52 protein-coding genes and 1 tRNA gene (1 of these 53 only partly in view) are annotated in these 55,325 nt (G+C 71.2%); 19 read left to right on the top strand and 34 right to left on the bottom strand.

The window, feature by feature from the left end; genetic code table 11:
- Positions 1 to 454 precede the first annotated feature (454 nt).
- The 3 genes from ABZ444_RS20200 to ABZ444_RS20190 form a co-directional block, all read right to left on the bottom strand.
- Complete coding sequence (locus tag ABZ444_RS20200) at positions 455 to 1,846, bottom strand: xylan 1,4-beta-xylosidase (RefSeq protein ID WP_357998841.1); 1,392 nt, start codon at positions 1,844 to 1,846, stop codon at positions 455 to 457.
- A gap of 90 nt (positions 1,847 to 1,936) precedes the next feature.
- The gene (locus tag ABZ444_RS20195; protein ID WP_357998838.1) at positions 1,937 to 2,689 is read right to left on the bottom strand and encodes an SDR family oxidoreductase; all 753 of its coding nucleotides are present in this window, start codon (positions 2,687 to 2,689) and stop codon (positions 1,937 to 1,939) included.
- A 16-nt stretch (positions 2,690 to 2,705) separates the two neighbouring features.
- Complete coding sequence (locus ABZ444_RS20190) at positions 2,706 to 3,743, bottom strand: phosphotransferase family protein (protein WP_357998835.1); 1,038 nt, start codon at positions 3,741 to 3,743, stop codon at positions 2,706 to 2,708.
- Positions 3,744 to 3,900: 157 nt separating this feature from the next.
- Between ABZ444_RS20190 and ABZ444_RS20185 the strand changes: the two genes are divergently transcribed.
- Together ABZ444_RS20185 and ABZ444_RS20180 are read left to right on the top strand one after the other, a co-directional pair.
- Positions 3,901 to 4,983, top strand: coding sequence for a GNAT family N-acetyltransferase (locus ABZ444_RS20185; RefSeq protein ID WP_357998832.1), 1,083 nt, complete (start codon positions 3,901 to 3,903; stop codon positions 4,981 to 4,983).
- On the top strand, positions 4,980 to 6,110 hold the full coding sequence (locus tag ABZ444_RS20180) for a DegT/DnrJ/EryC1/StrS family aminotransferase (protein WP_357998829.1): 1,131 nt from the start codon (positions 4,980 to 4,982) through the stop codon (positions 6,108 to 6,110). Before ABZ444_RS20185 ends, ABZ444_RS20180 begins: the two co-directional genes overlap by 4 nt.
- Here the strand turns inward: ABZ444_RS20180 and ABZ444_RS20175 are convergent.
- Positions 6,082 to 6,801, bottom strand: coding sequence for a hypothetical protein (locus ABZ444_RS20175; RefSeq protein ID WP_357998826.1), 720 nt, complete (start codon positions 6,799 to 6,801; stop codon positions 6,082 to 6,084). The genes ABZ444_RS20180 and ABZ444_RS20175 overlap by 29 nt on opposite strands.
- Before the next feature lie 41 nt (positions 6,802 to 6,842).
- Entirely contained in the window at positions 6,843 to 8,237 is a 1,395-nt protein-coding gene (locus ABZ444_RS20170; RefSeq protein ID WP_357998823.1) for a PLP-dependent aminotransferase family protein, read from the bottom strand.
- 71 nt (positions 8,238 to 8,308) lie between these two features.
- Here ABZ444_RS20170 and ABZ444_RS20165 point away from each other — a divergent pair, with 71 nt between their 5' ends.
- The 8 genes from ABZ444_RS20165 to ABZ444_RS20130 all read left to right on the top strand — a co-directional run bounded on the left by ABZ444_RS20165 (position 8,309) and on the right by ABZ444_RS20130 (position 17,052).
- Positions 8,309 to 8,947 carry a pyridoxamine 5'-phosphate oxidase family protein gene (locus tag ABZ444_RS20165; RefSeq protein WP_357998821.1) on the top strand — a complete coding sequence of 213 codons (639 nt, stop codon included), beginning with the start codon at positions 8,309 to 8,311 and terminating at the stop codon, positions 8,945 to 8,947.
- Positions 8,948 to 9,032: 85 nt separating this feature from the next.
- Positions 9,033 to 11,429 carry a protein kinase gene (locus ABZ444_RS20160; RefSeq protein ID WP_357998818.1) on the top strand — a complete coding sequence of 799 codons (2,397 nt, stop codon included), beginning with the start codon at positions 9,033 to 9,035 and terminating at the stop codon, positions 11,427 to 11,429.
- Positions 11,430 to 11,542: 113 nt separating this feature from the next.
- Entirely contained in the window at positions 11,543 to 13,207 is a 1,665-nt protein-coding gene (locus ABZ444_RS20155) for a protein kinase (protein ID WP_357998815.1), read from the top strand.
- Between the two features lie 21 nt (positions 13,208 to 13,228).
- Positions 13,229 to 14,626: a hypothetical protein gene (locus ABZ444_RS20150; protein WP_357998812.1), complete on the top strand. Its 1,398-nt coding sequence runs from the start codon at positions 13,229 to 13,231 to the stop codon at positions 14,624 to 14,626.
- A gap of 46 nt (positions 14,627 to 14,672) precedes the next feature.
- Positions 14,673 to 15,857, top strand: a complete 1,185-nt coding sequence (locus ABZ444_RS20145; RefSeq protein WP_357998809.1) for a DUF2510 domain-containing protein — start codon at positions 14,673 to 14,675, stop codon at positions 15,855 to 15,857.
- Between the two features lie 68 nt (positions 15,858 to 15,925).
- Positions 15,926 to 16,519, top strand: a complete 594-nt coding sequence (gene orn, locus ABZ444_RS20140) for an oligoribonuclease (protein ID WP_357978410.1) — start codon at positions 15,926 to 15,928, stop codon at positions 16,517 to 16,519.
- A gap of 68 nt (positions 16,520 to 16,587) precedes the next feature.
- A tRNA-His gene (locus ABZ444_RS20135) sits at positions 16,588 to 16,663 on the top strand.
- A 197-nt stretch (positions 16,664 to 16,860) separates the two neighbouring features.
- Positions 16,861 to 17,052, top strand: a complete 192-nt coding sequence (locus tag ABZ444_RS20130; protein ID WP_357998806.1) for a LuxR C-terminal-related transcriptional regulator — start codon at positions 16,861 to 16,863, stop codon at positions 17,050 to 17,052.
- 12 nt (positions 17,053 to 17,064) lie between these two features.
- Here the strand turns inward: ABZ444_RS20130 and ABZ444_RS20125 are convergent, their stop codons facing one another.
- Positions 17,065 to 17,733 (bottom strand): pyridoxamine 5'-phosphate oxidase family protein, encoded by a 669-nt coding sequence (locus tag ABZ444_RS20125; RefSeq protein WP_357998804.1) that lies wholly within the window; start codon positions 17,731 to 17,733, stop codon positions 17,065 to 17,067.
- A gap of 117 nt (positions 17,734 to 17,850) precedes the next feature.
- Between ABZ444_RS20125 and ABZ444_RS20120 the strand changes: the two genes are divergently transcribed.
- Positions 17,851 to 19,077 (top strand): FAD-dependent oxidoreductase, encoded by a 1,227-nt coding sequence (locus ABZ444_RS20120; RefSeq protein WP_357998801.1) that lies wholly within the window; start codon positions 17,851 to 17,853, stop codon positions 19,075 to 19,077.
- Between the two features lie 7 nt (positions 19,078 to 19,084).
- Here the strand turns inward: ABZ444_RS20120 and lat are convergent, their stop codons facing one another.
- The 4 genes from lat to ABZ444_RS20100 form a co-directional block, all read right to left on the bottom strand.
- A complete protein-coding gene (gene lat / locus ABZ444_RS20115; protein ID WP_357998798.1) occupies positions 19,085 to 20,353 on the bottom strand; it encodes an L-lysine 6-transaminase in 1,269 nt (422 codons plus the stop codon).
- A gap of 66 nt (positions 20,354 to 20,419) precedes the next feature.
- Positions 20,420 to 20,962, bottom strand: a complete 543-nt coding sequence (locus tag ABZ444_RS20110; RefSeq protein ID WP_357998795.1) for an HdeD family acid-resistance protein — start codon at positions 20,960 to 20,962, stop codon at positions 20,420 to 20,422.
- 58 nt (positions 20,963 to 21,020) lie between these two features.
- Positions 21,021 to 21,668: a hemolysin III family protein gene (locus ABZ444_RS20105; RefSeq protein WP_357978428.1), complete on the bottom strand. Its 648-nt coding sequence runs from the start codon at positions 21,666 to 21,668 to the stop codon at positions 21,021 to 21,023.
- Positions 21,669 to 21,743: 75 nt separating this feature from the next.
- Positions 21,744 to 23,276, bottom strand: a complete 1,533-nt coding sequence (locus tag ABZ444_RS20100) for a penicillin-binding transpeptidase domain-containing protein (protein ID WP_357998792.1) — start codon at positions 23,274 to 23,276, stop codon at positions 21,744 to 21,746.
- A 67-nt stretch (positions 23,277 to 23,343) separates the two neighbouring features.
- On the opposite strand from ABZ444_RS20100, the gene ABZ444_RS20095 reads away from it, so the two are divergent.
- Positions 23,344 to 24,147 (top strand): fused MFS/spermidine synthase, encoded by an 804-nt coding sequence (locus ABZ444_RS20095; protein WP_357998788.1) that lies wholly within the window; start codon positions 23,344 to 23,346, stop codon positions 24,145 to 24,147.
- A gap of 25 nt (positions 24,148 to 24,172) precedes the next feature.
- Here the strand turns inward: ABZ444_RS20095 and ABZ444_RS20090 are convergent, their stop codons facing one another.
- Both ABZ444_RS20090 and ABZ444_RS20085 read right to left on the bottom strand, forming a co-directional pair.
- Complete coding sequence (locus ABZ444_RS20090) at positions 24,173 to 24,850, bottom strand: response regulator transcription factor (protein ID WP_357998785.1); 678 nt, start codon at positions 24,848 to 24,850, stop codon at positions 24,173 to 24,175.
- Positions 24,843 to 26,585: an ATP-binding protein gene (locus ABZ444_RS20085; RefSeq protein ID WP_357998782.1), complete on the bottom strand. Its 1,743-nt coding sequence runs from the start codon at positions 26,583 to 26,585 to the stop codon at positions 24,843 to 24,845. Before ABZ444_RS20085 ends, ABZ444_RS20090 begins: the two co-directional genes overlap by 8 nt.
- A 133-nt stretch (positions 26,586 to 26,718) precedes the next feature.
- Here ABZ444_RS20085 and ABZ444_RS20080 point away from each other — a divergent pair, with 133 nt between their 5' ends.
- Positions 26,719 to 28,071, top strand: coding sequence for a serine hydrolase (locus ABZ444_RS20080; RefSeq protein WP_357998779.1), 1,353 nt, complete (start codon positions 26,719 to 26,721; stop codon positions 28,069 to 28,071).
- Here ABZ444_RS20080 and ABZ444_RS20075 read toward each other — a convergent pair.
- The 9 genes from ABZ444_RS20075 to ABZ444_RS20035 are packed head-to-tail and all read right to left on the bottom strand — an operon-like array spanning position 28,066 to position 39,456.
- Positions 28,066 to 29,604, bottom strand: a complete 1,539-nt coding sequence (locus ABZ444_RS20075; RefSeq protein ID WP_357998776.1) for a glycogen debranching protein — start codon at positions 29,602 to 29,604, stop codon at positions 28,066 to 28,068. The two genes, ABZ444_RS20080 and ABZ444_RS20075, sit on opposite strands and share 6 nt — an antisense overlap.
- Positions 29,605 to 30,426 (bottom strand): carbohydrate ABC transporter permease, encoded by an 822-nt coding sequence (locus tag ABZ444_RS20070; RefSeq protein WP_357998773.1) that lies wholly within the window; start codon positions 30,424 to 30,426, stop codon positions 29,605 to 29,607.
- A 10-nt stretch (positions 30,427 to 30,436) separates the two neighbouring features.
- Positions 30,437 to 31,366: a sugar ABC transporter permease gene (locus ABZ444_RS20065; protein ID WP_357998770.1), complete on the bottom strand. Its 930-nt coding sequence runs from the start codon at positions 31,364 to 31,366 to the stop codon at positions 30,437 to 30,439.
- Between the two features lie 3 nt (positions 31,367 to 31,369).
- A complete protein-coding gene (locus ABZ444_RS20060) occupies positions 31,370 to 32,659 on the bottom strand; it encodes a sugar ABC transporter substrate-binding protein (protein WP_357998767.1) in 1,290 nt (429 codons plus the stop codon).
- Between the two features lie 35 nt (positions 32,660 to 32,694).
- The gene (locus ABZ444_RS20055) at positions 32,695 to 33,450 is read right to left on the bottom strand and encodes an SDR family NAD(P)-dependent oxidoreductase (protein ID WP_357978457.1); all 756 of its coding nucleotides are present in this window, start codon (positions 33,448 to 33,450) and stop codon (positions 32,695 to 32,697) included.
- The gene (locus ABZ444_RS20050) at positions 33,447 to 34,625 is read right to left on the bottom strand and encodes an NAD(+)/NADH kinase (RefSeq protein WP_357998764.1); all 1,179 of its coding nucleotides are present in this window, start codon (positions 34,623 to 34,625) and stop codon (positions 33,447 to 33,449) included. Before ABZ444_RS20050 ends, ABZ444_RS20055 begins: the two co-directional genes overlap by 4 nt.
- Positions 34,626 to 34,628: 3 nt before the next feature.
- Positions 34,629 to 36,185, bottom strand: a complete 1,557-nt coding sequence (gcvPB, locus tag ABZ444_RS20045) for an aminomethyl-transferring glycine dehydrogenase subunit GcvPB (RefSeq protein WP_357998761.1) — start codon at positions 36,183 to 36,185, stop codon at positions 34,629 to 34,631.
- A complete protein-coding gene (gcvPA, locus tag ABZ444_RS20040) occupies positions 36,182 to 37,513 on the bottom strand; it encodes an aminomethyl-transferring glycine dehydrogenase subunit GcvPA (protein WP_357998758.1) in 1,332 nt (443 codons plus the stop codon). Before gcvPA ends, gcvPB begins: the two co-directional genes overlap by 4 nt.
- The gene (locus ABZ444_RS20035; protein WP_357998755.1) at positions 37,510 to 39,456 is read right to left on the bottom strand and encodes a beta-galactosidase; all 1,947 of its coding nucleotides are present in this window, start codon (positions 39,454 to 39,456) and stop codon (positions 37,510 to 37,512) included. The genes gcvPA and ABZ444_RS20035 overlap by 4 nt, the downstream gene beginning before the upstream one ends.
- A gap of 112 nt (positions 39,457 to 39,568) precedes the next feature.
- On the opposite strand from ABZ444_RS20035, the gene ABZ444_RS20030 reads away from it, so the two are divergent.
- From ABZ444_RS20030 to ABZ444_RS20015, 4 genes are all read left to right on the top strand, one after another.
- The gene (locus ABZ444_RS20030) at positions 39,569 to 40,207 is read left to right on the top strand and encodes a GntR family transcriptional regulator (RefSeq protein ID WP_357998752.1); all 639 of its coding nucleotides are present in this window, start codon (positions 39,569 to 39,571) and stop codon (positions 40,205 to 40,207) included.
- 65 nt (positions 40,208 to 40,272) lie between these two features.
- Entirely contained in the window at positions 40,273 to 41,244 is a 972-nt protein-coding gene (locus tag ABZ444_RS20025; protein WP_357998749.1) for a pirin family protein, read from the top strand.
- Between the two features lie 65 nt (positions 41,245 to 41,309).
- Positions 41,310 to 41,858 (top strand): MarR family transcriptional regulator, encoded by a 549-nt coding sequence (locus tag ABZ444_RS20020; RefSeq protein ID WP_357998746.1) that lies wholly within the window; start codon positions 41,310 to 41,312, stop codon positions 41,856 to 41,858.
- Positions 41,855 to 42,220, top strand: a complete 366-nt coding sequence (locus tag ABZ444_RS20015) for a hypothetical protein (protein ID WP_357998743.1) — start codon at positions 41,855 to 41,857, stop codon at positions 42,218 to 42,220. Before ABZ444_RS20020 ends, ABZ444_RS20015 begins: the two co-directional genes overlap by 4 nt.
- Here ABZ444_RS20015 and ABZ444_RS20010 read toward each other — a convergent pair.
- The 6 genes from ABZ444_RS20010 to ngcE all read right to left on the bottom strand — a co-directional run bounded on the left by ABZ444_RS20010 (position 42,213) and on the right by ngcE (position 47,539).
- Complete coding sequence (locus ABZ444_RS20010) at positions 42,213 to 42,539, bottom strand: nuclear transport factor 2 family protein (protein WP_357998740.1); 327 nt, start codon at positions 42,537 to 42,539, stop codon at positions 42,213 to 42,215. The two genes, ABZ444_RS20015 and ABZ444_RS20010, sit on opposite strands and share 8 nt — an antisense overlap.
- Positions 42,536 to 43,606 carry a low temperature requirement protein A gene (locus tag ABZ444_RS20005; protein ID WP_357998737.1) on the bottom strand — a complete coding sequence of 357 codons (1,071 nt, stop codon included), beginning with the start codon at positions 43,604 to 43,606 and terminating at the stop codon, positions 42,536 to 42,538. The genes ABZ444_RS20010 and ABZ444_RS20005 overlap by 4 nt, the downstream gene beginning before the upstream one ends.
- 84 nt (positions 43,607 to 43,690) lie before the next feature.
- A complete protein-coding gene (locus tag ABZ444_RS20000) occupies positions 43,691 to 44,236 on the bottom strand; it encodes a superoxide dismutase family protein (protein ID WP_357998734.1) in 546 nt (181 codons plus the stop codon).
- Between the two features lie 81 nt (positions 44,237 to 44,317).
- A complete protein-coding gene (locus tag ABZ444_RS19995) occupies positions 44,318 to 45,172 on the bottom strand; it encodes a carbohydrate ABC transporter permease (protein WP_352326101.1) in 855 nt (284 codons plus the stop codon).
- Complete coding sequence (locus ABZ444_RS19990) at positions 45,172 to 46,089, bottom strand: sugar ABC transporter permease (RefSeq protein WP_352352001.1); 918 nt, start codon at positions 46,087 to 46,089, stop codon at positions 45,172 to 45,174. Before ABZ444_RS19990 ends, ABZ444_RS19995 begins: the two co-directional genes overlap by 1 nt.
- A 4-nt stretch (positions 46,090 to 46,093) precedes the next feature.
- Positions 46,094 to 47,539, bottom strand: coding sequence for an N-acetylglucosamine/diacetylchitobiose ABC transporter substrate-binding protein (ngcE, locus tag ABZ444_RS19985; protein WP_357998729.1), 1,446 nt, complete (start codon positions 47,537 to 47,539; stop codon positions 46,094 to 46,096).
- A 154-nt stretch (positions 47,540 to 47,693) separates the two neighbouring features.
- Between ngcE and ABZ444_RS19980 the strand changes: the two genes are divergently transcribed.
- Entirely contained in the window at positions 47,694 to 49,043 is a 1,350-nt protein-coding gene (locus ABZ444_RS19980; protein ID WP_357998726.1) for an alkyl sulfatase dimerization domain-containing protein, read from the top strand.
- 141 nt (positions 49,044 to 49,184) lie between these two features.
- On the opposite strand, the gene ABZ444_RS19975 is transcribed toward ABZ444_RS19980, so the two are convergent.
- The 3 genes from ABZ444_RS19975 to ABZ444_RS19965 all read right to left on the bottom strand — a co-directional run bounded on the left by ABZ444_RS19975 (position 49,185) and on the right by ABZ444_RS19965 (position 51,412).
- Entirely contained in the window at positions 49,185 to 49,643 is a 459-nt protein-coding gene (locus ABZ444_RS19975; protein ID WP_357998723.1) for a hypothetical protein, read from the bottom strand.
- A 219-nt stretch (positions 49,644 to 49,862) separates the two neighbouring features.
- Positions 49,863 to 50,747 (bottom strand): hypothetical protein, encoded by an 885-nt coding sequence (locus ABZ444_RS19970; RefSeq protein ID WP_357998720.1) that lies wholly within the window; start codon positions 50,745 to 50,747, stop codon positions 49,863 to 49,865.
- A gap of 122 nt (positions 50,748 to 50,869) precedes the next feature.
- Complete coding sequence (locus ABZ444_RS19965; RefSeq protein ID WP_357998717.1) at positions 50,870 to 51,412, bottom strand: RNA polymerase sigma factor; 543 nt, start codon at positions 51,410 to 51,412, stop codon at positions 50,870 to 50,872.
- Positions 51,413 to 51,504: 92 nt separating this feature from the next.
- Here ABZ444_RS19965 and ABZ444_RS19960 point away from each other — a divergent pair, with 92 nt between their 5' ends.
- Positions 51,505 to 51,948: an NUDIX domain-containing protein gene (locus tag ABZ444_RS19960; protein WP_357998714.1), complete on the top strand. Its 444-nt coding sequence runs from the start codon at positions 51,505 to 51,507 to the stop codon at positions 51,946 to 51,948.
- An 81-nt stretch (positions 51,949 to 52,029) separates the two neighbouring features.
- On the opposite strand, the gene ABZ444_RS19955 is transcribed toward ABZ444_RS19960, so the two are convergent.
- The 4 genes from ABZ444_RS19955 to ABZ444_RS19940 form a co-directional block, all read right to left on the bottom strand.
- Positions 52,030 to 52,338 (bottom strand): hypothetical protein, encoded by a 309-nt coding sequence (locus ABZ444_RS19955; protein ID WP_357998711.1) that lies wholly within the window; start codon positions 52,336 to 52,338, stop codon positions 52,030 to 52,032.
- 102 nt (positions 52,339 to 52,440) lie between these two features.
- Entirely contained in the window at positions 52,441 to 53,349 is a 909-nt protein-coding gene (locus ABZ444_RS19950) for a hypothetical protein (protein ID WP_357998708.1), read from the bottom strand.
- 411 nt (positions 53,350 to 53,760) lie between these two features.
- Positions 53,761 to 54,975 carry an aminotransferase class III-fold pyridoxal phosphate-dependent enzyme gene (locus tag ABZ444_RS19945; protein WP_357998705.1) on the bottom strand — a complete coding sequence of 405 codons (1,215 nt, stop codon included), beginning with the start codon at positions 54,973 to 54,975 and terminating at the stop codon, positions 53,761 to 53,763.
- A protein-coding gene (locus ABZ444_RS19940; protein ID WP_357998702.1) for a carbohydrate kinase family protein crosses the window boundary here: on the bottom strand, positions 54,972 to 55,325 show its end. 567 nt of this gene lie beyond the right edge of the window; only the last 354 of its 921 coding nucleotides appear in the window; the start codon falls outside the window, past its right edge; its stop codon occupies positions 54,972 to 54,974. The genes ABZ444_RS19945 and ABZ444_RS19940 overlap by 4 nt, the downstream gene beginning before the upstream one ends.

The following is a 55,325-nucleotide window of genomic DNA, read 5'->3' as shown; positions in this document are numbered from 1 at the left end:
TCACAAGTCGGTCACTTTCAGCTTATGAAGCACCACTCTACGTTCATGGGTGTCGGGATCGGTGAAGCGGTGGACCGTGCCGGGCGGCTGCCCCTGGATGGGTTCCAGGGGCGAGACGCCGGGGCTCAGGTGTCGAGATGCCTGGGCGGGCTCTGGCGTCGAGAGGGGCCGGAGGCGAGGCGAGACGGCTTGGGGGCAGGCCGGGGGGAGGGGGATGCCGCGGGGCCTCACGTGGGTGTTCGACATGGGGTGACGGTGCTGTGGTGTCGGTGCAGCAGGTCGGCCGGCGAACCCCAGCAGTCGAGGCGCGGGCTGAACGCAGCACTTCGCCGGTAACGGAGCAACGGCGCGCCTTCAGCGGGTGCCGAAGGCGCCCTTCCAGGCGGTACTTCGAGCCGCCCTTCCAGAGGGTGCGAACCCGCCGGGAGCGGGAACCATGAGCGCCGGGGGGCCGTCAGGCGCCGCCTCTTCCCGCCCACTTGATCTCGTACGCCCCCAGCGTCACCGCCTTGCCGTCCACCGTGGCCGTCACCTCCCGGTCGGACGTGTTCACCATGACGACCTGCTGCTCCTGCGCCAGCACCTTAACCTTCGGGTCGGACGACGTCACCGCCCCGTCGAGCCGCGCCCCCGCCGGGAACCACCGGGTGAACCCGCTCAGCAGCCCCGCCATCGGCATCTCGTCCCCCCGCCCGGGAACCCAGAGGCAGCCGTCACACTGGCCCGTCCCCTTCACCTGCGGGTTCCAGTACAGGGCGGTGGTGACGCCGCTCCTGGCGAACTCCATCAGCGCCGCCGCCTGCACGGCCGTGCGCCGCTCCTCGCTCCAGCCGGAGTTCTCCGGCTCGACGTACCACTCGGCCCACCAGACGGGCAGGTCGTCGCTCTTCTCCCGCAGCCACTTCGTGATCGCGCCGAACTTGCCGAGCGCGCCGAAGTCGTCGGGAACGTTCCCCTTGTCGGTCGTCATCGAGGCGCCGTCCACGACGATGAAGTCGGCGCCCTTCTTGTTCTCGATCCAGTACTCGATCGCGTCGAGCGCCCGCTGGTCGACGGTCCCCCACGGGCCCTTGAGCTCGGAGGGCCCGCCGCCCGAGCCGCTCTCGATCGGCATGTACGGCCCGCCCACCTTGATCTGCGGGTCGACCTTCTTCAACGCCGTGTAGACCTTGTTGTAGAGCTGGGTGTACCCCTCGGCGTCCCAGCGGTTGGTCGAGGGGTCCCAGAAGCCCTTGAACTCGTTCCACACCATGTAGTACTTGACGGTCGGGTACTGCCGGGCCACCCGCGCGGCCAGCTTGGCGTAGTCGTCGAAGTGCTCCGGCTTGGGGGCGACGGTGTGGTTCTTGCTCCAGTCGGTACGTCCGGGCTGCCCGCCCTTCATCCAGTCGGGCGCGCAGCACAGGGTGATCACCGGCACCGCCCGCGACGACGCCATGAACGTCAGCCGCCGGTCGAGGTCGCGGAAGCTGAACTGGCCGGGGCTCGGCTCCGGGTTGCCCACGCCCCAGCCCATGATGTGCTGGTTCTGCAGCATCGGCACCCGCCCGAGCATGCCCCTGGCCTGTTCGACGACCTGTCGCGGCTCGGTCTCGGTGCTGTACTGCGTGTGCGTGATGCCCCACCGGGGCCAGTCGTGGAGCACGGGCGGCTGTTCGAGCCGCGGCGGCGCCTGGGTGGGCCCGACCTCGGCCACCTCGCCGCCCCTGAAGCCCTCGCGGGGGCTCGACCGCATGCCCGCGTAGACCATGATGCCGACGACGAGCACGACCGCGAGGACGCCGGCCCCCAGGGCGATCGGCCATGGCGACCGTTTGCGCGCGTGTCTGCCCTCGGTGGGAATCACGGAACGCTCCTTACCATCACGCAACGTACAAAGGCCAGGCAGCGCCCGGCCCTTATGACGGTAATCGTTCCGCTTGCAGCAGACTTGCCGTCAATCGGAAGCGGGTGGGCGCTGACCGCCCGCGGGTCCGGGAACCCCGGAGTAACGGTACGGCACCGGCTGCCTACCCGGCTGCACGATGAGCAGGGTGCCCGGTGTCTCGGCGTAGAAGGCGGACTCGACGGCGGCGGCGACGTCCTCGGCCGTGAGCAGCGGGAATCCGGCGTCGACGAACATCTCCCGCGCGGCGGCCACCAGCGGAGTGTCGGTGAATCCGGGGCAGACGGCGTTGATCCGGATGTTCTGCTGGGACAGCGGCTCGGCCAGCGCCCGGACCAGGCCGACGACGGCGTGCTTGGTCATGGTGTAGATCGGGTCGCCGGCGAAGGCCACCAGCCCGGCCAGCGAGGACGTGGCCACGATCGCGCCGCCGCCCGACCTGGCCAGCAGCGGCACGCTGGCGCGCACGCCGAAGACGACGCCGTCCACGTTGACGCCGACGATCGCGCGGTAACGCTCCAGGTCGAAGGCCGCCAGGTCGACGCCCCCCGAGATGCCGGCGTTGAGGTGCACCAGGTCGAGGCGGCCGTACCGCTGCTCGGCGAGCGCGACGGCCTCCAGGGAGGCCTTCTCGGTGCTGACGTCGGCGGCCAGCCACGCGCCGTCGACCTCCTTGGCCACCCGCTCGACGCCCTCGCCGTCGCGGTCGACGAGGACGCACTTCGCGCCGCCCGACGACAGCCGCCTGGCCACCGCGGCGCCGATGCCGCTGGCCGCTCCGGTGATGAGTGCAACTGTGCTCATGGGGCTCCTTGCGGGGTCAGGGCTGGTCGAGCATGCGATGGGCGCGGGAGATCAGCGTCGGCACGGCCGCGCCGATGCGGTCGAACCCCTCCCCCACGGTCTTACCCTGCTTGAACCGGGCGTGGATACCCTCCACGATCACCGCGAGCTTGAAATTGCCGAAGGCCACATAGAACCCAAGGTCTGAAATATCGCGCCCTGACACCTTTGTGTAGTGGGCGGCGAACTCGGCGGCGTTCATGAACCCCGGCGCCACCGTCACGTCCCCCGCCACGGGGATGCGGGCCCGCTCGTCGTCCCCGCGGTCGTGCCAGTACGTCAGCGTCAGCCCCAGGTCGGCCAGCGGGTCGCCGAGCGTGGACATCTCCCAGTCGACCACGGCCATGATCTCGATCTCGGCCGGCGACGGCGCCAGGCGCACCAGCGTGTTGTCCAGCCGGTAGTCGCCGTGCACCAGGGTGCTGTCGGAGGCGGCGGGCAGCCGCTCGCGCAACCGCCGTACCAGGCTGTCGTAGTCGGGCCGGTCGGCGGTCTTCGACCGTTCCCACTGCTGGCACCACCGATCGAGCTGCCGGGCCAGGTACCCCTCGGGGCGGCCGAAGTCGCCGAGCCCCACCTCGCGGTAGTCCACGGCGTGGATGGCGGCCAGCACCTCGGCCAGCCGCTCCGACAGCCGCCGCGTCTGGGCCGGCGTCGGCTCGCCCAGCTCGTCCCGGGTCTGGACGGCGGCGCCGGGCACGTACCCCATGAGATAGAACGGCGCCCCGACCACGTCCTCGTCGGCGCAGAAGGCGACGGGCCCGGGCACCGGCACGGGCGTCGGCGCCAGCGCGGAGATGACCCGCCACTCCCGCCGCATGTCGTGGGCGGTGGGCAGCACGTGACCCAGCGGCGGCCTGCGCAGCACCAGCCGGCGCTCGCGCGCCTCCACCAGGTAGGTCAGGTTCGACCTGCCTCCGGAGATCAGCGAGACGGACAGCGGCTCCCCTGCGTCCGGCACGTTCCTGCCCAGCCACGACACCAGTCGCGGCCAGTCGATCCCTGGTACGGTCATGGACACACATTAGAACGCCACTCGGTCCTGAAAGCCAGCTGAGAGTTGCATAACAGTAGGCCCGGCACATCCCAGGCATGGATGCCTATCCTTTAACCTGGCCATACACCTCTGACCGCATGCTGGTCAGGTTGTGGTAAGCCGACAGTAGGAGCCCATGCGCGTCACCGTTGCCCACCCTCGCGATCTGGGACTGCCCGAACTCAGCCGATGGCGCGCCCTGCAGGAGTCCGACGCCGCCTTCGACAACCCCTTCCTGTCCCCGGAGTTCACGGTCACGGTGGGCGAGCTCCGCGATGTGGTCCGGGTGGCCGTCCTGTACGACGGGCCGGACATCGTCGGCTTCTTCCCCTTCGAACGCCATCCGCTGGGCATCGGCAAGCCGGTCGCCGCGGGGCTGACCGACGCGCAGGGCCTGGTCCACGCCAAGGGCCTCGACCTCGCCCCACACCGGCTGATCAAGGACTGCGGGCTGTCGGTCTACGAGTTCGACCACCTGGTCTCGGGCCAGCCGCTGCTCGACGGGCGGCAGACCACGCACCCCTCGCCGATCATCGACCTGCGCGACGGCTACGGCTCCTACACCGAGACGTTGCGGGCCCGGTCCGGCAAGACGTACAAGTCGACCCTGGCCAAGTCGCGCAAGCTGCAGCGCGAGTCGGGGACGGTGCGCCACGACTACGCGATCACCGACCCCGGGCCGCTGCACACGCTGCTCGGCTGGAAGACCGACCAGTACCGGCGTACCGGGCGCACCGACCGGTTCGCCCAGCGGTGGATCGTCGAGCTGGTCGAGCGGCTGCTCGCGACCCGGTCCGACAGCTTCGCCGGCGTCCTCGACATGATCTACGTCGACGACGTGCCGGTGGCCGGGCACTTCGGGGTGCGCACCCGCACGACGCTGGCCGGCTGGTTCCCGGCCTACGACACGACCTACGCCAAGTACTCCCCCGGGCTCATCCACCACCTGGCGATGGCCGAGGCGGCCGCCGCGTCGGGCGTCCAGGTGATCGACATGGGCCGGGGCGAGAAGGAGTACAAGGAGAAGCTCAAGAACGGCGAGCTGGAAGTCGCCGAGGGCCGGGTGGCCAGGGCCGGTGTGGCGGCCGGGGTCCACTGGATGATGCGGGTGCCGGTACGCAAGACGCGCGCCACGGTGATGGCCAATCCGCTGCTGCTCAAGACCGCGGACAAGGCATTGAAAACTTTTGGGCGACTGCGTACCGTCCTACAAGGGTGAGACTCATCGCGGAGCGCACCGGCCGGCACTGCCTGTGGCTCCCATCCAACCGCCTCGGCCTCTACCTCGCGCTGCGCCACTGGTGCCTGCCGGGTCAGCGGCTGCTCATGTCTCCGGTCTCGGCCGACGAGATCCTCTTCCTCGTGCTGGCCGCCGGTCTGCGCCCGGTGATCGCGCCGCTGTCCCCGCGTGACGGCAACATCGACGTCTCCCGTGTCGACCTGTCCACGGTGGACGCCGTCCTGACGACGAACCTGTACGGCCTGCCCGACCAGGTGTCCGCCTTCACGGGAAAGATCCTGATCGAGGACGTGGCGCACGCCCTGGAGACCGCTCCCGGCGGGCGCCCGCTGGGCACGTTCGGCCAGGCGGGGGTCTTCAGCCTGTCCAAACATCCGGGCGCGGGCTCGGGGGGCGTGCTCGCGGTGGCCGACCGCGCCGACCTCGAAGCGCTCGAACGCGCCCGCGACGAGCTGCTCGTCCCCGGCGCGCTGCGCGCCGACCTGTTCAGCGTGGCCACCTCCATGGCCCGGCAGGCGGCGCTCAGGCTCGACCTCGTCCGCCCCGCGCTCGCGCTCATGCGCGCCCTCGGCATGCAGGAGGAGCGCGAGGGCTACCGCATCGCCCTGGAGCCCGACGCGCTGGAGCTGGCGCTCAAGCAGGTGCCCGCGCTGCCGCCGTTCGACCCGTGGGTACGCGCCGACCTGGCGGCCTACCGCGCCCGGCGTGGCCGGCTGGTCCGCTGGTACCAGTCCAGGCGCCTGGCCAAGGTGCCCGGCGAGCGGGCGCGGCGGCTGGCCGGGATCGCCCGGCTGGCCGAGCTGCCCACGGTGGCCCCCGCCGTGCGGGACAACCTGGACCAGCCGCTGTTCCGCGTCCCGCTGCTGGTGCGCGACAGGGACGCGGCCATCGCCGAGCTGGAGCGCCGCGGGGTGGCCACCGGCTACCTGTACGACCCGCCGTACGACGAGTACGCCCTCGGCTTCACCGACGCCTCGCCGGACCCGGGCCCCGCGCGCTGGTGGGCCCGGCACGTGCTGCCCGTCGACCCGCTGTACGCGGCCCGCTCGCTGCCCGTCCTGCGCGGTCTGGAGCCGCCTATGTGGGGTCCGCGCGAAGCAGCCTGAGGAACGCGCGCAGCCCGGTGATGATCTCCTGGTTGTCGTTGAGGCCGTCCACGGTCTCCTCGAAGCGGCGGGCCATCAGCGTGATCCGGCGGTCCAGGTCGTGGTCGGCACGTTCCAGTCCGGCCCTGGCGGCCGCGAGCTCGCCGCCGATCTCCTCGACCTGCCGGGTGAGCCGTTCCGAGGCGGCGGACAGCGCCTCGACCTGGTCGCGCAGCGCGATCACGTCGAGGCGGGGGTAGTGGACCTCGCGTCCCAGCGTCCTGACCCGTTCCCGTAGGTGCCCGACGTAGGCCCCGGCCGGCCGGAACGCGGTGGCCAGCAGGTAGAACCCGGCGAAGTAGTAGCCGATCTGCCGCCCGGAGAAGAACGTGACCACCGCGACCACGACGGCCGAGACCACGTGCCCGGCGACCGCGAGGACGAGCATGCGGCGGGCGATCGTCCTGGCCTCCTCCTCACCGCGGGCCGGGACGTCGATGCCGGACTCGCGGGAGACCGCGATGTCGCGCACCACCTGCCGGGCGGCGAAGGACAGGTTCCACGGGAAGGTCAGCAGGACGACCAGCCAGACCAGGCAGATCGCGCCCAGGCCCAGCGACAGGAGGGTGGACAGGGGCACGCCCGCGTACAGGACGAGCCACGCGGTGACCGCCGTGACGATCAGCGAGGCCGGCAGGAGCCAGGGTTTCATGCCCGCCACCCTGCCGACGGCGGGCCGGCGGCCACCAGCGCTCAGATACTCAATCCGTTCTGAGCATCCCGGATCAGTCCGGCCAGCACCGCGCAGCCGCGCCGGACGTCCCTGAGCGAGGCCGAGCCGTAGCCGAGGACCAGGCCGTGCAGGCGGGCGCGGTCGTGGTGGTGGCGGTCGGCGGGGTCGAGCAGCACGCCGCGCTCCCTGGCCCGTTCCACGACCTCCTGGACGTCGCCCGCCGGCAGCTCGGCCAGCACGTGCAGGCCCGCGGTGTCGCCGCGCAGGCGGCAGACCGGGCCGAGGATCTCCACGACGGCGGCCCGGCGGCGGGCGTACTCCAGGCGCATCCTGCGCAGGTGGCGGTCGAGGTCGCCGCGTTCCAGGAGGGTGGCGACGGCCTGCTGGACCGGTCCGCTGGTGCGGTCGGAGACCATGCCGCGGAGAGCGGCGATCCGGCTCACCAGGTCGGGCGTGCCGACCAGCCAGCCGACGCCGACGTCGGGGGCCAGGGTCTTGGACAACGAGCCGAGCAGCACGACGCGGGTGGGGTCGAGGCCGTAGAGGGCGGGCAGGGGGGCGACGTCGTAGCGGAATTCGGCGTCGTAGTCGTCCTCGACGATCGTGGCGCCGGTGCTCCTGGCCCAGGACAGCAGGCGTTCCCTGCGCGGGATCGGCAGCCGGCCGCCCAGCGGGTACTGGTGGGCCGGGGTGGTGTAGAGGACGCGCAGGTCGCGCGGGAGGTCGTCGACGATCACGCCGTCCTCGTCCACCGGGCAGGGCACGACCTCGGCGCCCCTCGCCGCGAACACCGTGCGGGCCACGTGGTAGCCCGGGTCCTCGACGCCCGCCCGTCCGCCGCCGGTCAGCAGGGCCAGCGCGCACAGGTCGAGCCCGTTGCCGGTGCCCCTGGTGACCAGGACGTTCTCGGGGCCGACGGCCATGCCCCTGGCCCTGCGCAGGTGGTCGGCGAGCAGCTCGCGCAGGCGCGGCAGGCCGTGCAGGTCGGGCGAGTCGCCGGGTGGCAGCTCACCGGCCCGGCGCCAGGCCCGCTTCCAGGCGGCCCGGTCGTAGTCGCGCACCCACGGGTCCCCGGGGCGCAGGTCGATCCACTCGCCCTCGGGGCGGCGGGCGGGCGGCGCCGGTTCGTACGGGCTCTCCCGCGGCGGGACGTGCGAGTCCATGGCCGCCACGAACGTGCCGGACCCGTGGCGCCCCTCCAGCCAGCCCTCGGCGTAGAGCTGCTGGTACGCCTCGGTGACGACCGTCCGGCTCACCTTGAGCTGGTCCGCCAGCGCCCGTGTGGACGGCAGCCGCTCGCCCGGCGCCAGCGCGCCCCCCATCATGGCGTGCCGCAGCCAGCCGGCGAGCTGGGTGGTCAGCGGGACGGACGAGTCGCGGGACAGGGATACCGGCAGGTCAATGTGGGTGCGCACGAAAGTGGTCTCTAGGAAGGGTCGGTTAGTGGCCCTACAGGATAGGTCCACTTCGCGATTAGCGTCGAATCATGCTCTCCTCCACCCCGCGCACGACTCTCGGCCGAGAGAAGCACCGCGGCAGCACCGACCGGAACGATCTCTACGACGTGCTCGACGCCGGGCTCGTCTGCCATCTGGGCGTGGTGGCCGACGGCCGTCCCATGGTCGTGCCCACCGGCTACGGCCGGATCGGCGACACCCTCTACCTGCACGGCTCCACCGGCGCGCGCTCGCTGCGGGCCGGTGACGGCACCGAGGTGTGCGTCACCGTCACCCACGTGGACGGCATCGTGCTGGCCCGCTCGGTCTTCAACCACTCCGTCAACTACCGTTCGGCGATCGTCTACGGCCGCGCCCGGCTGGTGAGCGATCCCGACGAGCGGCTGGCGGCCCTGCGCGCGCTCACCGAGCAGCTCGCGCCCGGCCAGTGGGACTACGTCCGGCCGCCCACGCGCAAGGAGCTGGCCGCCACCGCCGTGCTGGCCCTGTCGCTGGCGGAGGCGTCGGTCAAGATCCGCGGCGGGGCGCCGGACGACGACGAGGAGGACTACGCGCTGCCGGTCTGGGCCGGGGTGCATCCGCTGGTCACGACCTGGGGCGAACCGCAACCGGATCCGGCACTTCCAGAAGGTATCGATATACCGGTTCACATCCTCCGTCGGGAGTAGTTCCATGAATCCGGAACCACCTGGCAAACCCGACTCCTTGATCACGCGTCTCATCAGGTGGGCCGGCTCCTGATGGGAGAGGGCGATGGAGTGGAGTGCTCCCGGTTACACGGAGATCAGACAGCTCGGCGCGGGCGCGAGCGGGCGCGTCGTGCTGGGCGTGCACGACGAGACGGGCGTGAAGGTCGCGATCAAGTACCTCGCCGAGGCGCTGCTGCGCGACCCCGCCGCCCTGTCCCGCTTCCAGGCCGAGGCGCGGGTGCTGACCTCGCTGCGCGACCCGAACATCGCCACGATGTGGGAGTACATCCAGGAGCCGAACGGCGCCTGCATCGTGATGGAGCTGGTCAACGGCGTCTCGCTGCGCGCCCTGCTGCGTGAGAACGGCACGACCGAGCCCGAGGCGGCGCTGGTCGTGCTGAAGGGCTCGTTACTGGGCCTGGCCAGGGCCCACGGGTCCGGGGTCGTGCACAAGGACTACAAGCCCGAGAACGTGCTCGTGCGCGACGACGGGACGAGCAAGCTCGTGGACTTCGGCGTCGCGGTGCCGCAGGGCACGGCCACGCATCCGGAGGGGACGCCGCCGTACATGGCGCCGGAGTTGTGGGCCGGCCGGCCCGCCTCGCCGGCGACCGACGTGTACGCGGCCACCGCGGTCTTCTTCGAGTGCCTGACCGGGCACCGGCCGTACCGGTCCACCGAACCCAGCGTACTCGGCTACCAGCACGTGCACGCGCCGGTGCCCTTCCACGACGCGCCCGAGCCGGTCCAGGAGCTCGTCCGGCGCGGCCTGGCCAAGGAACCGCGGGACCGGCCGCCGAGCGCCCTGGCCTTCGTCGAGGAGCTGGAGGCCACCGCGCGGGCCGCGTACGGCGAGGAATGGGAGGAGCGGGGCAGGCGGCGCCTGGCCGCGCTGGTGGCCCTGCTCGCGCTGCTCCTGCCGGCCCCGCCGCAGCCCACTCCCGAGGTCACCACGTCCCTGGCCAGGACGGTCTTCCGCGGGCTGCGGTCCAACGCGGTGCGGGTGGGCATGGGCACCGCCCTGGTGGCGGTGGTGACGGTGGCGGTGGTGGTCGCGCTCGCCGCCCGGCGGCAGCCTCCCGAGCAGCCGGTCGGCGCGGCCGTCGCGGTGCCGCCGGCCACGACCGAGGCGGTGACCGCGCCGCCGAGCACGGCCGAGGCCGTGCTCGCGCCGCCGACCACGCCCGAGGCGACGCCGCGGACCTCTCCCGAGGGGCCGCCGTCGCCGGCGTCCTCGCCCGAGCTGCTGCCGCCGCCGACGACGACCTCCAGGCCGCCCGCCACCACCCCGGCGCCGCGCACGCCGACGGCCGGGCCCACGCGGAAGCCGACCAGGACCGCCACGCCGAAGCCCCCGGTGACGCCCACCCGGCCCCCGACACCGAGCCCGACACCGACCCCGACGCCGACCCCCAAACCGACCCCCAAACCGACGCCCACGCCGACACCCACCCCGACGCCGACGCCCGTCGCGACCGTTCTCGGGGTGAGCGTGGGCGACGTCACGGTCGACGGCGACGGCGTCGCGCGCGCCTCCGTCACCGTCCGGACCGCCGGGGGCGCCCCCGTCACCGCCACCGGCACGTGGACCGCGCCCGGCGGCGACGGCCACGTCCAGCGCCTGCGGCTGAGCGGCGCGACGTCCTACACCCGCGCCTTCACCTGGGACATCGGCGAACGGCCGTGCGGCAGGACCGTCACGCTGACCGTCGTCACCTCCCCCGCCGCGCCGGGCGGCGCCCGGTCGTCCTCGGTGCCGGTGCCGGCCTGCCCGACGCGGGTGAGCGGGCTGCGCGTCTCGCTGGCGATGCCCGCCGCGCCCGGGCTGACCGCGCGTGCCCAGGTCGGCGTGACCGCCGACGGCACCGGCGCGATCCCGGTCGAGGCCACGTTCGCGGTGGACGGCGAGACCGTCGGCACCCGTACGGCGAGCCTGTCCGGCCGGACCTCCTACGCCCGCGTCTTCACCCACGCCTTCCGCGTGCGCCCCTGCGGCTCCACCCTGTCGGTACGGGTCCGCGCCGGCGACCGCGTCCGGACCGCCCGCGCCGAGGTCAGCTGCCCGCCCGCGGTGCGGCGGGTCTCGATCGTCAGGGCCGGGCTGGGCGAGAGCGGCCTGGTGGCGACCGTCTCGGTGGTCACCGCCGACGACCGGCCGGTGACGCTGGACGTGGGGTTCCTGCTCGGCGGCGAGCCGGCCGGCTCGGAGCGGCTCACGCTGTCCGGCGACACCACGTACACCAGGACGGTGAGCCGGGCGCTCAGGACCGTCCCGTGCGGCACCACCTGGACCGTCACGGCGAGCACGACGCCGGAGGCGGCCAACGGCTCGGACCGGGCGAGCGGAAAAACCCCAGAGTGCCCCAGCGAGACACCAAAGCCCGAAGAAACCCCAAAACCACAGGAAACACCCAAACCACAGGAATCCCCACAATCCGATAAGCCCGGCACGGTGGACTAACCTCGCAAATTCGGCCATATCGGCATATCGGTGGTGGGAAAGCCCTTCCCTCTGGTTAAGCTACGCAGCGTTTGATGCGGGTGGGGGCCCGAATGACTCCAGAGGAGACCGTTATGTACGGCGAAGGGCAGTGGGGGGTCCCCGGCTACACCGAAGTCCGGGAACTGGGCAGCGGTGCCGCCGGTCGGGTGGTCCTGGCCACGCGCGACCACGACGGCGTGGAAGTCGCCATCAAATATCTCAATGACGAGCTCAGGTCCGACATGGGCTTCGTGGCCAGGTTCCGGCACGAGGCCCGGCTGCTCGGCACCCTGCAGAGCTCGCACCACGCGCGCCTGATCGACTACGTCGAGTCCGGGCAGGGCGCGGCGATCATCATGGAGCTGATCAACGGCGTCTCGCTGCGCGAGATCCTCCGCTCCGAGGGGCCGACCGGGGCCGAGGCCGCGCTGGTCGTGCTCAAGGGCTCGCTCCAGGGGCTGGCCGCCGCGCACGCGATCGGCGTCGTCCACCGCGACTTCAAGCCCGAGAACGTGATGGTCCAGGGCGACGGCGTCAGCAAGCTGGTGGACTTCGGCATCGCGGTCCGGGCCGGCGAGGGGGCCGGCGCCGCGGGCACGCCGCCGTACATGGCGCCCGAGCAGTGGGCGGGCGGGGCCGCCGGGCCGGCGACCGACGTCTACGCCGCCACCGTCGTGTTCTTCGAGTGCCTGACCGGCACCCGGCCCTACCGGGCGCCCAACATCGCCGCGCTCGCCCGCCAGCACCAGAGCGCGCCGCCGCCCGTCGAGGAGGTGCCCTCGGCGCTCCAGAGCCTGGTCGAACGCGGCCTGGCCAAGCAGCCGGGCGAACGGCCGCCGTCCGCCGAGGCGTTCCTGACCGAGCTGGAGGCCATCGCGGCCGAGGCGTACGGCGCCGACTGGGAGGAGCGCGGACGCCGCCGCCTGGCCGCGCTCGCGGGCCTGCTGATCCTGCTGTTCCCGAGCCCCCTGCACGATCCCGCCGAGACGCAGACCGCGCTCACCGAGAGCCGTTTCCCCGACCCCGCCCGTCTGCTGAGCAGGCTCTCGGCCAAGGTCGCGATCGGCGCGGTCGCCGTGGGCGTGGTGGTGGCCGTGGGCGTGATCCTGGTCAACTCCTCCTCCGACGAGCCGGTGCTGCGGGCCCAGACGAGCGAGGTCACGCCCAGCGCGACCGACCCGGTGATCGACGAGGAGCCCACGGAGGAGGAGCCGACCGCGACGCCCGAGGAGAGCACCCCGGAGCCGGACCCGACGCCGACCTCCGCGGACCCGGCCGTCTCGACCCCGCCGCCCGTCCTGCCGACGGCGACGGCGACGGCGACGGCGGCGGCCTCGCCGTCCAGGACGCCGAAGGCGACCCCGACGCGGAAACCGACCAGGAGGCCGGTCAGGACGCCGAAGCCGACCCCGACCGACTCTCCGGAGCCGGACATCACGGGCAAGAACAGCACGACCAGCGACGGCAGCAAACCCACCTCGGCCGCCCCCACCCCGCCCCCGACGTCCGCCCCGCCCACCAGGACGCCCCCGACCACGACGTCCCCGACCAGCCCGGCGCCCTCGGAGACATCGCAGACGCCGACAAGGACCTCGACCGACGACGGAGGCGGAGGCGGCACCGAGACACCCACCCTGGACCAGGTGGGCAAGGCGCAGGCCGGACTCCTCGCGCTCGGCCTGATGACGTCCGGCGCGGTTCCGGTCACACTTGCGGTGAAACGTCGCATGGCAGGACGCCACAGAAAGCAGCGCTAGACGCGCCGGGGGGCAAGGGGGATGGACAACCACAGGAACGGTATCGCCGGGTTCCGGCTGACCGAGCACACGTGGATGACCGAGCTCGGCAACTGGATCGACGCCATCTCGCCGGACGGCCGCAGGGCGGGGGCGCTGCTGTTCGACCCGCGGGTCATCGGCCTGCCCGGCGTCCGGGAACGAGTGGTGAACACGGTCATGACCGACCAGCACCTCGTGCTGGGCGGTATGGGCGGGCTGATCCCGGTGGCCGACGTGGTCGCGGCGGGCGACCAGGTGTGGCTGCTCACCGCGCAGGCGGTCAGCCCCACGCTGGCCGACCTGCTCGCCGGTGCGCCCGTCGACCCGGCCGGGGCGGCGTCGGTGCTGATGGAGACCGCGCAGACGCTGCTCGCGCTGCACGCCACCGGGGTCACGCACGGCTCGGTCCACCCGGGCACGGTGGTGATCACCGCCGAGGGGGCCGCGCTGCTGTCGGAGCGCGGCCTGTCCGACGCGATCCGCGGTCAGGTCTCGCCGCGCGAGCGGGACGCGGCGGGCTGGGCGTCGCTGGCCCGCGGGCTGGCCGCCTCCTTCACGCAGACCGCGCCGCGGGCCGCCGGCCTGTTCGAACGGGCCGCGGGCACGGCCACCACGCTCGGTCTCGAACCGGCCCGCGCCATGCTGAGCCAGGAACGCGCGGCGCTGCCCGGCGGCCTGATCAGCAGGGACGCGCTGGCGCGGGCGGCGCGCGGCAGGTCGGCGTTCGCGCAGCCGCCGTCGTTCGCCGCGCAGCCGCCGCCGGCGCCCCAGGACGAGGGCGACATCGTCACGCTGCTGCACGTGCCGGCGTCGGGGTCGCCGCCGCGCTTGCAGTTCGGCCCGGGGGTGGGCGGTCCAGGAGGCGGCGCCGGCACCGTGCGGCAGCCCCACCAGGAGACGACGGCCGAACGGATCTGGCGCGAGGGACGCGACGGCGCCGCGACCGTCCACCAGCCGGAGAAGCGGTCCCAAGGCCGGGTGGCCAGGGTGTCGCGGCGCCGGCGGCGGCGCACGATCCTGTCCACGGCGCTCTTCGCGGTCGTCATGGCGGGCGCGATCGTGGCCTGGTTCAGGCTGACGGACGCCCCCGAGCTGGCGGTTCAGTCGATCGACGTGGTGGCGCCGAAGAAGACGCTGGGCTGCGGCGGCGCGATCGTCCTGACCGGGACGTTGGTCACCAACGGGGGCGTGGGCGAGATCCGCTACGAGTGGCGCAAGAACCTGGACAAGGAGGTCGTCAAGGGCAGCCTGCGCACGAGCGCCGACAAGACGTCCTACTCGGTGCCGCTGCGCTGGACGTTGTCGGGCAAGAGCAACGTCAAGGCCACGGCCACGCTGAAGGTGCTCTCGCCGGGCCCGGCGCGTACCGACAAGGCGAGCTTCACCTACAAGTGCTGACCTTCCCTGAATGCGCAACAAAGCGGTTCTTACTAATCTGACGGGCATGACCACGCAGACCCCCGCGGGCTGGTACCCCGACCCGTACGGAGAGCCGCAGCTCCGCTGGTGGGACGGCAACCAATGGACGGACGCCACCCACGCGCAGGAGCGGCAGCCTCAGCCGCAGCAGCCGTCCTCCGGGCCGCAGCCGGGCCCGGGGCCGCAGCCCCAGTCGTCCCCCGACTGGTCGGCCACCCCGGCGAACCCCACGCTCCAGTACGGCCGGCCCTCCTTCGGCCAGCCGCCCTACGGACAGCCCGCCGACCAGCAGCCCGCGCAGGGTCAACCCCCCTACGGCGGGCAGCCCACCCAGGGCCTGCCCGCCTACGGGCCGCCCACCCGGCAGCAGCCCGCCTACGGGCCGCAGCCCGGGCAGCAGCCCGCGCAGTGGGCCGGCGGTCCGCTGCCCGGCCCCGGCCAGGCGCCGCCGCCCAAGCAGGGCAACCCGCTGCCGTGGGTGTTCGGCGGCCTGGCCGCGCTGGTCGTGGTCGCGCTGATCGTGGTCGCCGGGATCTTCTTCCTCAACCGGGGCAGCAGCACCCCGGTGGCCTCGCCCTCCACCGAGGAGCCGCAGCCGTTCCCGACGGCCGAGCCGCCCTCCGCCGGGCCGCCGACCGAGCTGCCCCCGCAGGGCGGCGAGCTGCCGCAGCCGCAGGACGGCCGCATCACCGACCCGCGGAGCGGCCTGTCCTACCAGGCGCCCGACGGCTGGAAGGTGCCCGCGTACGGCGACGTCAACGGCGCGGACCCGTCCCAGCAGATGTGGACGAGCGGCGTGCAGGCCAGCTCGCAGGAGAACTACGAGGGCGACAAGGACTGGATCGGCAACGCCTACGCCGGCCCGCTGGCCGCGCTCATCCCCTACGCCGGCGCCTCGGGGCTGGAGGAGACGGCCAAGGCGCTGTTCATGCAGTTCAGCACCCAGTTCTACGAGCCGCAGCACACCACCAAGCTGATCGAGAACAAGGCCACGAAGATCGGCGACCGGCAGGCGTGGGTGATGCAGTTCCAGCTCGACTTCACCGCCGTCGCGGAGAAGAACGGCTACAAGTGGAAGAAGGAGAACGCCGCGATCGTGCTCATGGACCGCGGGCCGGGACAGCGTCCGACCTTGTTGTACATCTCCGTGCCCGACAATCTGGGCACCGACGTGGTCGCCAAGGTTCTCGGCTCGCTCAAGCCCGCGTAAGCGGGGGCACTAGGCTGGTGGGGTAACAAGCGGGCGGATTGCTCCGAGCCGCTGGGCGAGGAGATCGAATGAGTGACGTGCTGGTCTGGATCGACTGCGAGATGACCGGGCTCGACCTGGGGCGCGACGCGCTGGTCGAGGTGGCCTGTGTCATCACCGACAGCGAGCTCAATCAGCTCGACGAAGGCGTCGACGTGGTCATCAAGCCGCCGCCGGAGTCGCTGGAGCAGATGTCGCAGGTGGTGCGCGAGATGCACACCGCCTCGGGCCTGCTGCCCGAGCTGCCGGGCGGCGTCACGCTGGCCGAGGCGGAGTCGCTCGTGCTCGACTACATCCGGCGGCACGTGCCGGAGCCGAAGAAGGCGCCGCTGTGCGGCAACTCGATCGGCACCGACCGCACGTTCATCGCCAGGGACATGCCCGGGGTCGACGCCTGGCTCCACTACCGCATGGTCGACGTGTCGTCGATCAAGGAGCTGGTCCGCCGCTGGTACCCGCGGGTCTACTTCGCGGCCCCCGAGAAGCAGGGCGGCCACCGCGCGCTCGCCGACATCAAGGAGAGCATCAGGGAGCTGCGCTACTACCGCGCGGCGATCTTCGTGGCACAGCCCGGCCCCGACTCGGCGACCGCCCGGCAACTCGCCGAGCGGGTCAGCGGCTAATTGGATGGCGTAAAGACTCCCGAACCCCGCTACACTTTTCCTGTGCCGTCACAGAGCGGGCGGCCATGGTGGGTGTAGCTCAGTTGGCAGAGCGCCAGGTTGTGGTCCTGGATGTCGAGGGTTCAAGTCCCTTCACTCACCCCAAGCGCACAGCCGGTCCCTCGGGACCGGCTGTTGTCGTTTTCTCCCGACAACGCCCCCAAATCAGGACAATGCGAGTTATGCTCGCTGTCTACCGCTAACGCCGGAAGCACGGGGGCCATCGGCGATCAGACCGTCTGCGCGCCCCCGGAGGCCGGATGAGAGTCGACGACGCAGCGTTCGACAGTGTGATCACGTCCTTGAGCAAACGCGAGGCCGAGGTCATGGATCTGATCGCATCGGGCCAGTCCAACGGCCAGATCGCCCAGTGCCTGTTCCTCAGCGAGAAGACCGTGAAGAACCACGTCAACCGGATCTACGCCAAGCTCGGCGTCGACTCCCGGGTCACGGCCATCGGACTGTGGTTGTCGCTCAGGAAGGACGGCTCCTGACCCGGCGGAGGTTCAGCCGGTCGTGATCCGGCGGCCGGTCAGGCGGGTGGGCCTGATCTCCAGGTAGTGCCGGCGCCGTTCGCCGGCCCACGGCTCGACGCCCGTGCTCTCCGCCTCGGCCCGCTCGTCCTCGGTCGTGACGTGGTGCAGCGAGCCGTGGACGAGCACGCTCCAGCCGCCCCGCGTCAGCTCCTCGATGCGATCGACCTCGAACGCGACCTCGTACTCGACGTCCTCCACACCCGTGCTCAGGTCCTCGTCGGTGCTGCCGCCCGCCGCCGTGCGGAACACGATCGACCCCTCCGACATCCGGAAGTTCACCGGCAGCACGGTCAGGCCGTAGCGGCCCTCGAAGGCGATCCGGCCCACTCCCCCGGGCCGCAGCAGGCGCAGGCACTCCTCCTCCGCCAGCGGCACCAATGTGGGGTGCGCCGAGGCCGGCCCCGCGTCGGCGGGCTCGGCCACCTCCCCGAGCAGGCCCTCCACGGTGGTCTCCAGCGCCTCGGCCAGGCGGGCCAGGGCCTCGCGCACCGAGATGCCGGACTGGTCCTCCAGATAGGCGACGTAGCCGACCGCCACGCCGGACCTCTCGGCCAGGTCCTGCCGGCTCAGGTTCAGCGATTCGCGACGTTCGGCTATCCGGCGGCCCAGGCGTTCCATCGTGGTCACTTGCTCAGACATACCGGTGCCCTACCCCGGATCTCCCCACTTCCCGGTGGTGTCTATGGCAGAAATGGTTTAACCGATGCTCTGGGTGCCATATGGACCATGGAACGGAATCCGGGAAGGAACGTGGTCATGGTGCGGAGAGCGCGCGTCGTCGTCGTGGGAGCGGGCTTCGCCGGCCTGGCCGCGACGCGGGAACTGGCCAAGGGCGGCGCCCTGGTCACGCTCGTGGACCGGAACCCCTACTCGACCTTCCAGCCGCTGCTCTACCAGGTGGCCACGGCGGGGATGGGCACGTCCGACGTCTCCTACCCGATCCGTACGTTCGCCGCGAAGTGGCCGAACGTCCGCGCCCACCGGGCCGCGCTGAGCAAGGTGCACCCGTCCGACCGGCGGGTGGAGTTCGAGGACGGCTCCACCCTCGACTACGACTACCTGGTGATCGCCACCGGCGTCACCACCAACTGGATCCACGTGACCGGCGCCGAGGAGAACGCGCTGCCGATCTACTCGCTGCGCGACGCGGCCGACCTGCGGCGGCGGCTCCAGCACTGCCTGGAGGACACCGCGGCGGGCCGGCGCGAGAGCGCCCACGTCGTGGTGGTGGGCGGCGGCGCGACCGGCGTGGAGACCGCGGGCACGCTGGCCGAGCTGCGCCGCCGTACGATGCCGCTGACGCATCCCGAGATCCGGCCCGACCAGACGAGCGTCACCCTGGTCGAGCGGTTCGACTACGTGCTGGCGCCGTACAAGCCGCGACTGCGGGACGCGGCGGCCGCGGCGCTGCGCAGGAGAGGCGTCCGGATGCGCCTGGGAGCCACGGTGGCGGGCGTGCAGCCGGACGCCGTCATCCTGGAGGACGGGACGCGCCTGCCGAGCGACGTGACCGTCTGGGCCCTCGGCGTCACCGCGCCCAAGGACGTGACCGACTGGGGGCTGCCGCAGGGCAAGGGCGGCCGGATCACGCTCACCGACGCGCTCAACGTCCCCGGCCATCCCGAGATCTTCGTGGCCGGCGACCTGGCCGGGCAGCCGGACGCGCTGCCGCAGCTCGCCCAGCCGGCCATCCAGATGGGCAAGCACGTGGGCAGGCAGATCCTGGCCGCGGCGCACGGGCGGCCGCTCAGCCGCTTCTCCTACCGCGACCCGGGGATCATGGCCACGGTCGGCAAGGCCGAGGCGGTGCTCCAGCTGCGCAACGGGCTGACCATGCGCGGCCTGCCCGCCTGGCTGGCCTGGATCTTCATCCACGTGGCGTACCTGCTGGGCGGGCGCAACCGGGTGAGCGTGCTGCTGAACTTCTTCTGGCGCTACGGCGGGCCGCGCCGCAGCGCCACCAGCATCGCCTCGACCGAGTGAGCGGCGCTCAGAGCGCGGCCGACAGCGCGCCCAGGCCGTGTTCGAGGTCGGCCTCGGGGATGTTCAGCGCCGGGCGCAGGCGGACGGACCGGGGCCCGCAGGGCAGCGCCAGCACGCCGTGCTCCTCCCTGAGCCGGGTCACGTAGCCGTCCCTGGCGGCCTGGTCGGGCAGGTCGAAGGCGCACATCAGGCCCCTGCCGCGCACGCCCGAGACCGTGTCGGGGTGCTCGGCCTCCAGCTTGGTGAGCCGTTCGAGCAGGACGCCGCCGAGCGTGCCGGCCCGGCCGATCAGGCCGTCGCGCTCGATGATCTCCAGGAGGCCGCGGCTGCGGACCATGTCCACCAGGCCGCCGCCCCACGTGGAGTTGATCCGGCCGCTGAGCTGGAAGACGTTGTCGGCCACCAGGTCGACCCTGCGGCCGGCCATGATCCCGCCGACCTGCACCTTCTTGGCGAAGGCCACCACGTCGGGGGCCAGGCCGAGCTGCTGGTAGGCCCAGGGCGTGCCGGTGGTGCCGCCGCCGGTCTGGACCTCGTCCAGGACGAACAGGGCGTCGTGCTCGTGGCACAGGGCCTGCATGGCGCGCAGGAACTCGCCCCGCATGTGGTTGTCGCCGCCCTCGCCCTGGATCGGCTCGGCGATGAAGCAGGCGATGTCGTGCGGGTGCCGCTCGAAGGCCGCCCTGGCCTGGGCCAGCGCGCGTTCCTCGGCGGCCTCGACGTCGCCGAGGTGGACGGCCGGCACGTCGATGCGCGGCCAGTCGAACTTGGGGAAGCGGTCGGTCTTGCCCGGCTCGGTGTTGGTCAGGCTCAGCGTGTAGCCGCTGCGGCCGTGGAAGGCGCGGGTCAGGTGCATGACCTTGGTGCCCAGGTCGCGGGGGCGGCCGGCGGCCTCGTTGCGCCGGCTCTTCCAGTCGAAGGCGGTCTTGAGCGCGTTCTCCACGGCCAGGGCGCCGCCCTCGACGAAGAACAGGTGGGGCAGCTCCGGGTCGCCGAGCACGCGGACGAACGTGTCGACGAAGTCGGCCAGGTGCTCGGTGTAGATGTCGGGGTTGGCGGGCTTGTTCCGGGCGACCCGGCCGAGCAGCGCGGCGAAGTCGGGGTCGAAGGGCGGGTTCACACCGAGCGGGGCGGACGCGAAGAAGGTGTAGAAGTCCAGGTAGCGGCGGCCGTTGCGGGCGTCCACCAACCAGGAGCCACGGCTGAGTTCGAGATCGAGGACGAGACGGTAGCCATCGACGAGCAGGTGACGGGCAAGGCGGGTGTGTACGTCCATGCCTTCTCCAATGTCGTGAGACAGGCCGGAGGTTCCATAGAGGGAACCCGGTCGTATCCGTAAAATTTACGGTATTCCTGCCCCGCGAGTGAACTTCTTCAAACGAAGTGACAGCACAATCATCGCGATTCCATACAGGATCGCGAAAATGCCGATCAGCCAGACGAGGCTCAGCATTCCGGCGCCGGGCCAGATGAGGAGCAGGACACCGAAGATCACCGAAAGGATGCCGGCGATGATGAACATCCACTCGTTGTCGATGGACTTGCGCAGCCGTACGCCCGCCACGATCTCGGAGATGCCGGAGATGATGGCCCAGAAGGCGATGAGGTAGAGCAGCGCGAGCGAGGTGATCCCGGGCCAGGCGAAGGCCATGATGCCGGCCACGATGCCGACGATGCCGGAGAAGATCAGCCAGGCCCGTGACCGGGCGCCGTGCCGGAAGGCGGCGAAGAGCTCGAAGACGCCGGAGACGATGGCGTACGCACCGAAGAAGATCACCAGCACCAGCAGAGTGATCCCCGGCCAGATCAACGCCAGCACACCGAAGATGATCGCGGCAATGCCACGAATGAGCAGCAGCCACCACGAACGCGAAAGTTCCTGCATACTGGTCTGCTTTCCGTGATTCGTGCGAAAAGAGACCAGCTTTGGGTCAAATGTCGACCTACATGTGGGAATAGACCACGATCGACACCGCGATGTACTGCACCAGGTACGCGGCGATCGTGAAGGCGTGGAAGACCTCGTGGAAGCCGAACCAGCGCGGCGACGGATCGGGACGGCGCAGCCCGTAGACGATCGCGCCGGCCGAGTAGAAGACCCCGCCCACGGCCACCAGCACGACGGCGGCCACCCCGGCCCCTTCGAGCAACTGCGGCATCACGAAGATCGCCGTCCAGCCCAGCGCCAGGTACAGGACGGTGTAGAGCCAGCGCGGCGCGTTCATCCAGCACACCCGGAACAGCACCCCGGCCAGCGCGCCGCCCCACACGACCGAGAGCACGGCGACCCTGGCCGCGCCGTCGAGGGCCAGCAGCCCGAACGGCGTGTACGTGCCCGCGATGATCAGGTAGATGTTGGCGTGGTCGAACCTGCGCAGCACCTCGGCCAGGCGCGGTCCCAGCGTGCCCCGGTGGTAGGTCGCCGAGATGCCGAACAGCAGCCCCGAGGTGATCGCGTAGACGCCGGCCGCCAGCCGGGCCTGCAGGGTCGGGCCGAGCGCCACGAGCACGAACCCGGCCACCAGCGTCACCGGCAACGCCCCGGTGTGCAACCAGCCACGCAGCCTCGGCTTCACGGTGATGGTCGTCATGTAACCTACGGTACCGTAGGTTACGGATTGAGCTGAAGTGCCAATGGTCACAAGCCCACCGAGCGGGTCCGGCCGTCACAGGCCGTTCAGGAAGCGCACGGCGATCGGCACCGCCGCCGAGCGGCCCGAGCCGCCGTTCCTGACGAACACGCAGAACGCCAGGTCGTCCCGGTAGCCGATGAACCAGCCGTGCGACGTCTGGTCCTGCACCTCGGCGGTGCCCGTCTTGCCCGCCACGCCCTCCGGCAGGCCGGCCTGGCTCGCCGTCCCGTGGTCCACGACGGCGGCCATCATCTCCCGCAGCGCCCCGACCACCCCCTCGTCCAGCTTGACGTCGGGGAACGGCTCGCCGTCCACGCGGCGCACGTCGTCCTCCGACAGCAGGCGGGGCGAGCGCCACGTGCCGCTCTGCACGGCGGCGGCCACGGTGGCCATGCACAGCGGGGTGGCCACCACCGTGCCCTGGCCGATGACGTCCAGGGAGAACATGTCCGTGTCGTCGGTCTGCTGCATCGTGCCGCACCGGCCGCCCACGCCGGTCGCCATCGGCCGGTCGAACCCCCATCGGGCGGCGGTCCGGCGCAGGTCCTCCATGGACAGCCGGCTGGTGGCCTGCTCGACGAACGTGGTGTTGCAGGAGTAGGCGTAGGCGTCGGCGAAGGTCACGGTCCCCCGGTCCACGTCGCCGTCGTTGCTGATCGCCGCCGAGAAGTCCGGCGCGTACGAGGCCGGGCACCCCATCTCGTCGCCCGTGGTGACCCCCTTCTCCAGCAGCGCGGCGGAGACGATCGTCTTGAACGTGGAGCCGGGCGGGAAGGCGTCGCGCACCGCGCTGAAGTTGTCCTCCAGCCGGTCGGCCAGGGCAAGGATCTCGCCCGTGCTCGGCCTGAGCACCACGATCGAGGAGTTCGCCACGCCGTCCAGGGCCCGCGCGGCGGCGGCCTGGACCGGCTGCGACAGGGTGGTGCGCTCGACGTTCGCCTTCGGCAGGCGGGTCAGCAGCGCCTTGTCGGGCCGTCCCGGCGCCCTCGACACCAGCTCCAGCCCGTGGTTGGCCTTGGCGAACTCGGGCTTGAGCGGGTCGAGATAGGCGTCGGCGTAGCTGTCGTTGGGGATCTTGGCGCCCTCGCTGGTCACCAGTTCGGCCGCCGGGGCCTCGACCTCCTCCACCTCCAGCGTGCCGCCGTCCTTGAGCAGCGGGTGCAGCGTCTCGGGCGTCCACAACACCCGCCAGGCCCGATCGCGCACGCCCAGCCGCAGCGTGCTGTCGAACGGCCACGGCCCGAGGCCCGTCAGCTCCCGCACGCCCGCGAAGCGCACCTCGGCCGACTCCTCCCCCGTGCCGCGCACCGGCCCCGGGGTGAGCCGGATCGACTCGACGTGCAGGTTCTCCGACAGTTCGCGGTGCCGGTCGAAGAAGTCGGCCGGCGGCCGGTCGACCAGCAGGGCCATGCCCGCCACGTCCCCCTTCCGCCAGGCGTCGAAGTACGCGGCGGCGGTCTTGGCGGCGCTGCCCTTGACGTGCCCGGCGGCCAGAACGGCGAAGGCGCCCGCCCCTGATACCGCGACAACCGCGATGACGAGCACAATCAACCTCTTGCGTCGCATACGGTTCTCCCAGGGAGGGATCAGCGTGGCACGTGGACAGCGGGAACCGATGCCTGGCCTTTATCCGGTGACGTTCGGCGAGGTCGAGCTTCTCCGGGACCTGGACAGGCAGGACGGCTGGGTGCTGTCCAAGGATGGCGTACCTCAGTCGTACGTCGATCTACAAGACCCGACATTTCTGGATTTCGAGTACGTCCGGCTCATGGCCGACGTCATCGACCTCCTGCCGGCGGGGCCGCTGAGCTGCGTCCACGTCGGAGGCGGCGCGTGCACGATCCCGCGTTACGTCGCGACCACCCGCCCCGGCTCCCGGCACATCGTGATCGAGCCCGACGGCCTGCTGGTCAACCTGGTCCGCGAGCAGCTCGACCTGCGCTCGGTCCCCCGGCTGAAGGTCATCGTGGCCGGCGGCCGCGAGGGCACGGCCAAGGTGTGGGACGACTCGGCCGACCTGGTCGTGCTCGACGCGTTCACCGGCGCCACGATGCCGGTGGAGCTGGCCACCGCGGAGTACATGGGCGACCTGGCCCGCGTGCTGCGCCCCGACGGCACGCTGCTGATCAACATGGCCGACGGCAAGGGCCTGGCGTTCGCCAAGCGGCTGCTGGCCACGGTGTGCGACGCGTTCCGGCACGTGGCGCTGCTGGCCGAGCCGGGGATCATGCGGGGGCGCCGGTTCGGCAACCTGATCGTCGCGGCCTCGCGTACGGAGCTGCCGCTCGACCTGCTGTCCCGCCGCGCGGCCGGCGGCCTCACCCAGGCGCGCTGCGTGCACGGGGAGACGCTGAAGAACTTCATCGGCGGCGCCTACCCCATCAAGGACGGCGACGCCGTGCTCGCCCCGGTCCCGCCCCCGGCCGTCTTCGGCTGAGCTCGCCCGGCCCGGGTAGGCGCAGTCAGCGGTCGGACGGGCCCAGGTAGGCCAGCACGGCCGCCACCCTCCTGTGCACGTCGCCGCTGTTCTCCAGCCCCAGCTTGGTGAAGATGGCGTTCACGTTCTTCTCCACCGACGAGATCGACAGGTGCAGGGCCCGGCCGATGCCGGCGTTGGAGCGGCCGTGGGCCATCTCGCGCAGCACGTCCCGCTCCCTCGGGGTCAGCGACTCCCCCTGCCCGCGCACCTCGCGCCTGGCCAGCAGGCCCTCGACCACCTTGGGGTCGATGACCGAGCCGCCCCCGGCGACCGCCCGGATCGCGCCGAGCAGCTCGTCGAGGTCGCCCACGCGGTCCTTCAGCAGGTAGGCGAACCCGGCCGTCCCGTGCTTGAACAGCTCGAAGGCGAACAGGGCGTCGGAGAACTGCGACAGCACCACCACGCCGGTGCCCGGGTGACCGGCCCTGATGCGGTGGGCGGCGTCGATGCCCTCGAAGCCCGGCCGCCAGTCGCCGCCGGGCATGCGGATGTCGGTGACGACGACCTGCGGTTCCAGCCTGCGTACGGCGTCCAGCAGCTCGTCGGCGTCGCCGACCGCGCCGACGACGGTCACCTCGCCCGACAGTTCGAGGAGCTGCCGGGTGCCCTCGCGCACCAGGTAGTGGTCGTCGGCGACGACCGTGCGGACGGGCTCAGGCATCGGCCGGCACCCAGGCGTGCATCCTTGTCCCCTTTCCGGGTTCGCTGTCGAGTTCCATGCCGCCGCCCAGCGCGTCCAGGCGGTCGGCGAGCGTGGCCAGGCCCCGGCGGGCGGCGGTGGCCGGGTCGAAGCCCCTGCCGTCGTCGGCGACGGTGGCCCGGACGCGGCCCGGTGCCAGGGTCAGGCGTACCTCGATCCTGGCGGCGGCGGCGTGCTTGAGCGCGTTGGCGACGGCCTCGCTGACGGTGAAGTACATCGCGCCCTCGATCTCGTCGGCGAAGCGGCGGGCCCGCAGCCCGGGGTCGGCGGTGACGGTCGTGGGCACGGGCAGCCCGGAGCAGCGTTCCTCGACGGCCTCCACCAGGCCGCCCTGGCTGAGGGCCGACGGGTGGATGCCGGCGGCCAGCTCGCGCAGGTCGGTGAGCGTCTGGCGGGCCTGCTCGCGCAGCCGGGCCAGCGAGTCGGGACCGGCGCCGGTGACGCGGGCCAGCTCCAGCCCGGCGATGAGCGCGACGAGCTGCTGCTGCACGCCGTCGTGGATGTTGCGCTCGATCCGCCGCCGCTCGGCCTCCTGCGCGTTGACCAGGCGGGCGACCAGCCCGGCGCTCTGGATCGCCAGCCCGGCGGGCACGGCCAGTGCCTCCAGGAAGCGCCGGTCCTCCCGGTCGTACCGGCCGGTTCGGCGCGGGCCGAGCTCGATGCGTCCGAGGCCGCCGCGCACCGGCACGGTCAGCGCCGTCCCGCCCTCCTCCTCGCCCGCCGCCACCCGGGTCCCGTCGGCCAGCGCCACGGCCGCCCACCTGGCCTCCAGCCCGTCGCGGACGGCGGCGGCGAGCCGGCCGAGCTGCTCGACCGGCTCGGGCGTGGCCGCCAGCGCGGTGCCGAGGCCGGACAGCACCTCGTCCACGGTGGGCCGCAGGTCGAAGATCAGGTGCAGGCGGGAGCCCCGCAGGCCGAGCCGGATGTCGAGCAGCCGGTGCCGCACGATCCCCACCAGGACGGCGACCGGCAGCGCCGCCATCACCGCGAGCAGGCCCACCACCGCGGCGCCCCACAACCGCGCGTCCAGCAGGAACAGGAGCAGCACGCCCGCGAAGATCTGGACGGCGGTGCCGGCGACCATCCAGGCGTACTGTCCGCGCTCGGCGGGCACGCTGCGCCGCCAGCGGACCACGAGCCCGGCGAGGACGACGACGGCCGTCAGGAAGACGAGAAGCTGGCCCAGCGCGCCGGCCAGGGCCGCCCAGATCGACCCGGTCGTCAGCTCGGCCGGCAACTCGCCGGGCCGGGCCGGGTTGACGCCGAACAGCCCGTTTCCCACCGTGTGCATGGCGATCGCGACCCCGCCGATCCAGGCCACGGGGCGCCAGCGCCGGGACGGCAGGCGGCCGTCGGGGAAGAGCAGCGGGACGAAGATCCAGGTCAGGCCGTAGAACGTGGCATAGAGCGCGGACAGCCAGACGACGATCGGCCCGCTGTGGTGGAACCTGACGGCCACGCCGGTGCCCAGCGCGCCGAGCCCGAGGCAGGCGGCCGCGGTCAGGAACAGCCAGCCGTACCGCAGGTCGGGGCGGCGGACGGTGAGCAGCCAGCCCAGACCGGGCAGCGCCAGGCCGAGGACGCCGAAGGCCCACTCCTGCGGCGGCGCGGGCAGCCCGGACCCCAGCAGCGCGCCCGCGAGGGCGCCCCCGGCGCCGATGGTCGCCAGCGACCCGGCGAGCAGCCTGGAACTCATGGACCACCATCGTCAGGGGAAACCGAAAGGGCGTCTATGAGGTTAACCGCACATTCGGTACGGACAGCCCCACCTGCGAGAACGGCGGCCCATATGGTGGGCGCGGGCCCGCCCGCGGCTGTTGGCTGGGCACATGTCTCACTACAGGTTCCCCGCGCTGGCCACCGCCGTCATGGCCGTGGCGGTCACGGCCTGCGCGACGCAGCCCGTGCCCGCCCTGGCCACCATCACCAGGTCCGCCACCGCCACGCCGACGGCGAGCGCCGCGGTCGAGATCCCCGACACCCCCGTCGGCCGGCAGCTCCGCTGGCTGCTGGAGGCGGTCACCCGGCTGCCCGTCGGCGACGCCGAGCTGGCCGGGCACTTCGCGCCGGGCTTCCTCGAACACATCCCGCCGGCGCAGCTCAACCAGGCGCTGGCCGGGTTCGAGGACATGCGGCTGGACCGGCTGGACCAGGCCCAGGAACGGTCGTTGTCGGCGACCGTCACGGCGGCCGGCAAGGCGTTCACCCTTGCGCTCGGGGTGGACGGCACCGGGAAGGTCGACTACATCCAGTTCACGGGCATCGCCCCGGCGAGCTGGTCGGAGCTGGACCAGCGGCTGCGCCAGGCGGCGCCGCGGGCCGGCTTCCTGGCCGCCGAGCTGACCGGCGACGGCCGCTGCCGCCCGGTCCACGCGGTGTCCGGCGAGAAGACCTTCCCGCTCGGCTCGATGTTCAAGCTGTACGTGCTGGGCGCGGTGGCCGAGCGCATCAGGAGCGGCGCGTTCGGCTGGGACACCGAGCTCACGATCAGGCCCGAGCTGAAGAGCCTGCCGAGCGGCGAGCTCCAGGACCGCCCGGACAACAGCAAGGTGACGGTGCTGGAGGCGGCCCGGCTGATGATCTCCATCAGCGACAACACCGCCGCCGACCTGCTGATCCACAAGGCCGGACGCAAGGCGGTCGAGCGGGTCGTGCGCTCGTGGGGCGGCGACCGGCGCAACGTGCCGTTCCTGACGACCCGGGAGCTGTTCGTGCTCAAGGGCGCCGACTACCCCCGGCACGCCGAGCGGTACCTGTCGCTCGGCACGTCCGCGCGCCGCGCCTACCTCGCCGGGGTCGTGGACAAGGTGCCGCTGTCGAAGGTGCGGCCGTGGGCCGAGCCGCGCGAGCTGGACCGGCTGGAGTGGTTCGCCACGCCCGCCCAGGTCTGCCGCGCCTACGGCGGGCTGGCCCGGCTGAAGGACGCCCGCGTCGGCGAGGTGTTGTCGATCACCGACGCGGGGCTGCGGCTGGACAAGGCGCAGTGGCCCGTGGTGTGGTACAAGGGCGGCTCGGAGCCGGGCCTGCTGGCCATGAGTTTCCTCGCCCGTACGGCCGCCGGCCGGACGTACGTGGTGTCCACCACGGCCGTGAACCCGGACGCCCCCTTCCAGGAGGGCCCGGTGGCCCAGGAACTGCTGGTGCTGACGCGGGGGGCGTTCGCGCTCGTCAAGTCCTCATAGGGCGGCGTGGGCGAGGTCGACGAACAGGGCCGAGGACCAGCCGAAGCCGGTCGTGGCGCGGCCCGCCCGCCGTCCCGTGAGGGGGTTCCAGTACTCGTAGAGGCCGCCGCCGTCGCGCACCATGGCCAGGGTGCGGGCGGCGAGCTCGGCGGCGACGTCCGGGTGGCCCGAGCGGCGCAGGCCGTCGATGAGCAGGTAGTTGACGTTCAGCCAGACCGGGCCGCGCCACATGGCGTCGGGGTCGAAGCGCGGGTCGTCGAAGGCCACCGTGGGGACCGGCCGCTCGGCCCAGAAGGCGGGCGAGGTGAGGTCCTGGACCAGCCGGTCGGCGATCTCGCCCGGGAGGCGGCCAGTGAACAGCGGCATGAGGTCGAGCGGTGTCCGCACGTCGGCGTCGGCCGCGCCGGCGACCTTGGTGACGAAGCGGCGGCCGTTCCAGCGGCGTTCGACCATGCGGTCCACGAGCGCCTGGGCTCTGGACCGCCACTCGCCGGCGTCCTTGCCGAGCGCGGCGGCGATGTCGCCCAGGCGGTCGTACTGGAGGGCGAGGTAGGAGTTGAGGTCCGGGGGCTCGGCGCGCGGGCCGCCGTCCCAGATGGGGCTGTCGTCCAGGCCCGACGAGTACGGGTGCAGGTACTCGGCCAGGCCGTCGCCGTCCGGGTCGGAGTGGGCGAACCACCACTGCTGCGACCTGACCAGCGGCTCGTAGACCTCGGCCAGGAAGCCCGGGTCCGGGTCCACCTCGTGGATCTTCCACACCGCCCAGGCGGTCAGCGGCGGCTTGGTGACGGGCACGACGTGCGGGATCGGCTCGCCGCCGACGTGCTGGGCCAGCCGTGCCAGGTCGGAGCGGGGCAGGTCGGTGGTCTCGGCGAGCACGCCGTGGTCGTGCACCACGTCGGGGATCAGGCCGTCGGGACGCTGGTTGTCCAGCAGGATGCGGATCTGCTCCCTGGCCAGGGCCGGGTCGGCGTGCCGCAGGGCGATGGCGTGGAAGTAGGAGTCCCAGTTCCACAGGCCGACGTAGCCGTACTTGGAGGGGATGAGGGATTCCCTGCCCTGGATGCGCACCAGGTTGACGGCCAGCGTCCACCAGGCCTGCTCGGCGCGTTCGCGCAGCTCGGCGGGGACGGCGGGCATCCGGGCGAACCAGGCGGCCCAGCGTTCGGCGGCCTGGGCCAGCACCTTCGCGCCGTCGGTGACGGTCCGCTCGCCGGCGAGGGTGACGCAGCCGTCGATGGCGGCCTCGCCGCCGTCCCAGACGGCCCTGGCGCCCTCGCCGACCGCGACGAGGGTGTCGGGGTCGGCGAAGGCCAGGGTCACGTCCCCGTCGAACTCCACCCGGTGGGGCAGGGCCCGGCGCACGCGCAGTTCCCGGGAACCGGCGTAGAACCGCAGACCGGCGCGGACGATCGTGTCGTCGAGCCGGGTCTCGTAGAGCGCCTCGGCGACGCGCAGCGAGCCGTCGTCGGCCGCCATGACGAGCAGCCGCGAGCCGCGCTCGGTGAAGGGACGTTCGCGCAGGTCCAGCACTTACTTTCCTCCCAGGCCGGAGGCGGCCATCGAGTTGATGATCTTCCGCTGCCCGATCAGGAACGCGATCAGCGTCGGCACCACGGCGATCGCCGAGGCCGCCAGGATCTGCCCGTAGTCGGTCGCGCCGTGCTGCTGGGCGAACTGGCTGAGCAGCAGCGGGACGGTGGCCAGCTCCGGCGTGTTCAGGAAGATCAGCGGGAACAGGAACGAGTTCCAGGACGCCAGGAACACGATGATGCCGAGCGCGCCGAGACCGGGCCGGATGTTGGGCAGGACGATGCTCCAGAAGCACCGCCACCGGCCCGCGCCGTCGATCCTGGCCGCCTCCTCCAGCTCGATCGGCACCGCCCTGATGAACTGGCGCAGCAGGAACACCGCGAACGGGTTGGCCAGCGTCGGGACGATCAGCGACAGGTGCGAGTCGATCCAGCCGAACTTGGCCAGCATCAGGTAGAGCGGCACGATCGTCACCTGTGACGGCACCATCTGCGTGGCCAGGAACAGCACGAACAGCACGCCCGAGCCCCTGAACCTGATCCGGGCGAAGGCGTAGGCGGCCATGGCCGAGGTGAGCAGGGTGAGCACCACGTTGAGGGCGGCGATGTAGAAGCTGTTCCAGTACGCCAGCCCGAACGGCATGGTCGACAGCGCGTCCGGATAGTTCTGCCAGGTCCAGGGGTCGGGCAGCCAGGCCGTCGGATCGTTGATCATCTGCCGCACGCCCTTGGCGGAGGTGAGCAACATCCACACGAACGGGAACAGCATCAGCAGCCCGCCGACCGTGAGCGCGGCGTGCAGTCCGATCTGCCGTGATCTCATGCGTACCGCCTCACGAGTCGTAGTGGACGAAGCGCTTCTGCGCGGCGAACTGGACCAGCGTCACGAGCAGCGTCAGCACCAGCAGGATCAGGGCGGCGGCGCTGCTCGGCCCGAACTCGAACTTCTTGAAGCCGAGATCGAAGATGTGGTAAACGATCGTGCGCGCGCCCTCGTTGTCCTTCGGGTCCACCAGCACGTAGATCTGGTCGAACGCCTGGAACGAGCTGATCACCGCGACCACGGTCGAGAAGAAGATCGTGGGCGACAGCAGCGGCAGCGTGACCGACCGGAAGATCCGGAAGGGGCTCGCGCCGTCGATCCGGGCGGCCTCGACGACCTGCGGCGGGATGGTCTGCAGCCCGGCCAGGAAGATCACCACGTTGAGGCCGAGCGAGGACCAGATCGTCACCACGGCGATCGCCACGATGACCCAGCCGGGGTCGAGCAGCCAGTCGGGGCCGCCGACGCCGAACCAGCGCCGGAGCGAGGTGTTCAGCACGCCGTTCTCGTCGCCGGCCAGGATGACCTGCCACATCAGGGCGACGGCCACCGAGCTGGTGACGACCGGCATGAAGTACACGACCCGGTAGATGTTGCTGCCCTTGATGCTGTTCAGGGCCACCGCGATCAGCACCGCGAGGACGAGCCCGAACGGCACGGTCAGCAGCGCCAGCTTGATCGTGTTCCACACCGCGCGGCCGAACAGCGGGTCGGTGAGCTGGCCGGCGAAGTTGGACAGCCCGGCCCACGACTTCTCGCCGAGCCCGTCCCAGTTCATGAAGGCCAGCACCACGGCGAACCCGAGCGGGATCACCAGGAACACCACCAGCGCGCCGACCTGCGGCGCGAGGAAGATCGCGGCCCACCAGCCGTCGCGGTCGCGCAGCTTCTTGGCGGGCCGCGCGGCGGTCTTGCCGCGCGGCCCGGCGAGCACGGCCATCCGCTAGCCCAGCTTGCCGTCGACGAGGGTCTGCAGCTCGGTCATGCCCTGCTCGAAGCCGAGCTTGCCCTGCCAGACCTTCATCAGGTGATCGTTGATCGAGGCGGTCAGGCCGGGCACCGAGACCTCTTCGGCGTAGTTCGCGAAGCCGGTGTCACGCACGTCGAGGAACGTCTGGGCGTGCGCGGGGTAGTTGCCGGCCAGCACGACCTGCTCGGCGCCCTTGATCGAGGGCACCGCGCCACCGTCCTTGAGCCGCATGAGCTGGCCCTCCTTGCTGACGAACTCCGTCAGGAAGGTGAAGGCCTCCTTGGGCTGCTTGGTGCCCTTGTTGAGCGACAGGTAGGAGGCCGCCACGGCGCCGGGCATCGGCTCGCCGGTCTCGGACGGGAACGGGACGATGTCGTAGGACTCCAGGTCGCCGCCCTTCTTGATGGTGTCGATCACCCACCGGCCGCCGGCGTAGAAGCCGACCTTGTGCTTCATGAACTGGGTGCCCGCGGTGTTGCTGGCGGGCAGCAGGTCCGCGCTCAGGAACGTCTTGTCCTGGTAGCCCTTGGCCAGGGTCTCCAGCGCCTTGCGGGACTTGGGATCGGTGGTGGCGACGAACTTGCCGCCGTCCCACACCTTGCCGCCGAAGCCGCTGACGACCGAGTACGTCGAGCCGTACCAGTTCCAGAAGATGGACCCGCCCATGCCCGCGGCCTTGAGCTTGGCGTTCATGTCCAGGTACTTGGCCATGGTCCACTGCTTGGCCTGGTTGAGGGCGGCCGGGTCCTCGGTGATGCCGGCGGCCTTCAGTGCCTTCTTGTCGTACCAGAGGACCTCGGGGTTGGTGTCGTTCGGGACGCCGTAGATCTTGCCGTCCTTCTTGGCGCCGCCGTACACGCCCTCGAAGAAGTCCTCGGGCTTGCTCTTGGAGTCCGGGCCCGCGAGCTGGTCGTTGAGCGGCGAGAGGACACCGGCGGAGACGAACTTGCCGATGTTGTCGTCACCCACGAAGAACACGTCGGGAGCCGTGCCGCTGGTGAGCTGGGCGAGCAGTTTGGGGTGGTAGTCCTCGTACTTGGCGACGGACTCCAGCTTGAGCTTGATGTTGGGGTGACGCTGCTCGAAGTCCTTGGTGAAGGACTCGAAGAGCTTGACGTCCTCCGCCGATCCCCACGTGGACCAGCGGATGGTGACCTGCCCTGCGGCGGCGTTCCCGCTCACGCCTGGAACGTTCCCGCCACCGCCGCTGCAGGCGGTGGTGGCGATGGCGAGCAGACCCAGTACGGCCAGCGCACGCTTCATGATGGGCTCCTTCGGGGGGGTGGTGCTGTTGTGGGCTACGCGAGCCCGCCGCCGTCGACGACGAGAGCGGAACCGGTGATGTAACTGGCGGCGTCGCTCGCCAGGAAGAGGACGGCCTGGGCGATCTCCTCGGGGCTGCCCGAGCGGCCCATCGGCCGGTCGGCGGCGTCGGCCTCGAAGGCGGCCCAGTCCTCGTTGAGCTGACGGGCCTCGTCCCGCAGCATCGGGGTGTTCGTGTCGCCGGGGTTGACGGAGTTCACCCGGATCCCGGCCTTGGCGTGGTCGATCGCCAGCGCCCTGGTCATGTTGACGACGGCCGCCTTGGAGGCGCAGTAGGAGATCGCGTTCCCACCGCCCTTGAGGCCCCAGCCGGAGCCCGTGTTGACGATCGAGCCGCCCTCGGTCATGAGCGGGATGGCGTGCTTGCACATCAGGAACACCGAGCGCACGTTGACCGCCATCACGCGGTCCCACTCGTCGGCTTCGAGGTCGAGCGCGGTGGTGCGGCGGATGATGCCCGCGTTGTTGAACAGGACGTGCAGGCCGCCGTAGGTGTCCACGGCCGTGCGGGTGATGCGCCGGCAGTCCTCCTCCGCGGACACGTCCCCCTGGACGGCGACCGCGGCCGCCCCCGCCCGCGTGATCTCCTTGGCCGTCTCCTCGGCCCCGGCGCCGTCGATGTCGGCGACGACGACCTGGGCGCCCGCCTCGGCGAAGAGCAACGCCGTCGCCCGGCCGATGCCGGAGGCACCGCCGGTGACGATCGCGACCTTGCCATCGAGCCTGTTCATCCGTAGAACTCCTCACTTGCCGCACAAATGCGATAAATCGTGCTTTCGCGGTATCCGGTGATCACCCGTACGTGCCCGGCCAGCTTCCGGTCCAGTTCCTGGTCCCCGCTGTCGGCCAGCAGCGGCCGTCCCCCGAGCCCGGCCAGCTTCTGCTGCGTGGCCAGTACGACCAGCCGGTCGCCGGACCCGTCACCGAGCACCTCGTCGAGCACCCGGGGCGAGACCTGCTGGTTGCCGCGGCCGAGCACGAAGCCCTGACCGCCGATCACCGACAGCACGATGACCGCCTCCCGGCCGCGTACCAGCTCGAACAACTCCCCCTCGGTCACGTCGGCGGCCACCAGGTCGGCGCCACCGCCCGCGCGGGCCTCGACCACGTCCACGCCGAGCAGCGTGGTGGCGAGCCCGAGCTCCCTGCCCACGGCCGCCGTGGTGGCGCCGGGACCGAGCACGTAGCGCGCCCCCGGCCGCAGCCGGGCCGCGACCTCCCGGGCGATGCCCTCGACCGTGGCCGGAGCCGCGTCCGAGGAGCCCGCCTTGCGTCCCGACAGGGCCGCGCGGCCTGCCGGGACGCGCAGGCTACCGTAGAGCCGGGGGCTGACGAGCCCGCGGCGGTAGCGCTCCTCGTCCAGGTCCACCACCTCGGCCTCGACGCTCTCCGGCCGGGCCAGGAAGTCGGCGGCCACGAACCCGGCGGTGGCGGGGCTGAGCGCGAAGCACCCCGAGTACACCTTGACCCCGGCCGGGATCCCCAGCACGGGCGGCGCCTGGCCGCCCAGCTCCCGCACGGCGTCGAGCACGTCGCGCGCCGTGCCGTCGCCGCCGGCGAACAGCAGCAGGTCCACCTCCGCGAGAGCGGCGACGGCCGCCCGCGTGTCCGCGGCGGTGGTCGCGTCCTGGACGCCGGAGGGCACCAGCTCGTACGGGACCGCGGCGGCGCGGGCGCTGTCCTCGCCCATCGCCCCCGCCACGGTCACCAGCCGGGCCCCGGGACGGCGGGCGAGCAGCGTGGCGACGGCCTGCGCGGCCCGCCGCCCGGCCTTGGGCTCGGCGCCCTTGGCCAGGGCCGCGCGCTGCACGTCGGCGCCGTCGCTGCCCTTGAGCCCCACGGACCCGCCCAGCCCGGCGACCGGGTTGACGACCAGCCCGATCACGCCGTTCCCTCCGGACGTCATGGCTCAGCCGCCCGCGGCCAGGTGCTTGCGCACGTACGCCCGCCAGGTCGGCGCCCACTGCTTGGGGTCCTCGAGCGGCGTCGGGTCGATCTTGTGGATCGTCTGGTTGTACGGCGCGCCCTTGACGAACTCCGGATCCCGCCGCGCCTCCGAGGCGACGTGCTCCAGGATCGCCGCGTACTCGTCCAGGTCCTCCCGCGAGTACGACTCCGTCGGCTCCAGCGTGAACGGCTCCGGCACCAGGTACGGGTGGTGGCTGGTCCAGTAGTGGACGCCGAAGTCGGCGGCGCGCACGCCGATCTCCTCCGAGTGCACCCCCGTCTCCTCCGACAGCTCCTGCCAGGAGTAGCGGACCTGCTCGATCCGGCGCTGGTTCCACGGCGCCGAGGCCCCGGGGATCTGCAGCACCTTGTGCATCAGGTAGTTGTTGTTCAGGGCCGCCGTCTCGGCCACCTCGCGCAGCCCCTTCGCGCCCAGTGCCATGATCCAGGCGTAGGCGCGCACGACGTTCGGGGTGACGCCGAGGAACGGCCGGATCTTGCCGACGCTCTGCGCGGGCGTCTCCAGCCCGTAGGAGTCGCCGTCGAAGGAGACCACGGGGCCGGGCAGGAACGGCTCCAGCTCCGGCGAGACGCCGCAGGCGCCGGCCGCCGGGCCGCCGCAGGCGTGCGGCGTGGAGAACGTCTTGTGCAGGTTGAAGTGGCACAGGTCGAACCCGGCGTCGCGGGCCCTGGTGATGCCGAGGATGCCGTTGGCGTTGGCCTGGTCGTAGCAGGCCAGGCCGCCGACCTCGTGCACCAGGTCCACGAACTCCTTGATCCGGGAGTTGTAGATGCCGGTGTCCTCGGGGTTGGTGATCATCAGGGCGGCCGTGCGCGGGCCGACGGCGGCGCGCAGCGCCTCGATGTCGGGCAGGCCGTTGGCGTCCGGCATGAGGGTGATGACCTCGTACCCGGCGACCTTGGCGCAGGCCGCGTTCGAGGGGTGCGAGAACATCGTGGTGATGACCTGGTCCCGGTGGCCCTCGCCGCGGGCGGCGTGGTAGGCCCTGATCATGGCGATGTTGGCGTAGATCGCCGCCGAGCCCGAGCCGGGCTGGAGCGACACCCGCGACATGCCGGAGATCTCGGCCAGCATGCGCTCCATCCGCCAGTAGATCTCCAGCACGCCCTGCACGGTGTCCTCGTGCTGCAGCGGGTGCAGCTCGGCGATCGCGTTGGCGAACTGGTCGTTGACCTTCGGGCTGTACTTCATCGTGCAGGTGCCCTGGCCGACGTCGACGTTGAGGTCGACGCCCAGGTTCTCCTGCGACAGCCGCAGGTAGTGCCGCACCACGTGCGGCTGCGCCATCTCGGGCAGCTTCGGCGGGGTGGCCCGCCCGACGCCCTCGGGCAGCTCGACCTTCGGCGCGCCCGGCTCGGGCACGGCCAGGCCGCGGCGGCCGGGGCGTGACAGCTCGAAGATGATCGGCTCGTCCCAGCGCGCCTGGTGGAAGCGGCGCAGCGGCGGCTTGGGCGCCACCGGCAACTGCGCGAAGGACTCGGCTCCGTGCCCGCTCATGCCTGCACAACCTCCTGTACGGCTGCCGCGAGCCGGTCGATGTCGTCGATGGTGTGGCGTTCGGTCACGCAGACCAGCACCGTGCGCTCGTCCAGCGGGACGCCGCCGTAGATGCCGCGCTCGCGCAGCCCGGCGAGCAGCGACGCGGAGTCGGCCACCTCGATCGCGAACTCGCGGAAGTGCACCGAGCCCGCGTGCCGGACGGTGACCGACCGGCCCAGGGCGTCCATCGCGTACCGGGTGCGGGCCAGGATGGTCTCGCCGAGCTCCTTCATGCCCTGCGGGCCCATGAGCGCGAGGTAGACCCCGGCCGTGATGCCCCACAGGGCGGCGGCCGTGCCCACCCATTCCTTGCCCTCTTCGCGCAGGGCGAAGGAGGTGCGGTCGTAGAAGACGTCGCCGAAGCCGTACTCGCCGGGGACCTTCGTCGGCGCGATGCCGAACAGGCGCGAGGGGAACTCGGCGACCAGCGGCTCGTGGTCCTGGGTGGCGATGTAGCCGGCTTGGCCGCCGCCGTAGTTCTGGTGGATGCCGAGCGACTGGATGTCGCCGCAGACGATGTCGGCGCCGTAGGAGGCGGGCGGGGCCAGCACGCCCAGGGAGATGGGGTCGGCGCTGACGACCAGCAGCGCGCCGGCGGCGTGCGCGTGGTCGGCCAGCTCCCGGCCACGGGTCTCGACGACGCCGTAGACGTTCGGGGTCTCCAGGTACAGGGCGGCGTAGGAGTCGTCGAGCGCGACCTCGCCGATCTGCCCGTCCTCGGCCACCGGGGCGAGCTCGACGGTGATGTCGGGGGCCAGGAAGTCACGCAGCTTGCTCAGCTTGTCGGCGCTCACCGCCCCGGTGACCAGCACCTTCGACCGCTTGGTGTAGCGGCAGGCCATGCGCAGCGCGGTGCCCGAGGCCTGGAAGCCGTCGTAGGTGGGGACGTTGACGACGTCCATCTCCAGCAGCTCGCCCATCATGCTGACGTACTCGAACAGGGCCTGGAAACGGCCGTGGTCCTCGTACGGCTCGCCCGCGTACGCGGTCAGGAACTCGCTCCTGGAGTTGACCTCGTCGCAGACGGCGGGCACGTGGTGCGGGTAGCAACCGTGGCCGAGGAAGCTGAGCGCCTCCTCGGTGTCGGTGTTCCGGGCGAACAGCCCCTTCATGTGGCGCACCAGGTCGCGCTCGGCGGTGAACGGCGCCGGCAGGTCGAGGGGCCGGTCGAGCCGCAGCTCCGCGGGGATGTCGGCGTAGAACTCCTCGACGCTCGACGCGCCGACCGCCGCGAGCATCTCGGCTCGTACGCCCGGCTCGGCGTTGGGTATGTACGGATGCGTCACTTCTCTCCTTCGATCCTGAGCACGACGGCGTCGCGCGGGGCCAGCTCGATGCCGCCCCGCAGTTCGGCCCCGGTGAGCAGGTCCGTCCCCGGGTGCGGGAGCGTGACCGGCTGCGGGGCGGTGGTGTGGTTGAGGAGGAACAGGTGGCCGCCCCTCCTGACGGCCTCCACGCCCTCCGGCACGTCGATGCGGTCGATGCCGGCCAGCAGCGGCTCCAGCACCGGCGTCACGTCGTCGAGCAGGCAGCCGACGTAGGTGGCCGTGCCCTTGCGGGTGACGGCCGGCAGGCCGTCCAGGTCGCCGCCCTCGAACAGGGCGACGGGCTCGGCGCCTTCCAGCCTGATCCACTCGGCCCAGGTGCGGGCGTCGCCCAGGCCGGTCCGCTGGACGTCCCCGTCGGAGAGCGGCCAGAACTCCTCCACGGCGATGCCGAGCAGATCGGCCAGCGGGCCGGGCGCGCCGCCCTCGTGCACCTGGTCGCTCTCGTCCACGACGCCGCTGAACGGGCCCACGACGAGCCTGCCCTCGTACGCCTCCAGCGCCTTGGCCTGCTCGGCGGTGCACATGTACAGGTTCGGGGCGATGACCAGCTCGTACGGCGACAGGTCACCGCCCGGCGGCACGAGGTCGACCGCGATGCCCCTGGCGTGCAGCGGGGCGTACCAGGCGAGCAGCAGCTCCTTGAGCCTGAGCCGGTTGGACGGCATGGACTCGGGCGCCTCCAGGGCCCACCAGCTCGGCCAGTCGAGCACCAGCGCGACCTGGGCGCGGGTCTCACTGCCCGCGACCTCCGACAACCGCCGCAGGTCGGCGCCGAGCGCCAGGGTGTCCCGCCAGCCGCGGGTACGCGTCCCGCCGTGCGGCAACATCGCCGAGTGGAACTTCTCGGGGCCGTACTTGGCCTGCCGCCACTGGAAGAACATCACGCCGTCGGAGCCGTGGGCGAGCGCCTGAAGGCTGTGCAGGCGCATCATGCCGGGCGGCTTGGGGACGTTCACCTCGCGCCAGGACACCGCGGACGGCGCGGACTCCAGCAGCAGCCAGGGCCCCTGCCGCAGCGAGCGCATGAGGTCGTAGCTGAGCGCCACCTGCACGTGCGAGCTCGGGTCGGCCGGGTCGGGGTAGGCGTCGTCGCTCACCAGGTCCTCGGCCGCGGCCCACTTCCAGTAGTCGAGGCCGTGCAGGATGCTCATGAAGTTCGTGGTGACCGGGACGCCCGGTGTGATCGCGCGCAGCGCCGCCTTCTCGGCCAGGAACAGCTCCAGGAGGGCGTCGCTGCAGAAGCGCCGCCAGTCGAGGAGCTGGGCGGGGTTGACCGGGCCCGGCGCCGTCCTGGGCGGCTCGACCTGGCCGAAGGACGTGTAGTGCTGGCCCCAGCAGGAGGTGCCCCAGGCGTTGTTGAGGCCGCCGACGGTCGCGTACCGCTCTTCCAGCCAGCGGCGGAAGTGGGCGGCGGACTCGGCGCAGAAGCACTCCAGCGTGTGGTCGGCGTACTCGTTGCCGATGTGCCACATGGCCAGCGCCGGGTGGTCGCCGTAGCGCTCGGCCATCGCGGTGGCCATCCGTACCGCGTGCTCGCGGTAGACCGGCGAGCTCGGGCAGTAGCCCTGCCGGGAGCCGAACTCCAGCCGCACGCCGTCGGCGTTCACCGGCAGCATCTCGGGGTGCTCGCGCACCAGCCACGGCGGCGGCGTCGCGGTCGCGGTGGCCAGGTCGGCGGCGATGCCGTGCTCGTGCAGCAGGTCGATGGCCCGGTCGAGCCACCCGAAGTCGTAGACCCCGCGCTCGAGCTCCAGGCGCGACCAGGAGAACACCGCGACGGTCGCCATGTTGACCCCGGCCTCGGCCATGAGCCGCACGTCCTCGGCCCACACCTCCTCCGGCCACTGCTCCGGGTTGTAGTCCCCGCCGAACAGCAGCCCCGGTATCCGGGTCAGCCCCACTCGAACTCCTCGATCATGCAATGTAATATTTTGTATGCCGAATTCATAGTGCAGTATTTTGCATCACGTCAAGGGTTAAGATTCGGTTGTCCTGAACGAGAGGGAGTCCCCCATGCCGATCGAGCGGCGACCGTTGCGCGAGCAGATCAGGGAAGAGCTGCTGAGCCGGCTCGACCGAGGCGACTTCGCCGCCGGCACCGACATCAACGAGGCCTCCCTCGCCGCCGACCTGGGCGTCAGCCGCACCCCCTTGCGCGAGGCGCTGATCACGCTGGCGGGCGAGGGCGTGCTGGAGAGCACCCAGGGGCGCGGCTTCCGGTTCGCCCCGGTGAGCCGGCGCGAGTTCCGCGAGCTGTGCGAGATCGTGGCCGCCCTGGAGTCGCTGGCCCTCGACTGCTCCGACCCGGCCCACCTGCACTCGATCGCCCCCGACCTGCTCAAGCTGGCCCAGGACTTCCCCGACGACGTGGCCGAGCAGCAGGTCATCGAACGCCACGACGACGAGTGGCACGACCTGCTGCTGAGCGGCTGCCGCAACGAGCGGCTGCTCGACCTCATCACCAGCGTCAAGGCCGGAATGCGCCGCTACGCGCACCTGATCGCCGGCGACGACGCGCCCCTGGAGCGCGAGGCCGCCGAGCACCGCCGCATCGCCGAGTTCCTGCTGGCCGACGAGCCGGCCAAGGCCGTCCAGGCGCTGCGCGACAACTGGATCAACGGCATGGAACGGATGATGTCCCGCATCCCGTGACCCGATGGAATAGTTGAAATCTCAACTTGGTTGCATGGGGCAGATCCCGCTGGAAGGAGCGCGACATGCCCGCCGTTACCGTTGAGAACCCGCTCACCCTCCCCCGCGTGCCCGCGCCCGTGGCGGGGGTCCCCGAGCGGAAGGTGCTCGCCGTCGAGACCGCGCCCAGCGGGTTCGAGGGCGAGGGCTTCCCCGTGCGCCGCGCCCTGGCGGCGATCAAGCTCGAATACCTCGACCCGTTCGTGATGATGGACCAGATGGGCGAGATCGACTACGCCGCCGGCGAGCCCAAGGGCACGCCCTGGCACCCGCACCGCGGCTTCGAGACCGTCACGTACATGATCGACGGCGTCATGGAGCACCTCGACTCCAACGGCGGCGGCGGCACGATCACCAACGGCGACACCCAGTGGATGACGGCCGCGTCCGGCATCCTGCACAAGGAGGCGCCGCCGGAGTGGCTCGTGCAGAAGGGCGGCCTGTTCCACGGCATCCAGCTCTGGGTCAACCTGCCGGGCGCCAAGAAGATGATCGCGCCGAAGTACCAGGACATCGGGCGCTCCAGCGTCGCGCTGCTGAGCAGCCACGACGGCGGCGCGCTGGTCCGGCTGATCGCCGGCGAGCTGGCCGGGAACACCGGTCCGGGCAGCACGCAGACGCCGATCACGCTGCTGCACGCCACCATCACCCCGGGCGCGCGGCTGATGCTGCCCTGGCGCAAGGACTACAACGCCCTGGTGTACGCCCTCTCCGGCCGCGGCACGGTCGGCGCCGAGCGGCGTCCGCTGCACGGCGGCCAGCTCGCGGTCTTCGACGGCTTCGGCAACCGGCCGGGCCTGACCACCGTGGGCGAGACCGTCACGATCGAGGCCAAGGACCCGCTCGACGTGATCGTGCTGGGCGGCGAGCCGATCGGTGAGCCGGTGGTCCACCACGGCCCGTTCGTCATGAACACCCGCGCCGAGCTGGTCCAGGCGTTCGAGGACTTCCAGGCGGGCCGCCTCGGCACGATCCCGGCCGAGCACGCCCACTCCTGACCGTCCCTCCCATGAAGGCCCGTGCGTTCCGCACGGGCCTTCACGTTTTCTGGTAGACATTCATTGTGAAGGACGTACATAAATTTGACCAAGAGCCGGACGGCTCCCTCTTCGACCCGCGGGCCAGGGCGGCCATGAGCGAGTTCGTCGGCGGCGGCGACACCGCGCCCTTCGAGGCGGCCGCCGCCGTGCGGACGGCGTACCAGGCGGTCGAGCGCATGCGGGCGCACGGCAGCGAGGGCCGCGGGCTCAGCTCGGGCGCGATGGACGTCCTGCTGCGCCTCGGCGCGGCGGGCGCCGGCGACGGCATCAGCATCGGCGACCTGGCCCAGGCCGCCGGGGTCAGCTCGCGCAACGTCACCGGCCTGGTGGACACCCTGGAGCGCGACGGCCTGGCGCGGCGGGTCCAGGACAGCCGCGACCGGCGCTCGGTGCTGGCCGTGATCACCGACGAGGGCCGGGCGTGGATCGAGGCGTTCCGCACGCCGTCCCGGATGGCGATGCGGGCGATGTTCCAGGGCTTCTCGGCCGCGGACCTGACCGCGCTGCGGCACCTGTGCCTGCGGCTGGCCGACAACCAGCAGCGGCTCTCGGCGCACCTGGAGGGGCGATGACGGGCACCCGCGAGGTGGTCAGGGCCTACCACGAGGCCAGGCTCCGCGGCGACGTGCCGGCCGCGGCGGCGTTGATCGGCGAGGGCTTCTCGTTCCGCAGCCCGTTCGTCTCCTCCGCCGACGCCGCCGGTCACCTGGCCGGCATCGAGGCCCTGGTGAGCGTGGTGACCGGCGTCGACCTGATCAGCGAGCTGTACGGCGAGTCGGAGGCGACCCTCGTCTACGACCTGCACACCGCCACACCGGCCGGCACGCAGCGCACGGCCGAGCACTTCAAACTCGGCCCGGACGGGAGGATCCGGACCATCATCTTGATCTTCGACGCCGCGCCCTGGCAGCCGATGGCGGCTGCGATCAGGTGAGCGGCAGGGCGGCGGCGGTCTGGCGCCAGATCCTGCCGTCCCTGACGACCAGCGTCCCGAACGTGGTGACCCGGTTCCCGCCGACGGTCATGACCGCGTTGTAGAAGATCACGTCGTCCTCGATGCGCAGCGACGTGATCTCCTCCACCCGCGGCCCGGCCGCCAGGTAGGCGGTGAACAGCTCGCGGATCTCGGCGGCGCCCCTGGCCGCCCGGTCGAACCGGACGACCACCGCCTCGTCGTGGTACTGGGCGAGCAGCGCCGCCAGGTCCCCGTCGGCGATGGCGGCGAGCTGGCGGTCGAACACTTCCTGGGTCACGATGTGCCTTCCGGGGAGGGGCGCAGCAGGTCATGGCCCACCTGCGCGGCGCCGTACAACAGCAGGAGCGGGAGCGCCGCCGCGACGGGCAGCGCGGAGGAGGCGAGGGCGAGCACGGCGGCGGCCAGCCGGACGGCCCCCGCCCGGCGGTCGGCCGAGCACAGGTGCTGAAGGCCGAGCACGGCGAAGACCAGGGCGGCCGGCACCCCGACGGCCCAGCTCGCCCCCGACGGGTGCATGATCGCGTGCTCGATCCCGATGCCGAACGCCACCAGGCCCATCGACAGCGGCAGGTGCGAGTACACCCAAACCTGCCCGGCCAGCTTGGTCCGCAGCACGACGGACTCGTCGACATGGTCGAAGTACAACCACCAGAAGGCCATCGCGATGGCCACCCCGGCCAGCGCGACCAGCAGCACGGACGGGGTGACCTCGTGCCCCTTGAGCCCGGTGACCACGGCGGCGACCACCTCGCCGAGCACGATCACGACGAACAGCCCGAACCGCTCCGGCAGGTGCTCGCTCTGCGGCGGGAGCCGGCTCTGGTGGCCGCGGCTGAGCAGCGGGGTGGCCAGGTCGATCACCAGCGCCACGGCCCACATCGCGTACCGCTGCGGCGGATCGACGGCGAGAGAGGCCAGCCAGATGACCGCGGCGACGGTGAACCCGGCCGCGTACCGCACGGTCAGCGGCCTGGCCTCGGGGACGTGTCGGCCGGCTCTGAGGTAGGCGACGACCAGCAGGATCCGGGCCGCGGCGTAGGAGATCGCGAACAGGGCCGAGCGTTGCTGGATGTCGCTGACACTGGCCGCCATCGTGGCCACCGCGAGGATCTGCGGCAGCGCGAGCAGACGGTGGCTGACGTCGTCGGTGTCGAACCGGTTGGCGTAGAAGACGTAACCCGCCCAGGACCACCAGACCGGGACGAACAGGCCGACGTAGGTGAGGACGCGACCGGCGTCGGCCCCACCGGCGAGCACGTCGGCCAGCTCGGCGACCGCGACGACGAAGACGAGGTCGTAGAGTAGCTCCAGCCAGGTGGCCCGGCGGTGCACCTGCTCGAACAACCGTAAACGGGGCGGCTGCCACTGGCGGCTAGTCAACGCGGGACCTCCACAATATGTAATTGTGTAATTATGCACGCCTTTCGGCTAGTGCAGCGTCAGGCAGGCCACCCGAGGGCCCGCCTCGCCCGCGTGGGCGCCGCTCTTCTTCGTGGCCCTGGCATGGATGACCAGCGACTTCGGCAGGGCGGCGGGGTCGAGGCTCCAGGCATGACGGGCCGTCGAACGACCCGCGCCCGACCCGTCGGTGGTGACGTCGAGCCAGATCTCGCTGGCCGGGTCGGCGTGGCCGGGGTTGTGCTGGTAGTGGCCGCCCGCGTCGTCGGGATCGGCGCCGCAGGGCGCGGTGTGCAGGTGGGCACCGTAGTGATGGCGGGGCAGGAAGCCCTCCACGACCAGCGAGGTGCGGGTCGCGCCGCCGGTGGACTCGGCCGTGAGGCTGGCCTGCGCGCCCTCGGGGGCCAGGCGGCGGTCGTAGGCGATCGCCGCGGTGTCGCCGGAGGTGAACTCACCGCCGCCGCTCAGCTCCGGCACGCCCGGCGGGCTCGGCTTGGCGACCTCCTGCAGCGGCGCCGGCGGCCCGGCGCAGGCGGCGGCCGTGAACAGGACGAGCAGGAGTGCGGGCACGCGCATGAGGGACCCTCCGGGTCTGCTGGCGGAAGGCCCCTCACTCTAACGAGTAGCCGCATGGCTACACGCCGTGTTCGGCGAAACTCACTTCAGCGCCCCCGAGCTGAGCCCGGACTGGATCTGCCGCTGGAAGATGATGTAGACGACCATCACCGGCAGGATCGTCATGCTCAGGGCGGCGAACAGGCCCGGCCAGTCCGCCTCGTAGCCGGCCCTGGTGGAGATCCTGGCGATGCCGAGCGTGAGCGGCCACTTGTCCGGCGCGCCGCCCATGAGCGCCAGGGGCAGCAGGTACTGGTTCCACTGCCCCAGGACGTTGAAGATCGTGATGCTGACCAGGCCGGGCTTGGCCATCGGCACCATGATCTGGAAGAACGTCCTGGTGTGCGAGGCGCCGTCGATCAGCGCCGCCTCGGCGACCGCCTCGGGCAGGGTTCGGAAGAACGCGGCCAGGAAGAAGATCGTGAAGGGCAGCGAGTACGCGATGTAGACGATGATCAGGCCGATGTGCGAGTCGAGCAGCCCGAACTGCTTGACGACGAAGAACAGCGGCCCGAGCGCCAGGAAGATGGGGAAGGCGAGCCCGGCGACGAAGTAGTAGTAGATCAGCTTGCCGCCGAGGAACTTGTAGCGAGCCAGCACGTACGCCGCCATCGAGCCGAACAACATCGTGCCCGCCGTGCCGAAGAACACCACGATGACCGTGTTGAGCATGTACTGCCCGACGTGCGCCTTGTCCCAGGCCCGGCCCCAGGCGTCCAGCCGCAGCGCCCCGGGGAGCTGGAGCGGGTCGCCGAAGATCTCGGTGTTGCTCTTGAACGAGGCCAGGAACGTCCACAACAGCGGCAGGATGATCAGCAGGGCCCAGACGGCCAGGGCGACATGGGAGAGCCCGCTCAGCACGCCGGGCCGCGGCCTGCCCGCTCCACGTGAAGCCATCAGAGCTCAACCCTTTCACGCCTGGTCGTGCGGAGCGTCAGCACGGCGAACGTCACGGTCAGGAAGAACAGCACCACGCCCATCGCCGAGGCGTAGCCGACCTTGTGGTAGTCGAAGGCGGTCTTGTAGATGGTGATGGGCAGGATGGTGGTGGCGCCGTCGGGCTCGCCCCGGTCGCCCGCCAGCACCTGGATCAGCGCGAAGCCGTCGAAGGCGGCGATCCCCAGGTAGATCCAGCCGACCTGGAGGGTGTCGCGCAGCAACGGCAGCGTGATGGAGAAGAACAGCCGCACGCGGCCGGCCCCGTCGATCGAGGCGGCCTCGAAGTAGTCCTTGGGGATGGCGGCCATGCCCGCGGAGAACAGCACCACGTAGAAGCCGACCGCCTGCCAGACCATCACCGCGATGATCGACCAGAGCGCGAGGCCCGGCTCGGTGAGCCAGCCGATCGGCTCGGACAGCCCGAGCCTGGCCAGCGTGCCGTTGATCACACCGTCCTCGTCGGGACGGTAGATGGCCTGGAACAGCACGCCGACCACGGCCACGGCGAGAACCTGGGGGAAGAAGAACACCACCCGGTAGAAATTCGACCCCCACACCCCGCGCATTCCCGCGCCGCGGGTGCCGCCGCCGAGATTCAGCAGGAACGACAGGAACAACGCGATGACGATCGTCAGGAGCGGCAGCACCAGCAGGAGAATTCCGTGGTTGCGCAGGGCCTGCCAGAAATTGTCGTCCTCGAACAACCGGCCGAAATTGTCCAGCCCCACGTATCGGACGACCGAGCTGACGCCGTTCCAGCTCGTCAGCGAGAGCTGGAAAGCCTGCACATATGGGCTGATCACGAAGACCGTGTAAAGCGTGACCGGGACGGCCAGGAACCCGATGACGAATCCGTACTTGCGCAACCGCTCCATGTGCTCAGGCGCTCCGCGTCTGCTTGGTGACGGAGTCGTCCTTCTTGACGTCGTCGGCCTTCTTCTGCATGCGCGCGCAGAACTCGTCGGGGGTGATACGGCCGGCCATCAGGACGTTGGTCTGCTCCCAGCCGTAGTCGAACAGCTCCTTGTACCAGCCCTCGAACCGGGCGTCGGTGATGATGCTCTCGCCGGCCGCCTGCTGCGCCTTGGCGGCGCTGACCAGGCCGGGCGGGAACTCGGAGCTGTCGGCGGCGCCGGTCACCACCGTGAGGTTGTTGGTCTTCTTGGTGAAGCCCGCCGCGCCCTCCTTCGACAACATGATCCGCAGGTACTCCAGGCCGCCCTGCGGGTTCTTGCCCTTCGCCGCGACGACGAAGTTCTCGCCCACGCCGACCTGGATCGCGCCGTACGGCATCTTGTCGGAGGCGGTGACGTCGGGGATGGGGGCCAGGGCGTACTCGAAGTCGAGCGGGATGTCCTTGGTCATCTCGTTCTCGAGCCAGGAGCCGCACGGGTAGAACAGCACCTTGTTCTGGAGCTGCTTGACCTGGGTCTGGGTGTGGTCGAGGCCCAGGTACGCCTTGTCGCCGTACTTCTGCTGGATGTCCAGCCAGGCGGTGACCGCCTGCTTGACCGCCTCGCTCTTCCAGGCGTTGTCGACGAGGTTGTCGATGTCGATGATGACCTGGTTGCCGCCGATCTTGGCGGCCGTGTAGAGGACGTTCCAGAGCTGGTAGTACGGGCCCTTCTTGCCGGGATAGGCGAAGAGCGCGATGCCTTCCTTCTTGGCCGCCTCGCCGAGCGCGGTGAACTCGGCCCACGTCTTCGGCACGCTCCAGCCCTTGGAGGCGAACAGCTTGGCGTTGTACCACAGCGCCCGGTGGGAGACGGTGTAGTTGAGCACCAGGTCCTTGCCGTCGAGCTTGCCGTTCTGCAGCACGAGGGGCGTGATCGTGTCGCGGACCTTCTTGGACGGGTCGTCGAAGGAGGGCGCGTCGTAGAGCGGGGTCAGGTCGAGCAGGTGGCCCTCGGTGGCCAGCGCCGCCAGGTCGAGCGCCTCGGGGCCGGAGTTGTTGATCACGTCGGGCATGTCGTTGCCGACGATGCGCGGCCGGAGCTGGGTGCCGATCTGCTGGGTGGCGGTGTGCTTGACCGTGACGCCGGCGTGGGCCTTCTTGTACAGCTCTTCGTGCAGGTCCTTGGCGTAGGAGTCGCCGTAGCCGCCGCTGAAGATGACCACTTCGAGCGGCTTCTTGACGTCGACGCCGAAGGGGTTCTTGGGGTCCGCCGACGCCGCGATCGACGTGGCGGGCGCCGCCGAGGGCTGGTCGCCGCCCCCGCTGGTCGCGCAGGCGCTCAGCAGGCTCGCGCCGGGCCCGGCCACGAGCGCGGTCAGGCCGATGCGGCGGAGCAGCTGACGCCGAGTGATCTCGCCCGGGTGGGTCATGGGGGCTCCCGAAGAGGATTCAGTTAGGAAAGTTTCCTAAACGTTTGCCCGAACGTACGAACGCCCGCCGACACGCGTCAAGGGGGCGCAATCGAGACGTGACCTTGCCGTGATCCCTTGCCTAGAACGACGTTCTAGAAGCAGGGTGGGTCACATGATTATCGAGTACGCGGACCGGGTGTGGCGCGGCGAGTCTGACGACAGCATCGTGGACACCGGCATGGAGGGCAAGGGCGTCCAGACCGTGACGGAAGGTGTGGGCTGGTGGGCGGGGTTCGGCAACGCCATCGCCTTCGAGACCGAGGGCGAGTTGCTGCTCTTCGACACCGGCGGGCCGTGGGCCGCCGCCCGCCTGCACGAGGACGTCCGCCGCTGGTCCCGGGCGCCGCTGACCACCGCGTTCTACTCCCACGGGCACATCGACCACGTCTTCGGCACGGGACCGTTCGAGGAGCCGGGCCCCCGGGCCACGGTTTACGCCCATCAGGCGGTGGTCGAGCGGTTCGACCGCTACGGGCTGACAAATGGTTACAACACGGTGATCAACCAGCGGCAGTTCCAGAACACCCGCCTGCGCTGGCCCACCGACTACCGGCGGCCCGACGTCACCTACACCGACGCGCTGACCGTACGGCGCGGCGGGCTGACCTTCGACCTGCTGCACGCCAAGGGCGAGACCGACGACGCCACCATCGGCTACGTGCGCGAACACCGGCTGCTGCTGCCCGGCGACCTGTTCATCTGGGTGACCCCCAACTGCGGCAACCCCCAGAAGGTGCAGCGCTACCCGCGCGAATGGGTGCACGCGCTGCGCCGGATGGCGGCCCTCGACGCCGAGATCATGCTGCCGAGCCACGGCGCGCCCGTCTTCGGCGCCGACCGGGTGCGGCAGGCGCTGCTGGAGACGGCCGAATGGCTGGAGTCGATCATCACGCAGACGCTCGACCTGCTCAACGCGGGCGCCAGGCTCGACGAGATCGTGCATTCGGTGAAACCTTCCGAGCGCCATTCCGACCGGCCCTATCTGCGGGCCCGCTATGACGAACCAGAATTCGTCGTACGCAATCTCTGGCGCCTTTACGGCGGCTGGTACGACGGCAATCCGGCCAATCTCAAACCGGCCCCGGAAGCGGTGCTGGCCAAATCCGTGGCGGAACTCGCGGGCGGGCCGCACGCGCTCGCCGACGCGGCGCTCAAAGCCCTTTCCGAGGGCGACGAGCGGCTCGCCGGACATCTCGCGGAAATGGCCGCACTGGCGGCTCCTGACGATGCGGGTGTGCATCGGGTCAGAGCCCAGGTTTTCGCCGCGCGGGCGGCCGGTGAACAGTCATTGATGGCGAAGGGCATTTCACCTGGGCCGCCGCGGAATCCTCGGCCCGGACGGGCGGGGAGACCCCGGCACCCCTCGAAGGCGCCTAGTACTCCAGTGACACATCGCGATCGTGGTGGGGTTCTGCGCCGGCAGTGGCGGTGTCATCAGTACTGGGTGGCTGGGCGGCGATGACCGTCCAGCCGTCAGGATCTACGCTGCGGCCACCGCACGATCTTCGGCTGTCCTCACGGACTCCGAATGATCACGCGATGGCCGCCTCCATGCGTCTCCCAACGCCTCAAGATCACCCCTCAGGGTGGCGGGCGGAGCGCGTCACGGGCACTTCGCGCGCATCGTGGGGCTCCAGCCGTTGTGGACGACGTACTTGCTTCCCGCGTAGTAGCTGACCTGGCCCTGCAGGCGGTAGGTGAAGGTGTCCCCCCGCTTGCAGCCCTTGTACAAGGTCTTCTTGCCGGCGCCGTACCAGGAGGCGCTGGAGATGTTCTGCCAGCCCCACCAGCGCTTGCGCTGAAGCATGATCTTGACGCGCTGGTTGCTGGAGCAGCCTATCGCCCAGCCCGTCGCGGCCACGTGTCCCTTGCGCATCTCCGGACGGTACACACGCACCTCACGGCAGGACATCGTCGTCGGGCCGGCCGCCGCGGCGGCCGTGGTGACGGTGGTGAGGGAGGTCTGGGCGCCGGTCTGGACGGAGGCCTGCGCGGGGGCGCCCGCGGTCAGAGCCGCGGCGGCGACCGCCGCACCGAGGACCATCGCGTTGAGCGTTCGCATCGGGTTCTCCTTGGTGCTCGTCGTACTGGACACCGCGAAGGTAGCCAGGCCGATGTTGAGAACCTGTGGAGCGCCTGTTGAGCGAACGATCTGCCGGGTGTACTCCAGCGACACATCGCGATCATGGTGGGGATCTGCGCTGGTAGCGGCAGTGTCGGACGCTGGACGCGCCCCAGGCCGGTGCCGGGGTTCGCGGACTCAGGGACGGGCCCAGCATTTCTATGGCCGGTCGGCCCGCGGAAGGGAGTCCTTGGGGACGTCGGCGGGAGCCACGGCGTCCACCCTGACCGTGTCCGAGGCGACCTTGATCACGCTGTCGACGATCCAGTCGTCCTTGACGTGCTCCGCGGCCACGTCGTAACCGCTGCCGCTGCCGTCGGGGTTCGACCACATCACCACGTACTCGATCTTCAGGCCGCGTCGCGACAGCTCGGCCCTGGCGTGCGAGACGGGCTTGCCCACGACCTTGACGCCGGCCACACCGTCGGCGGCCAAACCCGCCGTGCTCGGCGCCATCGCGGCATACCGCTCGCCGGGCTCGGCCGGGCGGCCGATCTCGAAGATGACCTTGCCCTTGTACCCGGTCGGCATGGAGATCGTGCCGCACCAGACCGACGCGCAACTCTCGACGCTGCGGACGGTCACGCCGGTCCCCGGCGGGAAGTCCCCTGGGGTGGCGGGGCCGAACAGCATGCCCGCGTACTCGGGCGCGACCGGGATCTTCTTCACCGTGGCGTCCAGGCCGACGGCCCTGAACGCCTCGGTGTAGGCCGCCGCCTCCGCCTCGGGATCGGTGATGACGACGTCGATGAAGTCGTCGCCGGTCTTGACGGTGACGGCGGCGTTGGCGTACTCGGTGACCGGGCCGAAGATCGGCAGCGTGACGGCGAGCACGGCGGCCAGCCCGGCCACCACCGCCCCCAGCAGGAACACCTTGCGCGGCGCCCTGCGGCGCCGGCGCGCGACAGGCCCGCGCTCCTCGGCGGTGATCGGCTCGGACGTGATCGACTCCATGAGCGCCCGCGCCCCCGCGCCGGACGCCTGCCCGGCGGGCACCCCCGCCAGTTCCTCGTCGCGCACCCGGGCGAGATCGGCGATGTTCACAACGAGCTCCTTCCGGCGCCTGCGCGCGGGATCGGCCATGTTCACAACGGATTCCCTGTCACGCCCGCGCGCAGGATTCCCAAGGGACTCCCTGTCGCGCCCGCTCGCGGGATCGGGGATGTTCACAACGGGCTCCCTTCGAGGGCGACGGCCTGCGTGTGCTCGACCCCGGCCTCGGCCAGGCGGCGGGCGAAGCGCCGGCGGGCCCGGTACAGGCGGACCCGTACGGCGTTGCGGGTGATGCCGAGGGTGGTGGCGATCTGGCCGGTGTCCAGCTTCTCCCAGGCGACCAGGGTGAGCAGCTCGCGGTCGTCGCCGGAGAGCGTCCCGAACGCCCGGGCCAGCGGCGACAGATCCTCGACGGACGGCCCGGCGACCACGGGCGCGGCGGCCAGTTCCGCGCGTAACGCCTCGGTGCGCCGCTCGTGGCGGCGCTCGCCGCGCCGGTGGTTGGCCAGCACCTTCCTGGCCACGCCGTACAGCCAGAGCCGGGCCTCCTCCCCGCTCGGCACCTCCTCGATGCGCCGCCACGCGATCATGAACGTCTCGGCCACGACGTCGGCCGCGTCGTCGGGGTCGGGGCAGCGGCGCAGCGCGTAACCGAGCAGGGGTCTGTAGGAGAGTGCGTAGATCTCCTCGAACCGGCTCTCGGGATCGGCTCCCATCCGGTCTCCTTACGTGAGCGTCAACAACACTCACCCCATGTCCGGATTTTTGGCAGCATTACAGCTCTTGGCGGGAGGAGTCGGTTTTGACGGTGAATCGCATCGTAGGCGTCGGCGTGCTGCTCACGGACCCGGACGGGCGCGTGCTGCTCGGCGAGCGGGTGAAGGCGGGCGAGCCCTTGTCGTGGTGCCTGCCCGGCGGGGCGGTGGAGCCCGGCGAGACCTTCGAGGCGACGGCCGTCCGCGAACTGGCCGAGGAGACCGGCATCCGCGACGCCGGGCCGCCGGTCGTCACCGGCGTGGCCTTGGACCACCCGGAGGGAGCCGTACGGGTGACGGCGGCGGTCACCATGCTCCGGGGCGCCGACGCTCCGGCGGTGACCGAGCCGCACGTCTTCCGCTCATGGCAGTGGTTCCCGTACGACGGGCTGCCGTCCCCGTTGTTCCCGGCGACCGCCCTCGTCCTGGCCGTCCCGGCCTCCGGCTCCCGCAACGGGCTCTACAGGATCACGTCGCCGCCCGTCGTCCAGCCGTGATCCCGGTCGTCAGGAGAAGACCTGCGGCTCAACCAGCAGACGGATCGTCAGAACCCGGACCGAGTGCACCTGCGCACGCGGCTACGGACGTTGCCCGTCCCACTCGTCGAACACGTCACGGGCGGACCGAACACTGCTCCCACGCAGAGCCCAGCGCTTGAGCAGGTCGACGTCGGTACAGGCATTGATCCGCGCGCGAACATCCTCGGGAACATCGACCCCACGCGCCTCCAACGCATACAGCACGAATTCCCGCCCGGTTTCGGCAGCGGCCTCCGCACGGCCTTCCTCGATCCCTTCCGCACGGCCTTCTTCGAGCCCTTCCGCACGACCTCGGCCGAAGTGCTGACGGGCGAAGGGGCTGTAGACCGGCCAATTGGTAGACATCATGATCTCTTCCGTGAACGCCCGAACCGCAAGAACCGCTGACCAGCAGCGTGGTCGCCGAATCCTCGACGACCACGCCCACCGGAGACCTCGCCGCCAACCGCGCTACCCGTCCGAGTCCTCGAACACGTCACGTGCGGACTGAACACTGCTCGCCCGCAGAGCCCAGCGCTTGAGCAGGTCGACGTCGGTACAGGCATTGATCCGTGCGCGAACGTCCTCGGGAACGTCGACCCCACGCGCGTTCAGCGCATACAGCACGAATTCCCGCCCGATTTCCGGGGCGGCTTCCGCACGACCCTCCTGAACTCCTTCCGCACGGCCCTTCCGGACCCCTTCCGCGCGGCCCACCTGGATCCCTTCTGTACGGCCTCGGCCGAAGTGCTCGTGGGCGAAGGGGCTGTAGACCGGCCAGTCGTTGGACCTCATGATCTCCTCCAAGATGCGCCCGATCTCAGGCACGGACATGCCGTGTGCGTATTCATAATACTTCGGAGCGTGATCGAGGGTGGTCACCGTCAGGGCCGCCGCGAACGCCTCCAGCACCTTGCGCTCGCGTCCGTGGATCATGACGGACATGACCGCGAGTTCCAGGTGGGCGGCGGCCTCACGAGGGTCGGTGATGGCCGGCACGTCACCCGGACCAAGCACGTGTGCCTGCAGGCGGTAGCCGGTCAGCCCGGAGTCGATCGGCTGGGAGTAGTAGGCGGCGGCGGCTCGATCAGGGCACACCACCAGGACCGTCACGTCGCAGCGGAGCATCAGCCATTGCGCGGCGGCGTACCGGGCCAGTTGCCGGGGGTCTTTGGACTTGTCCTGTTGGATCTCCACGATGACGGCATGCGCCGGGCTCTGTGGCGGGCCGAGCACGATGCCGAGATCCGGTTCGATGTCGTCGGAGGGCCGGGTGTTGAACAACCGGTCCTCCTGCCGCACCAGCGGAGTAGAAGGCAGTTGCACGCCCATGAGGTCGCGGAGGATCTCCACCGCCAGTTGGGGGCGGTCGGCGAACATCTGCCTGAGGGCGTCATGTCGAGGGGACGGCATGACACTTATTGTCACACGGCGAGCGCGTAGCGTGACCACGGACTCTGGAGGGGATCGCGGCCTCGTTCGTCCAGGTCCCAAGTGGTCCCACCACTGGGTGCGCCTCGACGGGATCCCAACAGAAGGCCAGACGGTCTGGGGCGTCGAAGGGGCACCCGCGTCGGGGCGCCCCGGGCCTACTGGTCAGCGGACAAGCGAACGGGCCCGCGGGAGATCGATGACGCCGTTCCGGGCCCAGGAGCAATGCACGCACCCGGCAACCGACCAACGGGCGGGCCTCCCTCGGGCGCCGAAGGCGCCGACCGGGTGGGAACCAGCAGGCCCACCCGGTAACCAGGCAACGGGTGGCCCAACCCCAGATGCCGACCGGCCAAACGGTCAGGCGAAGTGGGTGCGGGTTTCGGTGAAGGCCTGGTCGGTGGCCTCCAGGGCGCGGGCCACGTCCTCCTCCGTCAGGGCCGCCGACATGAACCAGTTGTGCCACGGGTGCAGGTACACCCCGTGCCGCAGGCAGGCGTCGCTCCAGTACAGGGCCGTGGACAGGTCGGCGTCGCCGTCGAAGCTGAGCCACGGGATGGTCACCGGGCCGGTCTGGTTCACGACGAAGCCGTGGGACTTGGCCTGGGCGTACAGGCCCTCCCTGAGCTGGGCGCCGGCGCGTTCCATGGTGGCGATGCCGTCCGTGTCGCGCAGGGTCTCGATGGTGGCCTTGGCGGCGGCCATCGCCACGGCCGAGAACCAGAACGAGCCGGTCGTGTAGAGGGTCTGGGCGGCGCCGCGCAGGGCGTCGGTGCCGGTGACGGCGGCGATCGGATAGCCGTTGGCCATGGCCTTGGACCAGGCGGTCAGGTCGGGACGCACCCCGTACGGCTCCCACGACCCCCGCAGGTCGATCCGGAACCCGGCCCGCACGTCGTCGATCACCAGGGCCGCCCCGATCCGGTCGGCCAGGGCGCGGGCGCCGCGCGCGAAGGCGGGCTCGACCAGCTCCTGGTCCTCGAAGGAGTCGTGCTTGAAGGGGGTGCAGATGATCGCCGCGACGTCGCCCTCGACGGTGGCGGCGGCGGCCTCCAGGGACTCCAGCGAGTTGTAGATGAACTCGACCAGGTCGGCGCGCTCGTTCGGGGTGGTGCCGGCGGTGGAGGGCGTGCACCAGGGGTCGGCGCCATGGTAGGCGCCGTGCGCCATCAGCACCTTCGTGCGCCCGGTGGCGGCGCGGGCGACCATGAGCGCCTGGGTGGTGGCGTCGGTGCCGTTCTTGGAGAACATCGCCCAGTCGGCGCTCGGCACGGTGTCGACCAGCAGCTCGGCCAGCTCCACCATGACCGGTCCAGGGCCGTTGAGGCAGTCGCCGAGCGCGAGCTGCCGGGCGGCGGCCTCCTCCACGCGCGGGTGCCGGTGCCCGAGCACGACCGGTCCCCAGCTGCACATGAGGTCGATGTACTCGCGCCCGTCCACGTCCCATTGGCGGCAGCCCTCGCCGCGCTGGAAGAACTGGGGGTAGCCGGGGGCGAAGATGGCCGCGTTGAGGTGCCCGTACATGCCGCCGGGGACGACCTTCAGCGCGCGCTCGCGGAGTTCGGCGTCAGTCATGCGAGAGTCCTTAGGGTGGATTCCAGGTCGGTGAGGCCGGCGTCGGAGCCGAGCCCGGTGGCCACGCGGGCCGCCGCGGCGGTGCCCCAGCGGGCGGCCTCGACAACGTCGCGGCCGTGCAGCAGGCCGGTCAGGAATCCGGCGCAGTACGCGTCGCCGCACCCGGTCGTGTCGGCGACCTCCGTCTCCAGCGCCGGCACCCGCTCGGGCCCGCGGCCGGAGGTCAGCACGAGGCTGCCGGCCGCGCCGAGGGTGACGAGCACGCCCTTGGGGCCGTCGGCGAGCAGGGTCGCGGCGGCGGTGGCCACGTCGGGGTCGCCGGTCATGAGCAGGGCCTGCGACTCGTTGGG

This window comes from Nonomuraea sp. NPDC005730 (assembly GCF_040630865.1).
Lineage (GTDB): Bacteria > Actinomycetota > Actinomycetes > Streptosporangiales > Streptosporangiaceae > Nonomuraea.
Note: the sequence above shows the minus strand (reverse complement) of the source record. Positions and strands in the feature narration are given on the sequence as shown.

What these genes read in the sequence shown, in the direction of transcription:
- ABZ444_RS20015 (WP_357998743.1), top strand. Translation starts at nt 41,855, where the DNA reads ATGACGGGCACCCGCGAGGTGGTCAGGGCCTACCACGAGGCCAGGCTC.
- ABZ444_RS20050 (WP_357998764.1), bottom strand. Translation starts at nt 34,625, where the DNA reads ATGACGTCCGGAGGGAACGGCGTGATCGGGCTGGTCGTCAACCCGGTC.
- ABZ444_RS20000 (WP_357998734.1), bottom strand. Translation starts at nt 44,236, where the DNA reads ATGCGCGTGCCCGCACTCCTGCTCGTCCTGTTCACGGCCGCCGCCTGC.
- ABZ444_RS20125 (WP_357998804.1), bottom strand. Translation starts at nt 17,733, where the DNA reads ATGTCTGAGCAAGTGACCACGATGGAACGCCTGGGCCGCCGGATAGCC.
- ABZ444_RS20175 (WP_357998826.1), bottom strand. Translation starts at nt 6,801, where the DNA reads ATGAAACCCTGGCTCCTGCCGGCCTCGCTGATCGTCACGGCGGTCACC.
- ABZ444_RS20195 (WP_357998838.1), bottom strand. Translation starts at nt 2,689, where the DNA reads ATGAGCACAGTTGCACTCATCACCGGAGCGGCCAGCGGCATCGGCGCC.
- orn (WP_357978410.1), top strand. Translation starts at nt 15,926, where the DNA reads ATGAGTGACGTGCTGGTCTGGATCGACTGCGAGATGACCGGGCTCGAC.
- ABZ444_RS20085 (WP_357998782.1), bottom strand. Translation starts at nt 26,585, where the DNA reads ATGAGTTCCAGGCTGCTCGCCGGGTCGCTGGCGACCATCGGCGCCGGG.
- ABZ444_RS20055 (WP_357978457.1), bottom strand. Translation starts at nt 33,450, where the DNA reads ATGAACAGGCTCGATGGCAAGGTCGCGATCGTCACCGGCGGTGCCTCC.
- ABZ444_RS20065 (WP_357998770.1), bottom strand. Translation starts at nt 31,366, where the DNA reads ATGGCCGTGCTCGCCGGGCCGCGCGGCAAGACCGCCGCGCGGCCCGCC.
- ABZ444_RS20080 (WP_357998779.1), top strand. Translation starts at nt 26,719, where the DNA reads ATGTCTCACTACAGGTTCCCCGCGCTGGCCACCGCCGTCATGGCCGTG.
- ABZ444_RS20155 (WP_357998815.1), top strand. Translation starts at nt 11,543, where the DNA reads ATGTACGGCGAAGGGCAGTGGGGGGTCCCCGGCTACACCGAAGTCCGG.
- ABZ444_RS20145 (WP_357998809.1), top strand. Translation starts at nt 14,673, where the DNA reads ATGACCACGCAGACCCCCGCGGGCTGGTACCCCGACCCGTACGGAGAG.
- ABZ444_RS20105 (WP_357978428.1), bottom strand. Translation starts at nt 21,668, where the DNA reads ATGACGACCATCACCGTGAAGCCGAGGCTGCGTGGCTGGTTGCACACC.
- ngcE (WP_357998729.1), bottom strand. Translation starts at nt 47,539, where the DNA reads ATGACCCACCCGGGCGAGATCACTCGGCGTCAGCTGCTCCGCCGCATC.
- ABZ444_RS20025 (WP_357998749.1), top strand. Translation starts at nt 40,273, where the DNA reads ATGCCCGCCGTTACCGTTGAGAACCCGCTCACCCTCCCCCGCGTGCCC.
- ABZ444_RS20185 (WP_357998832.1), top strand. Translation starts at nt 3,901, where the DNA reads ATGCGCGTCACCGTTGCCCACCCTCGCGATCTGGGACTGCCCGAACTC.
- ABZ444_RS19955 (WP_357998711.1), bottom strand. Translation starts at nt 52,338, where the DNA reads ATGATGTCTACCAATTGGCCGGTCTACAGCCCCTTCGCCCGTCAGCAC.
- ABZ444_RS20060 (WP_357998767.1), bottom strand. Translation starts at nt 32,659, where the DNA reads ATGAAGCGTGCGCTGGCCGTACTGGGTCTGCTCGCCATCGCCACCACC.
- ABZ444_RS19945 (WP_357998705.1), bottom strand. Translation starts at nt 54,975, where the DNA reads ATGACTGACGCCGAACTCCGCGAGCGCGCGCTGAAGGTCGTCCCCGGC.
- ABZ444_RS19950 (WP_357998708.1), bottom strand. Translation starts at nt 53,349, where the DNA reads ATGTTCGCCGACCGCCCCCAACTGGCGGTGGAGATCCTCCGCGACCTC.
- ABZ444_RS19965 (WP_357998717.1), bottom strand. Translation starts at nt 51,412, where the DNA reads ATGGGAGCCGATCCCGAGAGCCGGTTCGAGGAGATCTACGCACTCTCC.
- lat (WP_357998798.1), bottom strand. Translation starts at nt 20,353, where the DNA reads ATGGACGTACACACCCGCCTTGCCCGTCACCTGCTCGTCGATGGCTAC.
- ABZ444_RS20110 (WP_357998795.1), bottom strand. Translation starts at nt 20,962, where the DNA reads ATGCAGGAACTTTCGCGTTCGTGGTGGCTGCTGCTCATTCGTGGCATT.
- ABZ444_RS19980 (WP_357998726.1), top strand. Translation starts at nt 47,694, where the DNA reads ATGATTATCGAGTACGCGGACCGGGTGTGGCGCGGCGAGTCTGACGAC.
- ABZ444_RS20150 (WP_357998812.1), top strand. Translation starts at nt 13,229, where the DNA reads ATGGACAACCACAGGAACGGTATCGCCGGGTTCCGGCTGACCGAGCAC.
- ABZ444_RS19975 (WP_357998723.1), bottom strand. Translation starts at nt 49,643, where the DNA reads ATGCGAACGCTCAACGCGATGGTCCTCGGTGCGGCGGTCGCCGCCGCG.
- ABZ444_RS20070 (WP_357998773.1), bottom strand. Translation starts at nt 30,426, where the DNA reads ATGAGATCACGGCAGATCGGACTGCACGCCGCGCTCACGGTCGGCGGG.
- ABZ444_RS20090 (WP_357998785.1), bottom strand. Translation starts at nt 24,850, where the DNA reads ATGCCTGAGCCCGTCCGCACGGTCGTCGCCGACGACCACTACCTGGTG.
- ABZ444_RS19990 (WP_352352001.1), bottom strand. Translation starts at nt 46,089, where the DNA reads ATGGAGCGGTTGCGCAAGTACGGATTCGTCATCGGGTTCCTGGCCGTC.
- ABZ444_RS20120 (WP_357998801.1), top strand. Translation starts at nt 17,851, where the DNA reads ATGGTGCGGAGAGCGCGCGTCGTCGTCGTGGGAGCGGGCTTCGCCGGC.
- ABZ444_RS20165 (WP_357998821.1), top strand. Translation starts at nt 8,309, where the DNA reads ATGCTCTCCTCCACCCCGCGCACGACTCTCGGCCGAGAGAAGCACCGC.
- ABZ444_RS19995 (WP_352326101.1), bottom strand. Translation starts at nt 45,172, where the DNA reads ATGGCTTCACGTGGAGCGGGCAGGCCGCGGCCCGGCGTGCTGAGCGGG.
- ABZ444_RS20160 (WP_357998818.1), top strand. Translation starts at nt 9,033, where the DNA reads ATGGAGTGGAGTGCTCCCGGTTACACGGAGATCAGACAGCTCGGCGCG.
- ABZ444_RS20030 (WP_357998752.1), top strand. Translation starts at nt 39,569, where the DNA reads ATGCCGATCGAGCGGCGACCGTTGCGCGAGCAGATCAGGGAAGAGCTG.
- ABZ444_RS20190 (WP_357998835.1), bottom strand. Translation starts at nt 3,743, where the DNA reads ATGACCGTACCAGGGATCGACTGGCCGCGACTGGTGTCGTGGCTGGGC.
- ABZ444_RS20100 (WP_357998792.1), bottom strand. Translation starts at nt 23,276, where the DNA reads ATGCGACGCAAGAGGTTGATTGTGCTCGTCATCGCGGTTGTCGCGGTA.
- gcvPB (WP_357998761.1), bottom strand. Translation starts at nt 36,185, where the DNA reads ATGAGCGGGCACGGAGCCGAGTCCTTCGCGCAGTTGCCGGTGGCGCCC.